Origin of the sequence: Proteus hauseri, from assembly GCF_004116975.1 — a bacterium.
GTDB classification, from domain to species: domain Bacteria; phylum Pseudomonadota; class Gammaproteobacteria; order Enterobacterales; family Enterobacteriaceae; genus Proteus; species Proteus hauseri.
Genome location: NZ_CP026364.1, coordinates 2,018,500 through 2,076,170, shown reverse-complemented (window position 1 = coordinate 2,076,170; position 57,671 = coordinate 2,018,500). Strand labels below are relative to the sequence as shown.

The window sequence follows — 57,671 nt, the reverse complement described above, 5'->3', positions numbered from 1 at the left end:
TGGATCTTTCGGGAAATCCAGCACTATCTGGACACAGGTGAACTGCTGCCACCAATGCCGATTGCAGAGGTACAGCAAATAATGCAAATGCACGTGCGTGAGTTGCACGACTTTTACGGTCAAGGCAAAGGAACTCGCATTGCTCGCAAGCATGTCTCTTGGTATCTCAAGGAACATGCCCCTGATGATCAGTTTCGGCGCTCCTTCAACGCCATAGAGGATGCCAGCGAACAGCTGGAGGCGTTGGAAGCATATTTCGAAAATTTTTTGCGTAAATAAATAAAAGAGCTGACAGAACTATGTTCGAACAACGCGTAAATTCAGACGTACTAACCGTTGCCACCGTAAATTCACAAGATCAGGTGACCCAAAAACCTTTACGTGACTCCGTTAAGCAAGCACTGAAAAACTATTTTGCTCAATTAAACGGTCAAGATGTTAATGACCTTTATGAGCTAGTATTGGCTGAAGTTGAACAGCCTTTGTTGGACATGGTAATGCAGTACACCCGTGGCAACCAAACACGTGCAGCGCAAATGATGGGCATCAACCGCGGCACACTGCGTAAGAAACTGAAAAAATACGGCATGAACTGATCCTAGTCAGTTAACAGTCTGTTTTAAAAGGCACTATAGTCATTGGCTATAGTGCCTTTTTACAACAAGCTCAACAGCAACAAAAAGGCAGTGTCACATTAAAAAATAGTTTATATTACAATTACTTTCGCTACTATGATAAGAATTAGGACAGTATCCAATAAATTATTCGGTCGTTTTCTTTAAAAAAGAACCATAATTAGCCTATTTATAATTAAAATATAAAATTTATGAACCTAGAGAATTTAAATAAAATACTACCACCGCCAATATTTTCATATGAAACAGGTCAAAACACTGAATGGCCTTTAATCGATAACAAATACTCATTTCCCAATGATTATATTGAATTTATAACTCAATATGGTTCAGGTAAAATAGATAACTTTCTTACTCTATTTAACCCATTTAGTAATAATGATGATTTAAATTTTTTCAAACAAAAAGAATGGATAATTTCTGATCTTTCTGAGTTAAATAAATCTGATCCAGAATATTATTTATTTCCTTTATATCCTAATATCAATGGACTACTCCCTATTGGTATTACAGATAATGGAGATTATTTATTTTGGGTTATTTCATCAGATAATAGTAATTTATGGAATATCGCAATTATTGCTTCTAGATCACCTGATATTGAATATCAACAAGGACATCTCACTCATTTTATAAATAATATTTTATCTAGAAAAATACGATGCATGTCTTTTCCTGAAAATTTCCCCTCATCAAATATCGTATTTAATAGCAATATTTTTGGTTAAAATAATTAATAATTTTTATTTTAACCACATTGTTAATGATTTTGCTAAACTGACTTCTATTATCGCCATCATCACGATACCCTCTATGCTAATTTTTATAACACCAATTATTTAAATTCTGACAAGAGTGTCAAAATGCAAACACCTCAATCTACCATTACTTTTATTGATAGCGCTTACCCTAAGCCTCATGAAATTAAAGAATTCATTTGGTCTGGAAGATTAGATAAAACAGGGCAACTTTGGTTTGATCTTCACCTTAAAAGTGCTGATTACTATTTAAGTGAAGGTGAAGATTATCTTTCTGATATAGAAGATGATACGTCAGATGATAGCCAAGAATATACCAGCCTTGCTCACTGGCAAGATAAAATTGTCTGGGATAATTACCATTGCTGTACTCTCTCTTCTACTTATTGGTCGAATGACCAAGGTATTTTACTCAGTAATGGGGAAAAACCTTTTGATTTTACCAATTTTATCACTCATCAATTTAATGTTGATAACATCTCTCAAATAAATATTAATGAATATGATGAAGAAGAAATCCAAGAAATTCCTGCTTTTAGTCTTTATTTATTAGGCCATGATGAATGCAAAGCTCATCAAATTAGTTTTCAACGCCAGAAAGATAATACTTATGACATTGATTGGAATGGGGAAATAGCACTTTTTTATGCGGGATTTGATGAATATATTCATCAATTTAACGCTAAACTTGAAAATATTCCTTTTGATGGTTTTTATTTTCCTAAATCTTGGGATCTAGATAAAGCAGCTACTGAATTTAAAAAAGTGCTCGCTCATTTTGAACAATATGAATTTGTATTAATTAATCCCCTAAGCCCGATTAAACAGTGGAAGCTTAAATAGAGAAATAGAAATCAATAAATCAGCCATTTGTTTATACAGATTTTGACTATACAATAAACAATATTTTGGTTTATCAGGGAATTACCATGGCCGTTTTGCCTAGAAAAAAAGTGTGGCAGATTGTTGTTACAATTGTCTTAGTCGGTATAAACTTGCGCCCTTTTTTAACTGGGCCTGGCCCTGTGATTGACGATATTATTGCCTCAACAGGAATGAGTTACAGCCAAGTCTCATTACTTACCTTATTACCTATGATTTTGATGGGCATGGGTGCACTTATTGTTCCGTTCTTGCAGCCTTATATTCAGGCTCGCAAAGGGCTACAAGTCGCGATGTTAATGCTGCTATTAGGTTCTTTTTCGCGAGCTTATGTTTCGGATGGTAATCAACTGCTATTTACTGCACTATTTTGTGGTTTAAGTGTTGCTTATATTCAAGCAATATTTCCCGGTATTATCAAAGCATGGTTTGGTAACAGAACACCTATTATGATGGGGCTTTATTCTGCCATGTTAATGGGTGGCGGTGCGCTGGGTGCACAATTATCGCCTATCCTTACTGAGCCAAATGGTAATTGGCAGAATGCGTTAGCATGGTTCGCATTACCTGCTAGTTTTGCATTTATTGCAATAACGGTTTCAATTAAAAAAAGTGCGTCGCAAAGTAATAAGGTGCCGCTTAATACACTTATTTGGCGCCCAAGAACAGGACTACTTATTTTGGGTTTCGGCTTTGTGAATGCGGGCTATGCTTCGGTTATTACTTGGTTAGCGCCATTTTATCAATCTTTAGGAATGCCCAGCGCACAAAGCGGCTCATTAGTAGCAATCCTTTCACTTTTTCAAGCTTCTGCGGCACTTATCATCCCATTTTTAGCCGCAAAAAATCATGACCGACGCTTTTGGCTACTATTAACATTAACCAGTCAAGTCATTGGCTTTTTAGCCATTATGCTCATGCCAATGAGCGCCCCTTATTTATGGAGTATTTTCTTAGGCTGTGGCTTAGGGGGATGTTTTTCTGTCATGATGATTGTTGCCCTCGACCATATTCCACATCCAGCTCAAGCCGGCGCATTATCAGCATTAATGCAAGGTGGTGGATTTATTATTGCTGCTTTTGGCCCTTTGGTTGCCGTTTGGTTACGCCAATCTGATGGAAGCTTTACCTATGCATGGGCATTTCATGCCGTTTTAGTTGTATTAACAATGGGATTATTCTCACGATTAAATCCAAATCACTACGCTAAAGCATATCCTGATAATCATACGAATACTGAGCAATAATATAAAATTAGCGCAGATACTTTATATTTCAATATAGAGTATAGCGCTAATTTTTATGCTTATTTTTACGTTAATTACACATTAATAGCCACCGTAATTAGGCGATAATATGAGTACCTGTTTCGCCACGTAATGCCATTGCTAGTTTTTCAGGGGTCGTGATAATAACGCGTTTTCCACCAGCTGCTAAAAACGATAAGCTAGCTTCAATTTTTGGTAACATGCTTCCCGCGGGGAAATGCCCTTCGTGCATATAACGAGTCATTTCAGCAACGGTTGTTTCACCTAATGCTTGCTGTTCTGGCTTACCAAAATGAATACACACTTTTTCTACACCCGTGGTGATAATAAGAATGTCTGCATGCAATTCTTTGGCTAGTAATGTTGATGAGAGATCTTTATCAATAACGGCATCAACACTGTGATAGCTTCCATCTGGATCTTTAATCACTGGAATACCACCACCACCTACCGCAATAACTACATATCCGCTATCTGATAATACGCGAATAGCACCTGACTCAACAACATGCTGAGGAATAGGAGAAGCCACAACACGGCGATATCCACGACCAGAATCCTCAACAAAATGCCAACTAGGATTTTCTTGTTTTAATTGCTCAGCATCTTGCTGTGAAAAAAAAGCACCTATTGGTTTAGTTGGAGATAAGAAATGAGCGTCTGCTTTATCAACTTCAACCTGAGTAATAATAGTAACGGCTTGCTTACCTTGTTGATGGCGTAATTTATTGGTTAATGCTTGTTGAACCAAATAACCAATACCGCCTTGTGTATCTGCAACACAGTTAGCTAATGGGGTAAGAGGTAACCCATCTTGCACATGAGCAATTTCAGCGCGACGTAAATCCAGACCAACTTGAGGGCCATTGCCATGGGTTAGAACAATATTATAGCCATCAGCAATCATATCACTGATATGCGTAGCTACTTCTTGTACGGCTTGTTCTTGGTGAGCGATAGACTGGCTAGCATTGTCTTTGATAATACTGTTGCCTCCGATGGCAACAACCACGAGTTCTTTCATGTTCAGCTCTCAACAATATCATTTTGTTATATAGGTAGAGATTTATCATCTCTACCATCGGAGGTTAGGTAAATTAGGCAGTTGCGTCAGTTTGCCGTTTTTTCCTGTTATTACACATTAACGAAATAAACTTTATCTGCTGTGAACCTAAAGTTAATGATTCACACAAATAAGAGTTATGCCTTCATTTCGCGCAAGGATAATAACAGAGAATATTGAGAAAACATCTATTACTCACCTTTAACCATTTTTAGCTGGCTATTATTAAGTGTTTTTTAAATAGAAAATAGAAGATATATGAGGATAGAAAATTGGGCGATGAAACAAAAAACTAAAGGCACAATAATAAAATATCTTGCGCCTTAAACTTTTAAACTAGACTTTATACTACGTTTAAAATCACACAACCTACAACCGCGCTCAAGTTTATGTCTAAAACCTTTTTATTTATCGGCTTGATAAACATCTGGCATATCAGTAATTAGCATATCGACACCCCACTGTTCAAAGTGTGCAACCTCTTTAGGATCATTCGGCGTGTAGCAATAGATCTCATAACCTGATTGTTTCAGCATTTGTGCTTGTTGCTGGGTTAAAAATTGATAATTACAATGCACACTAAACGCATCGATTAACTTTAATGTCGATAATGCATCAGCCTTATCAGGAATTTCATCCCATAATTGGCCTCGGCGAATAGATGGCAAATATCTTTTCATTACCACTAACGCATGGGTATCAAAAGATGAAAAAAGAATTTGATTATCAGGAATATCTGCACTTTTTATCATATCGGATACGGCTAAACACAAACGTTCAATATCATCGTCAGGCCATGTTTTTAACTCAATATTAAGCTTAGTGCCTGAACGCTTAATCAATTGCAGTCCTTGTCTTAATGACGGTATTTTCTCGCCTTGATAAAGCGAACTAAACCAACTACCTGCATCAAGTCGATGTAAATCATCTAACGTATGAAAACGAACAGCACCTCGCCCGTTAGTGCAGCGGTTTACGGTTTTGTCATGAATAAGCACTGGCACATAATCTGCAGTTAATTGCACATCGGTTTCAATCCATTCACAACCAAAATCGATTGCCATTTTAAAAGCAGCTAATGTGTTTTCGGGTGCTTTTCCAGAAAAACCTCGGTGAGCAGCTATTTTCATTTCTATCTCCTTTTTTATTCACATCACCATCATGACAACCATTTGTGACAGTAATTTGACAACTACACCATCAATATATCTTCATTTAATTGTCACCATTTTGTCATAAATAACACTTAGGGTAATTCCAACAAATAAGATTAAACCTTTAACTTTCGATTAAAAAGGAAATACTGCATGTCGATAAAATCACTGACGGGTCTTGCTGTTGTGATGGCGCTATTTACCTCTCCAACCTATGCAAAAACAGAAATTGAGTGGTGGCATGCAATGGGAGGAGCTTTAGGTCAGAAGGTGAATCAAATCGCCAATGATTTTAATGCTAGCCAATCCGATTATGTTATTAAACCCGTGTATAAAGGCACTTATGCGGAGACGATGACTAGTGCTGTTGCTTCATTTCGCGCTAAAAATCAGCCCGCAATAGTACAAGTTTTTGAAGTCGGTACTGCAAGTATGATGGGCGCTAAAAAAGCCATTTTCCCGGTTTATCAATTGATGGAAAAAACCAAAGAACCCTTTGATCCTAATAGTTATTTATCTACCGTTACCGGCTATTACACTACCAGTGATGGCAAAATGATGTCGCTACCATTTAATAGTTCTACACCTGTACTTTATTACAATAAAACGCTCTTTAAAAAAGCAGGAATTGAACAGCCCCCTGCAACCTGGAAAGAGATGGAAGAAATTTCTAAAAAACTACTCGATTCGGGTGTGAAATGCGGCTTTACCACCACATGGCAATCATGGACGCAAATAGAAAACTTTGGTGCTCGCAATAACTTACCTATTGCCACTAAAAACAATGGGTTTGATGGTACCGATACAACATTTCTTTTTAATACAACCCCTTTTGTTAATCATATCCAACAAATGGCGGATTGGTCCAAATCTGGCATATTCAAATATGGTGGCCGTCAATCTGACGCAATGCCACTATTTTATACTCAAGAGTGCGCGATGGTGATGGAGTCATCCGCAGGTTTTGCTGGAATCAAAGAGAATATGAAAGGTGTCGATATCGGCGTTAGCCAATTACCTTATGACGACAAGTTAGTACAAAAACCCGCTAATACCATTATTGGTGGTGCATCTTTATGGGTAATGTCTGGTCGTCCAGATGCAGAATATAACGGTGTAGCCAAGTTTTTCACTTATCTTTCTAGCCCCAAAGTACAAGCTGATTGGCATCAAGCAACGGGTTATTTACCTGTCACTAAAGCCGCTTATGCGCTAACTCAGCAGCAAGGTTTTTATCAACAAAATCCGGGTACTGAAACGGCGATATTGCAAATGACCGCTTCAGAATCAACTGAAAATTCTAAGGGATTACGCTTTGGTAACTTCCTACAAACACGTGAAATTGTCGATGAAGAATTAGAGAAAGTATGGTCAGGAAAACAGAACGCACAAACTGCATTAGATAACGCAGTGACACGTGGAAATGAGCAATTACGCCGTTTTGAACGTACTCAGTAGTAATCTATCTTTAAGCGAGTCTTTTAGGCTCGCTTATTTTTTAAGATTTATTGGATAACATATGGCTTCTCAATCTATCCACTTCAAACAAAAATGGTTACCTGCTGCGCTTATTTTCCCTCAGCTAGCAATCACCTTAATCTTTTTTATTTGGCCTGCTGGACAAGCACTTTTTCAATCATTTCAATTAGAAGATGCATTTGGTCTTAGTCGAGAATTTGTTGGATTTGAAAACTTTCAGCGCCTTTTTAGTAATACTTATTACTTTGATAGCTTAATCACTACATTAGTTTTTAGTACTTGTGTGGTGTTTTTATCCATGCTTTCTGCACTTATTCTTGCGGGTATTGCAGAGCAAATTTTACGTGGAAAATTATTTTATCGTACAGTTTTAATAGCACCTTACGCCATCGCTCCGGTTATTGCCGGTTTTTTATGGCTGTTTATGCTAGACCCAACCATTGGAATAATAAGCCATTTATTAAAAAAGGTAGGGGTTAATTGGGATCCTGTTCTTAATACCCATCATGCAATGTGGATGGTGATTTTAACTGCAGCATGGAAGCAAATAAGCTATAACTTTTTATTTTTTCTTGCAGCGCTGCAATCTGTTCCTAAATCGCTATTAGAAGCGGCGGCAATTGATGGTAGTGGTCCTATTAAGCGCTTTATTACCATTAGTTTTCCATTAATTTCGCCCACCACTTTCTTCTTGTTAGTGGTGAATTTTGCTTACGCCTTTTTTGATACTTTTGCCATTATTCATGCCATGACACAAGGTGGACCAGGAAGCAGCACATCAACCTTGGTTTATAAAGTTTATAACGATGGTTTTGTCGGATTAGATTTAGGTTCTTCAGCAGCACAATCCGTTATTTTGATGCTCATTGTCGCTGTACTGACGGTAATTCAATTTCGTTATATTGAAAAAAAGGTGGCTTACTAATGGTTGAACGCAGACCTTTATTTCACTTATTTTGCCACTTTATTTTGATTGCAGGCATTCTCTCAGTGGCTTTCCCTGTGTGGATTGCGTTAGTGGCAACAACACATTCAAACGCTGAATTTGCTACAGGCTCTCCTATTTGGTTTGGATCACAAGGATTTAGCGTATTTAAAGAGATCTTATCGCAAGCGGGTACCACGCAAAATAGTGCGATCTCTATTAATCGTATGTTATTTAACTCTTTGGTAATGGCTTTAATCATCACCATAGGAAAATTAACTATTTCTATTTTATCGGCATATGCTGTGGTTTTTTTTCGCTTTCCCTGCCGAACACTTGCATTTTGGACTATCTTTTTTACCCTGATGCTACCGGTTGAAGTTCGTATTATGCCAACATTTGAAGTTGTCACGAACCTTAACATGCTCAACGCTTATTCAGGTTTAACCATTCCTCTTATTGCCAGTGCAACAGCAACATTTTTGTTTCGCCAATTTTTTCTCACCATCACCCCTGAATTAATTGAGGCTGCCAAAATAGATGGCGCAGGGCCGATTAGATTCTTTTTCACTATCTTGCTGCCGTTATCACGTACCAATATTGCCGCCCTTTTTGTTATTACATTTATTTATGGGTGGAACCAATATCTTTGGCCAATGCTTATCACAACAGATACTAACTACTACACCATTGTGATGGGAATTAAACAGATGGTTGCGGTTTCGGATGGTGTTATTGAATGGAATAAAATTATGGCAACCACCTTAATTGCTATGTTGCCGCCAGTACTGATCGTCATTTTGATGCAAAAAGCCTTTGTAAAAGGCTTTATTGATACGGAGAAATAATATGACTACCGTAACGCTGACTCATTTAGCAAAACGTTATCCCAATGGACACAATGCCATTTCAAGTTTAAGTCTTTCTATTGAACAAGGAGAAATGGTCGTTTTAGTCGGGCCGAGTGGTTGTGGAAAATCGACACTATTGCGTATGATCGCAGGGTTAGAAACTATTACTGAAGGTGATTTATTGATTGATAATTTGCGTGTCAATGAACATGAACCCAGTGAGCGCGATATCGCTATGGTATTTCAAAATTATGCACTTTATCCCCATATGTCGGTTTATAACAATATGGCTTATGGCCTGCGCAATCGTAAAACACCAAAAGCAAAAATTGAAGAATTGGTTAATAGCGCAGCCGAAATGCTAGAAATCAGCCATTTATTAGAGAGAAAACCGAAAGAACTTTCAGGTGGGCAACGCCAACGTGTTGCAATGGGTAGAGCTATCGTCCGAAAACCTAAAGTATTTTTATTTGATGAGCCATTATCAAACCTTGATGCCAAATTACGCGTACAAATGCGCCTCGAGATAAAAAAGCTACAGCGAAAGCTCTGCACAACATCGATTTACGTTACTCATGACCAAGTTGAAGCAATGACATTGGCAGATAAATTAGTTGTGCTTAATCAGGGTCATATCGAGCAGGTGGGTACTCCGTTAGATATTTACCAAAGCCCAGCTTCTGTATTTGTTGCTACTTTTATGGGATCACCTGCAATGAATATTTTAGAAACACCCATTAATCATGGTGTTATTGAAATTGCTGATGGTTATATTGCTATATCAACGCAACAGTGGCATTTCAATACCATCAAATTAGGCTTACGTCCTGAACATTTAATTATCGATAATCAGCACCCTATTTTTCATGCTGAGGTAGAATTTATTGAAGCATTAGGTGCCGATGTTTTAATTTATGCCACAACATGTGACAAACAAAAACAACCGATAGTTATTCGAGCACCTAACGATCATGGTGTAGAAATCGGTAATAAAATTGGTTTAACCATTCACCCTGAATATTTACATTTTTTTGATGCACAAACAGGCATTCGAATAGCTCGTCCTTTTGTCTTAATAAATAAATCAATGGTTTCCTAAATCATGTTTTATCTATTCAATGTATTTTCAGTTTAATCTTAATAACGATGTATTTTGCATCGTTATTTTTATTGTTTAAGCAATAAATACCGCCCATTTAAATATATTTAGTTTTATATTGTTAAGTCGATGATTGTTATAATATGTTTTTTATATTATATAGCGAAAATCCTAAAAAATATTTTACATCTAAATTAATCTAATAATGAGTATAAACTTGTAAATTCATAAGGTTAATATATTACTCACTCACTTAAAAATTAAGAAAATCTTATTGTTTTTCTTAATATTATAAACGTACCTTTATCATTACCTAATAGTAAATAATATTATATTTATAAAATAATTTTTATAAATATATAAATAACCACTTATATTTCCTAAGAATGAATATATTGCACACCTAGATAAGCGCTGCTATTCTTTCGCACGAATTTAACCTGCAATTACATTAAACTGCTAGGCAGAAAAGGACTTAACTCACCATGAAAATAAAATTACTTGCGACAGTGATGGTATCAACAGCATTACTCTCTGGTTGTCAAAACCTTGATACGGCTATGCTGACAAAATCAGGCACCCAACTTTTCCAAGCGGCAACATTAAGCGATGACGATATAAAAGCGCTGACTAATGATGCTTGTAAAGAGATGGATGCTCAAAACAAAATTGCTCCAGCAAACAGTACCTACACTAAACGCTTAAATAATATTTCTAAAGCATTAGGTAATGAAGTTAATGGTACCCCAGTAAACTATAAAGTTTACATGACAAAAGATGTTAATGCTTGGGCAATGGCAAATGGCTGCGTTCGTGTTTATAGCGGTTTAATGGATTTAATGACCGACAACGAAGTTGAAGGTGTGTTAGGTCATGAAATGGGTCACGTTGCACTAGGTCATACGCGTAAAGCAATCCAAGTTGCTCATGCGACGGTTGCAGCACGTACAGCAGCTTCATCTGCTGGTGGTGTTGCGGCTCAATTAAGTAGCTCTCAATTAGCTGAAATGGGAGAAAAACTGGTTAATGCACAGTTCTCTCAACACCAAGAATCAGAAGCAGATAACTTCTCTTATGATCTGCTAAAAAAACGTGGTGTAAGCCCCGCAGGCTTAGTCACTGGTTTTGATAAACTAGCGAAATTAGGCGGTGGTGATTCAAGTATGTTTGATTCTCACCCACCATCAAAAGAGCGTGCTGACAATATCCGTAATCGTATCGCTGAAGATAAAAAATAATCACTCGGCCCCTGTATCCCATGATATGGGGGTATTCTTTTTATTGTAATTAACAACGTAAATGCGTTATTACATCGTCAAAAAAGCGCTGAATAACCTGCTTTTCGGCTCCATTATACTTATCAAATAAAGCCACCCATTGAGTTTGTGACTGCTGATGTAACACCTCATGCGCTTTAAAAAGCTGCTGACCTTCTGAAGTCAGAATAAAAAAGACCTCTTTTTGATTATCTGCCATTTTCATTTTTTCAATGGCGCCTTTTTTCTGTAGCCGATGACAAATTTTAGAAATCGCACCGCGCGTCATCGCCATATATTCACTAATAGTGGTGAGATTTCGCATACTCTCTTCACCAATACAGTGAATGACATGTAATTCAGTCAACGAATAATTATCTAACCCTTTCTCTTCTAATACTTTTTTGTGCTCATCATCGTAACGTTTATCTTTAAGCTCAAGTAATTGACTTAGCCCCTTAAGCAAACGTTGAGTATCTACTTTATCACCTGCCATTTTGTTTCCTTGGAAAAAATATTATTTAAAATATTATCAAAAGTATTTACAACAATCAAAATATCGCTATTATCTATATTGTTTCCACGGAAACAATATAGATAAGGCGAAAAAAATGAAACTCTCAATACGTAATCTATTTTACCTCATTTGCTTTAGTGCTCTGTTAGGCTCTCTAGCTCAAAATATTTACACACCTGTTATTCCATTGATTCAACAACAGTTTAATACGACATTGCCACTTATTAATCTGACAGTTTCAGCATTTACTTTTACTATGGCAATTATGCAACTTTTTTATGGCTCGTTGATTGATAAATGGGGAAGAAAACCGGTTTTATTATGCGGTTTATTCATCTCTATTATTGGTGCTTTAGGCTGTTTTTACTCTTATTCAATCGGTTTATTGATTTTTTGGCGTGTGATACAAGCTATTGGTATTGCGGCTATTCCTGTCGTTGCCGTCACAATTTTAGGTGATCTTTATCAAGGTAACCAACGCGCTAAAGCAATGGGAAGCTACCAAATGTTATTAGCATTGGCACCTGCTTGTGGCCCTTTATTAGGTGGATATTTAGCACAGCATTATCATTACCAAGGTATTTTTGCTTTTCTCGCTTTAACGGGTGCAGTTTTGCTTATCATCCATTTGCTTTTTCTACCCGAAACTCGTCCTCAGCAAAATATAAAATTTAAAAGCCTAATCGCCATGCGGCAGGTTTTTTTATCACCTACAGGCCGTTCTATTTTTGTTATTAGCTTTATGGTGTTTTATAACTATTTTTGCCTGTTAGTCTTTTTACCATTAATTGCATTTTATCTTTATCAGCTAAATAGCACAGAAATTGGTGGATTATATGTTCCAATGTCTATCGCTCTTATTTTAGGGAGTTATTTGTATCGTAAGGTTTGTCATCGATTTAATGCTGAACAAGGTGTCATTATAACTTCTATTATAAATCTTGTTGCTTTGGGGTTATTTGCTCTATTTTGGCAGCTTTCATTACCTATTATGTTGGTATTAACTATTTTTTATGGTCTTTCTCTTGGTTTAACGATGCCAACACATACAACTTTATTAGCTAACACTTTTAGCCAAAGCCGAGCAACCGCAATGGGCATGTATAATTTTATTCGTTATTGTGGAATGGCAGCAGGGCCAATGGTTGCTGCACTGTTTGTCGTAGATGGAAACTATGAGTATGTCTTTTATTCTTGTGTAATATTCACAACTTTGGCATTGTTTTTCACTATAAGAACCTTAAAGTCATCATTAATAGAACAAAGACAAACTGCAAACTGACGGAAAAATTGATGAAATTAACGATAGAGAAACTGACACAGCTTTCAGCACAAGACCAGATTGATTTAGCAAAAATTTGGCAAGATGCACGTTACCAAACAGCACTAACAACCCCAGTCACTGAGACGAAACCGTTATTTGTTGCACGGTTTAATGAGCGGCTGTTAGCCGCCTGCCGTATTGATTTATCAGGCGAGCAAGCGCTGATAACCGATTTTATGGTAAGAGAGGTGACGCGCCGTCGTGGTGTTGGCCATTATTTATTAACGCAATGCTTAAGCGCTTATCCTTATCTCAATCATTGGCAGGCATTGAGCTTATCAACAGAAGAAAGTGGGTATGATGTTGCACATGCTTTTTTAATACACCATCAATTTAATCCATCATCACAAGGTCATATTTATATTCTAAATAATTTGAGGTGTAGCTAGGTGACTAGTGCGGGTAAATGCAATCAACAACGCTACAACTTTGAAGTATTACGAATATTTACGGTTAAAGCATAAAGCCTTGCCACATTATAAGCCGTTTCATTAAGGTTTTGTTGTGCATTATTTAGTGCATCAGAAAGGGTCGAAATACCCGGTACAATAGAAAAAACGGCATCAATACCCTGCTGATGAACCACATCGTAATCCGGTAAATAACCACCGACCAGCGCAATAACAGGAAGGTGGTATTTTTTTGCCAATTTAGCAACGCCTGTCGGTGTTTTACCTTGTGCTGATTGGATATCCATTCGCCCTTCACCCGTTATTACCAAATCTGCATCGATTAACTGTTTTTCTAATTCAACAGCATTAGCAACCAATTCAACACCTTGCGAAAGTGTTGCTTGCGTAAATGCAAGCAAAGGCAAAGCCAATCCCCCCGCAGCACCACTTCCTGCAATATTGATAAGACTGCGTTGCGTCATTTTCTCAATATAAGTACCAAAATGGTGTAATGCGTTATCAAGTTGCGCAATATCGTCTTGGGTCGCTCCTTTTTGAGGACCAAAAATAACGGATGCCCCTTTTTCTCCACATAATGGATTAGAAACATCGCAAGCAATCTCAATTTCGATATTTTTAAGCTTCGGATTTAACGAGTTGATATCAATAGTTTGAAGCTGAGCCAAAGCCGCGCCGCCAAAAGGTAAACAAGTACCGAATTTATCTTTAAGATCCAAGCCAAGCGCTTGCATCATACCTGCGCCAGCATCATTAGTAGCACTTCCACCTAACCCTAAAATAATCTTTTTTACACCTTTCTCTAGCGCAGCATTTATTAATTCGCCGGTGCCATAACTTGTTGTTAATGTTGGATTACGTAAATTCGGAGGTACAAGATGCAGACCAGATGCTTGTGCCATTTCAATGACCGCGGTGGTTCCATCACCTAATATTCCCCAATTTGCGGTAATTTGTTTTCCTAATGGCCCACATACCTTGGTCGAAATAAACGCACCGTTTGTCGCATCAACCAGCGATGTAACTGTACCTTCACCACCATCCGCCATCGGAATACAACAGTATTGCGCATCTGGTAAATAACGAGAAAAACCCTGTTTGATTGATTCGGCAACTTCTTTCGCACTTAAGCTTTCTTTAAATGAATCAGGGGCGATAACTATTTTCACATTATTTTCTCCAGATAATAAAAAAGCGATATTTTCATATCGCTTTTATAACATAATCTGATGCGTTATCTGGTTTGCTTAATCTAAAATGTGATTAATCTTCTATCGCCAGACGCAGTTTTTTCATCGCATTTTTTTCTAATTGACGAACACGCTCGGCAGAAACACCATATTTATCGGCAAGCTCTTGTAATGTTGATTTGCTGTCATCATCTAACCAACGTGCGCGAATAATATCTTGGCTGCGCTCATCAAGAGTTTCTATTGCTGATGTAAGTTTATCTGTTGCATGATTATCCCAGTTATCTTCTTCAATACCGTCTGCAAAATCAGAAGATTTATCTTCTAAAAAGAGTACTGGCGCAACAGGATGCGAGTCATCGTTATCATCGTTACTCATATCAAAAGCCATATCTTGTGCTGACATTCGCGATTCCATTTCGCGCACATCACTTTCAGATACGCCAAGCTCTTTAGCCACTAATTCCACTTCATCTTGATTAAACCAACCTAAACGTTTTTTGTTTTTTCTTAAATTAAAAAACAATTTACGTTGTGATTTTGTCGTTGCGACTTTCACGATGCGCCAATTGCGTAGCACATATTCATGAATTTCCGCTTTGATCCAGTGTACAGCAAAAGAAACGAGTCTCACCCCAACTTCAGGGTTAAAACGACGAACAGCTTTCATCAAGCCGATATTACCTTCTTGAATAAGGTCTGCCTGAGGTAAACCATATCCAGAGTAACTACGAGCAACATGAATAACGAAGCGTAAATGTGAAAGGATTAGCGTTCTTGCTGCATCCAAATCACCATCGTAATGCAGCCGTTCAGCGAGTTCCTTTTCTTCCTCTGCAGTTAACATCGGATAGGAATTGGCTGCACGGATATAAGCTTCGATGCTGCCTTGCGGAACCAATGCTAAGGATTGCATTTCTTTTGTCATTCAAATCCTCATGAAAAATCAATTAAACAACTATTACACAGTAAGAAGAGTAGATGAGCCTTATAAATATAGCTTATAGGATATATTTGTTGGACATTTTATAAACTTTTTATCATAACCTAATTACGACCAGCATAAAGACTAAAGGTTCATATGGCATCTATGTTTACATTTCTTTTTACTTTACCGAGCCTATTTAAAATGACATAGCGATCACAACTCATTGGTAACGATTAAGTGCAATGCGTTATTATGCCAGAAATGAGGCTACGATAAAATAATGGGTTACCATAATAAAGCAACCCATCATAATAAAAAGAGATAAAGATGCTAAGTAGTTATTCAGGGGTAAATTGACGCAAATGCTGCATTGTCGTCAGCCATGCTGCAAACCAGCCTACTATCATGGAGACTAAGATCAGAATAATAGATTCATCAAAACCTAAACCTGAAATTGAGAAGGTGGTACCAAAAACAGTTGCAGCTTGCGTCACCACATCCGATAACTTCCACACCAATAGCGCAGAAAATACCAAAGCAAAAATAGCGCCAATAAAACCGAGAATTAATCCCCAATTGAGGAATGGACGCATAATAAAGCCATCAGTTGCGCCAATCAGTTTCATTACATTAATCGTATCGCGACGGCTAAAGATATTGAGTCGTACGCTATTACCTATTACCAATAACAACGCCACGATCATAAGTGTGCCTATCACCAGAGCAATATGCCCAACTAATGACGTTAAAGTTGAAAGCCGAGTAAACCAACTATCATCCATTCTCACTTCATCCACACCAGCAATTTGAGCAACACTATCTCGTAGCGTTGTCATTAGTTGCTGATCGCTAGGATCCATTTTAGGTGTCACTATCGCGACAGCAGGAAGCGGATTTTCTTCTAACATATCCAGCGCGCTGCTAAACCCAGACCATGAACGAAATTCAACTAAAGAATCTTGGCGTGAAAGATAATTAACCTCTTCTACTTTTTCTAGCGCTTCAATCTTTTTAATGGTTGCTTCTGCAAGGCTATCATCTAAGGATTTATCGAGATAAACCGTTAATTGGGGAGTGGGATACCACTGTTCAGCCGCTGTTGAGACGTTTTTCCACACAATATAGCAAATACTTGGCAGCGTTAATGAAATAGCCACCACCATAATAGTTAAAAATGAAGAGAGCGGTTGGCGCAAAAAGTCAGCCATTGTGTTACGCCAAGCATAACGCCACTGTTCACGTCTTCCACCACGTAAGGCTTTTGTTTTTGCGCCCGGCGTTGGCATTGACTTACGGGAACTCTTTGCTTTAGCCATTTTGACCTCCCACCATTCTGCCTTGGCCTAATGTTAGAATGCGATAATTCCTACGCTCTATCAGTGCCATATCATGTGTTGCCATTAGTACCGTGACACCAACGCGGTTAAACTCTTCAAATAGACGCATAATGCCTTCTGAAAGCTCGCCATCAAGGTTACCAGTAGGCTCATCTGCAAGAAGTACAGTCGGTTTATTCACAACAGCACGGGCAATACCAACACGCTGCTGTTCACCGCCAGAAAGTTGAATTGGATAGTTTTTAGCTTTATCCAATAACCCCACTTTATCTAGCGCAGCTGAAACTCTGCGCCGGATATCCTCTTCGCTTGCGCCAGCAATAATTAATGGAAGTGAGACATTGTCATAAACCGTTCTGTCCATCAATAAGTGGTGATCTTGGAAGATCATCCCTACTTGGCGGCGCAGAAAAGGGATCTCACTATTTTTTAATCGACTGATATCATGACCAGCAAACCAAATAGCGCCATCACTTGGACGCTCTATTCCACAAATTAACTTAAGCAATGTACTTTTACCGGCACCAGAGTGACCCGTTAAAAAAGCCATTTCACCAGGATGAAGATGAAAATCGACACCCTGTAATGCTTGTCTTCCACCTAAATAAGCTTTGCTGACATGTTCGAAGCGGATCATTACAGCTACTCCTCGCGGGCAAACAGAGCCTCAATAAAATCGTCGGCCTTAAATGGACGTAGATCTTCAATACCTTCACCTACACCGATATAACGGATAGGAATTCCAAACTGATCAGCAATAGAGAAAATAACCCCCCCTTTCGCTGTACCATCCAGTTTAGTCAATGTTAATCCTGTTAGTCCAACAGTCTCATTAAAGAGTTTTGCTTGGCTAACAGCATTTTGACCAGTACTTGCATCTAATGTCAGCATCACTTCATGTGGTGCTTCTTCGTCCAGCTTTTTCATGACACGTACAATTTTTTTCAGCTCTTCCATTAAATGGGATTTATTTTGCAGTCGTCCTGCGGTATCGGCAATAAGAACATCGACACCTTTTGCTTGTGCTGATTGAATTGCATCAAAAATAACAGAAGCCGGATCGGCACCTGTATGTTGAGCAACAACAGGAATATTATTACGATCACCCCAAACTTGTAGCTGTTCAACTGCTGCTGCACGGAATGTATCTCCTGCGGCTAACATGACAGATTTTCCTTCAGCTTGATACTGACGCGCTAACTTTCCGATAGTCGTGGTTTTACCCACACCATTGACGCCCACCATTAAAATAACAAAGGGCTTTTTACCTTCAATTTTTAATGGCTGGTCGACTTTACTTAAAATTTCACCCATTTCTTCACGCAATTTGCCGTAAAGTGCTTCAGCATCTTTAAGGTCTTTATGATTTGCATGTTTAGTTAAGCTGGTGATAATTTTTGTTGTGGTTTCCATTCCCACATCGGCAATCAATAACTGTTCTTCTAATTCCTCAAAAAGATCATCATCGATTTTTTTACCACGAAATAGACTTAGAAATCCTGAGCCTAAGTTTTGACGCGTTTTCAATAAGCCTTTTTTCAGCCGAGAAAAGAATCCTTCTTTTTTAGGTTTCTCTTGTTCAATCGGTTTATCGGCAAGCACTTCTTCACGTAAAGATTCAATATCTTCAGCTTCGGCTTGCGCAATGGCTAAACGCGCTTGTTCCTCTTCTTCTGCTTCTTGTGCTAACCGTTGTTGCTCTGCACGTTCTGCCGCTAAACGTTCTTCTTCTAAACGCGCACGCTCGGCAGCTAAACGTTGCTGTTCTTCGGCTTCTTGTGCTTGGCGCTGTGCCTCTTCTTGCGCTAGACGTTGCTGCTCAGCTTCTTGTGCTAACCGTTGTTGCTCTGCACGTTCCGCCGCTAAGCGTTCTTCTTCTAAACGCGCACGCTCGGCAGCTAAACGTTGTTGTTCTTCGGCTTCTTGTGCTTGGCGCTGTGCTTCTTCTTGCGCAAGACGTTGCTGCTCGGCTTCTTGTGCTAACCGTTGTTGCTCTGCACGTTCCGCCGCTAAGCGTTCTTCTTCTAAACGCGCACGCTCGGCAGCTAAACGTTGTTGTTCTTCGGCTTCTTGTGCTTGGCGCTGTGCTTCTTCTTGCGCAAGACGTTGCTGCTCAGCTTCTTGTGCTAACCGTTGTTGCTCTGCACGTTCCGCCGCTAAGCGTTCTTCTTCTAAACGCGCACGCTCGGCAGCTAAACGTTGTTGTTCTTCGGCTTCTTGTGCTTGGCGCTGTGCTTCTTCTTGCGCAAGACGTTGCTGCTCAGCTTCTTGTGCTAACCGTTGTTGCTCTGCACGTTCCGCCGCTAAGCGTTCTTCTTCTAAACGCGCACGCTCGGCAGCTAAACGTTGTTGTTCTTCGGCTTCTTGTGCTTGGCGCTGTGCTTCTTCTTGCGCAAGACGTTGCTGCTCAGCTTCTTGTGCTAACCGTTGTTGCTCTGCACGTTCCGCCGCTAAGCGTTCTTCTTCTAAACGCGCACGCTCGGCAGCTAAACGTTGTTGTTGTTCGGCTTCTTGTGCTTGGCGCTGTGATTCTTCTTGCGCAAGACGTTGCTGCTCAGCTTCTTGTGCTAACCGTTGTTGCTCTGCATGTTCCGCCGCTAAGCGTTCTTCTTCTAAACGCGCACGCTCGGCAGCTAAACGTTGTTGTTGTTCGGCTTCTTGTGCTTGGCGCTGTGATTCTTCTTGCGCAAGACGTTGCTGCTCAGCTTCTTGTGCTAACCGTTGTTGCTCTGCATGTTCCGCCGCTAAGCGTTCTTCTTCTAAACGTGCACGCTCGGCAGCTAAACGCTCTTGTACTACACGTTCTGCTGCAAGATGCTCTTTTTCTAAGCGTTGTTGCTCTGCTACTTCTTCAGCTTGGCGCTGTGCTTCTTCTTGCGCCAAACGTTGTTGTTCTTCTTTCTCTTGCTCAATATTCTCTTCTTTACTACGCCCAAATCCGAGCCACGAGAAAAAACCTTTTTTTTCTTTTGCCATTAGCTACTAAACTCCTCGCACTAAATCATGGCGCGATACATTGACGATATTGAAAATAATAATGAAGTCTATCATTTGATCATGGATAAACGCATCTTTTATACGAATTTTATGGTAAATTATTGCGGATTAAATTAAGGGATGTTGCCAATATATCTGCAACAACACATTCCCTATTCAATAACACATCCCTAAAGATACATTTAAATTATATAAATCAGAAAAATATGGTCAAAAAACCGCAAAAATCACCGATGGGACAAATCAGAATAATCGGGGGTAAATGGCGTGGTCGTAAACTTCCTGTTCTTGATAGCCAAGGGCTACGACCCACAACAGACAGAGTTAAAGAAACGCTCTTTAATTGGCTAATGCCAGTTATTCAAGACGCACGTTGTCTTGACTGTTTTGCTGGCAGTGGTGGATTAGGCATAGAAGCACTTTCTCGTTACGCCAAAGAAACAACTTTTATCGAATATGAACGCAATGTTGCTCAACAAATAACGGCTAATCTCGCACTATTAAATGCTGAAAATGGCAAGGTTATCCAAGACAGCGCATTATCTTGGCTTGCTAAACAAGGTACTGCTTATAATGTTGTCTTTCTTGATCCCCCGTTTCATAAAGGTATGTTGTCAGAAACTATTCAGTTATTAGAAAATAACAGCTGGTTAGCTGAAGATTGCTATATTTATGTAGAAGAAGAGATAAACGCAAATACTTATACTCTTCCAACTCATTGGACATTACATAGAGAAAAGCTCGCAGGGCAAGTCGCGTATCGCCTTTATATTCGTAGTTTATCTGCTTAATTTTTTATGGAGCTGTTATGTTAATCTTTTTTGGCCGATTTTTAATGGTCGGCGTTTGGGGTTTTCTATTTTTAAATATTGTCTCCCCATTTCCTAAGCCACTAAAATATTTTATGGATATCGCTTTAATTTTTATGGTGATAATGCACGGACTACAAATTGTCATGTATAAAGCGGGCCAGCCAAAAGATCAAAAACCCTCGGCAGCATTACAATGTCGAATTTTCTTTTTTGGTATCTTTGAACTACTAAAAATACAAAAACAGCTACGCCAAGAATACGAAGACAAACAAAAAAATAAACATAAACCGTCATAACAATATTGTTATTTTCTGGGGTATTAATCGTCGAGATTTACCCCAAAATAACCAATCGCGCTATATTAGCCGTTACTTTTCACTATTTTCGTCGGGCATATCTGTTTCAAATTGCACAAAACGGCTTCCTTGCATAAATAAACGTCCTTTCATTTCAGGCTCGATATTGTCATAAGTGGCTTTATCTACACGTAAAAGTAAATCGTTACGAGAATCTGTCGTTAAACGAAACGTTACCTGATAGTAATAAACCGTTTCAGGGCCATTAACATCATTTTCTCTTGAACGGCGATCATTTGCTGGAAGTGTTTGCTTCTTAACAACTTCCACCATATAAAGCTTTACGGGAGCATTATCATCACTCATTCGTTGCTTTCTTTGTTCAAGAAAACGATATGTTGCTGATGCAATAATAATGATCAATACCGCAATACCTATCATTCCAGCTTTATTCATTACATTAATTCCTATGGTCTGCATTGGGTAAATGCGCTAAGCCTTTATATTATTTTAATTGATTAACCAGTTTCGTCATTAATCGCTATTCTTAAATAATGCTTTCTGTTATGAATAATAAAACAGTTCTGAATATAAGGAAGATATTATGAGTTGGCCTTTTCTCGCCGTATTATTCTCAGGATGGCTTTATATCGACGCTGCATATCGAGGTCCTAATTGGCAACGTTGGTTATTCCGTCCTATCACATTACTACTTTTATTACTTTGGGCGTGGCAAGTACCTGAGCACTCGATTAACAGCTATCTTATCGTTGGTGCATTACTCGCCACGCTAATTTCTGATTTATTGAGAATATTTGAAGGTAAGTATTTACTACCGTCCATCGCACTGGTTTTCCTAAGTTATATTCTTTATCTTGTTAGTTTTGCAATACCGTTGCAGATTTCGTTTTATCTTCCTTTACTCGGATTTGTCATTATTTTTGCTATCGTTATATTAGCAATAGTATGGACTAAACTCGATAAACTGGCTATTCCTGCCACATTTACCTTATTAGCTGCCTTAGCTATGTTTTGGGTCGCGGGTGAAAAATTCTTTTTCTTAAGTAATGACTACAACTTATCCATAATGATAGGTTCGTTTTTGTTAGTGGTTGCTTACTCCGTTTGGTTGATTAACCGTTTTCGCTTCTCTTTCTCTGCCTCTAAAGGCTTAGTAAGCGCCTGTTATTTCATTGGTCACTTCTTTATTGTTAGAGCGCTATTCCTTTAATTAATTTCCCTTTGTTTCTGGTAACAAGAGAAACAAAGGGAATAATTTATCGACAAAATTAGCACTTTTTGCCAATTTATTCACAGTATTAGTCTTGACTCTGGACTCTACTCCAAGCTGTAAAGTGCATCTAAATCATTAGACTTTACTTCTCGTTGAACAAGGAGAGCCAGTTATGACTAAACACGCTCATCAACACGATAACCACAAACATACTGACGCTTGCTGCTCAAGTTCTCATTGCTCTGGTACTTCTGAGAATAGTGCACGCTCACATACTGAAAGTGCGCATTCTCATGCCAAAATAGATAAAAGCGATCCCGAATGCGAGGATGAGCACCAAGGTCACGACCATAACCACGACCATAGTCATGATGAACATAACCATTCTGATGGTCGCTGTGATATCAATGCCCCAGTTTCAAATACAGAGCCAGAAAAAATAGGACAACAGCGTTTTAGTTGGAAAGTACAAGGTATGGATTGCCCAAGTTGCGCTCAGAAAATTGAAACTGCAGCGCTTAAAGTTATGGGAGTCAAACAAGCTAAAGTCATTTTCGCTACAGAAAAACTGGTCGTTGATGCAGACAGTGATTTACGACCACAAGTCATCGCGGCTATCAAAAGCGCTGGGTTTGAGTTATTTGATCTCACCTCACCCAACGCTAAAAACGCACCAAAACAAAGTCTACTGAAAGAAAGCTCATTCGTTATTATTTTAGCTTTATTAATGGCAATAAGCTGGGGTGTGGAATTTATTGATCCTCAAGCTGGCCGTGTTGCCTTTATTACTACAACATTGATTGGTTTATTCCCCATTGTGAAAAAGTCTCTACAGCTTATTCGCAGTGGTACGCCGTTTGCTATTGAAACATTAATGAGTGTCGCAGCAATTGGTGCACTCTTTATTAATGCTACTGAAGAAGCAGCAATGGTTATTTTGCTGTTTATGATTGGTGAAATGCTTGAATCTTATGCCGCAGGTCGCGCTCGTCGTGGTGTTAGTGCGTTAATGGCGTTAGTACCAGAAGAAGCCATTTTGGTTAAGGATGGTAAAAAACAAACCGTTTCAGTCTCTGAATTACGTCCTGGCGATATTATCGAAATTGCTCCTGGCTCACGTTTACCTACCGATGCTGAGTTAGTCAGTGCTTTTGCTAGTTTTGATGAAAGCGCATTAACTGGTGAATCAGTACCTGTTGAACGCTTACAAGGTGAAAAAGTCGCCGCAGGCTGTTTATCGGTTGATCGTTCAGTACAGATGAAAGTGGTATCTGAACAAGGACAAAATGCCATTGACCGTATTTTACAACTGATTGAGGAAGCTGAAGAGCGCAGAGCGCCTATTGAACGCTTTATTGACCGTTTTAGCCGTTACTACACGCCTCTTATCATGTTGTTTGCAGCATTAGTCATTATTGTACCACCACTATTATTTGCTCAGCCTTGGGAAACATGGGTTTATCGCGGATTAACCTTATTACTAATCGGTTGTCCTTGTGCATTGGTTATTTCAACCCCAGCGGCAATTACCTCCGCTTTAGCGGCTGCAACAAAACGAGGCGCATTAATCAAAGGTGGAGCAGCACTAGAGCAATTAGGCACGGTAAATACTATCGCCTTAGATAAAACGGGAACATTAACTGAAGGGAAACCACAAGTTACTGATGTTGTAGCTGAGAATGGTTTTGATAAAAAACAGCTGCTCACTTTAGCATCTTCAGTTGAAGTCGGTTCTCATCACCCATTAGCAAAAGCTATTATCAACAAAGCTCAAGAAAATGGGGTAGTTGTAGTTGAAGCCGAAAATCGTAAGGCCTTAGCGGGTAAAGGGATTGAAGGCTATTTAAATAACCAACACATTTTAGTCAGCGCGCCTTCACAATTGAAAGAAGCATCTCTTTCATCACAATGGCAACAAGAGATTGCACGCCTTGAAGATGAAGGCAAAACAGTAGTCGTGGTATTAAAAGATGATCAGCTCATTGGCGCGATTGCCATGCAAGACACCTTGCGTAGTGATGCTATTGAATCAATGAAGTTATTGAAATCGATGAATATCAATGCAGTGATGTTAACAGGTGATAATCCAAGAGCCGCAGCGGCAATTGCACAAAAGCTGGGGATGGATTTCCGCGCTGGATTACTGCCAGAAGATAAAGTCACGGCGGTAATGGAAATCAGTAAAACACACAACACCATGATGGTGGGTGACGGGATTAATGATGCTCCAGCAATGAAAGCAGCAACCATTGGTGTAGCGATGGGAAGCGGCACCGATGTAGCACTTGAAACAGCGGATGCAGCATTAACCCACAACCGCTTGACTGGATTACCAGAAATTATTCAGTTATCTCGTGCAACACGTAAAATTATTCGTGAAAACATCACTATCGCACTTGGATTAAAAGCGGTGTTCTTAGTGACCAGTTTATTAGGAATAACAGGGCTTTGGGTGGCAGTATTAGCGGATTCAGGTGCAACAGCATTAGTTACTGCCAATGCGGTGAGATTATTAAGCGTTAAATTAAAATCATCATCTCAAAACTAATTAAGATTTAAAAAATAAAAGCAAAACCCAACCCTTAAATATTATTAGGGGTTGGGTTATTTTTTATCTTTATTGTTACTCAAAAAGCATCGTAAACCTATAAACTACTGTCTTTTTTACGAATAAGATAACGGTAAGGCGCTGATTCAATTTCTTGATTTAATAAATCATGCTCCATAAAACGGCAAAAACCGGGGATATCACGCACAGTAGCAGGATCGTCAGCGATAACTAATAACGTTTCACCTAACGCCATATTTCTTATGGTTTTACGCACTAACATCACCGGTTCAGGACAGCGTAATCCCAACGTATCGAGAGTTTTCGTTGCATCATCAAATTGGGCATTCATTCTATTAACCATTTGTTCTTTCACTTACAGATAACGTTATTATATCGCGCTTTAACGCTGACATCACGATGCATTGCGACAAAGACATTTTGCCGTAAACTTTGCTTTTGTTGCGCAACGGGCGTATTATGCGCTCCCACTCTATTGAGAGTGGATAATGAATGTCTTATTGGGTTCCCTCACCCCAATCTCTAAAAAGGTACAATTTATGTATTTGTTTACTCCCCGCCAAAAAGCGGTGGCACTGCTATGGCTTTCTTTATTTCACATCCTGATAATTACCTCTAGTAATTATCTAGTGCAATTACCTATCTCCATTTTTGGCTTCCATACTACTTGGGGCGCGTTTACATTTCCGTTTATTTTTCTGGCAACAGATTTAACGGTTCGTATTTATGGTGCACCACTTGCTCGGCGCATTATCACTGCCGTTATGCTGCCTGCATTAGCCATTTCTTATCTTATTTCTACCCTCTTCTTTCAAGGAAGTTGGCAAGGATTTGCATCATTAGGTGAGTTTAATTTAATGGTGGCAAGAATTGCGACAGCAAGCTTTATGGCGTATGTATTAGGCCAGATTATGGATGTCTCGGTATTTAACCGTTTAAGACAACAACAAAAATGGTGGGTAGCGCCAAGTGCCGCAATGTTTTTTGGTAATTTGCTCGACACGCTCGCATTTTTCTTTATCGCTTTTTATCGCAGTACTGATGCTTTTATGGCCGCTAATTGGATTGAAATTGCATTAGTTGACTATGTCTTTAAGCTCACGATTTGCATGCTCTTTTTCTTGCCTGCTTATGGTGTATTGCTTAATTTCCTTTTGCGTTATTTTTTCTCTCAAGAAAAACAAAAGCAAGATTATGCTGAAATCAGCTCATAATCTGTCCTATCTCGCAAAATAATAATGATATTAATGTCATTATTCCCCAATAAAGCTTCATAACTCAACTTTATGAAGCTTTACTCCGATATTGTTATTTATTTTGTCTTCTTATCGGTAGAAAATGTTTTATTTCATAATTAATCGCATGATAAGTTAAGCAGCTTCTAATTTATTGTTTAAATATAGCAATGCACTTTTTGGCTTGTGTTAATATAAATATTATTAATTATTTTCAATGAAATATTTTATTCGGTGATTAAACTGATACTGTATTCCTAAATTATCTTCTCTTAATGACGTTTACTGGGATGACAATTCCCACCATAAGGATTTTTTACTCTCTTTTACGAATAGTAGGAGTCTATTATGTTAAAAGTTATTCAATCTCCAGCAAAATATATCCAAGGCCCCGATGCGCTGTACCATATAGGTAAATACACGAAACCCTTCGGCGATAGAGCATTAATTATTGCTGATAAATTTGTCATGGATCTCGTTGGTAGTACCGTAAAAGACAGTATGTCTCAATATGAGGTAAACGGACATTTTGAACTGTTTAATGGTGAATGCACACACAACGAAATAAATCGGTTAGTTGAATTAGCAAAAAGCCAAGCATCTCAAGTAATCATTGGTGTTGGCGGCGGTAAAACTCTTGATACCGCTAAAGCAGTCGCGTTTAAATGCCATACTCCTGTTGTTATCTCCCCCACTATTGCATCAACAGATGCCCCCACCAGCGCACTATCTGTTATCTATACGGAGTTAGGTGCTTTTGATAGTTATCTGCTTTACCCAACCAATCCTGACGTTGTTGTTATGGATACAAACATTATTGCAGCAGCACCTGCGCGTTTGCTGGTGGCAGGTATGGGCGATGCGTTAGCGACTTACTTTGAAGCCAGAGCTTGTAGTCTGGCTCAAAAACAGACAATGGCGGGTGGAAAATCAACATTAGCGGCATTAGCGCTTGCCGAGCTTTGCTACAACACATTGCTTGAGGATGGTTATAAAGCCAAACTTGCTGTTAGCCGAGGTGTTTGCACAACCGCAGTAGAAAATATTATCGAAGCCAATACGTTTTTAAGTGGTATTGGTTTTGAAAGTGCAGGTTTAGCGGCGGCTCATGCAATTCATAATGGATTTACTGCTCTTGAAGAGTGTCATTCAATGTATCATGGCGAAAAAGTTGCCTTTGGTACATTAGTGCAATTGGTATTAGAAAATAGCCCACTTGAAGAGTTAGAAGAATTTCTCGATTTCTGCATATTAGTAGGTTTACCCGTCACACTCGAAGAACTAGGTGTTACTGCTATCGGTGATGAACTTAATGAAAAGATCATGGCTGTTGCAGAACTGAGCTGTGCTGAAGGTGAAACTATTTATAATATGCCATTTGATATTGATTCAGATAAAGTTTATGCCGCTATTCTTACCGCAGACCAACTAGGACGGGAATGGCTTTATTAAAAAAGTCTGAGTAAATAGGGAGTTTAGTCCTCCCTATTTATGCTTACAATACAAAGGGGCTTTATGGTCAGTATCGTATTAGTTTCAAAGAGTCTTACACTCGCAAATGGTATCAAAGAACTCGTTAATCAAACGGTAGAACATCAAGTTAATTTAACTGTTGCGACAAACTATCAAACACCTTCAGATCTTGTTAACGAGGTCGCGCCTGAAACCATATTGTACGCCATAAAAGAAGCCTACAACGATGACGATGATGGTGTCCTTGTTTTACTCGATACTTATCATTCAGCACATAATGCAGCCCTTGCGATAGCTAACCTTGAATATGATATCGCGGCACATGTTTCGTTATGTTCAGCACCGATAGTTGAAGGAACGCTTGCTGCGGCAAGTAGTATCTCTTTAGGAGCCTCTCTTGAAGAAGCCAAAAGAGAAGCTCACAAAACCATTTCAGTAAAAAAACTACTATTAGGCGAAAACATACCAGACTTCACTATTTTCCCTAAAAACACCAACTATGAACCCGTGAGATCAATTACTGCACCTGTTTGGCTTTATCCCTATAATCGTTTTGTTATCCCAAGAAAAAAACTTTACCCACATCTATTACTAGAAGAACAAAAACGTCTTATTAACGTAATAGAACAATCTAAAAGAGATATTGATTGGCTAACGGAAGAGGTACATAGAAAATTAGGTGATCAATACACACATATTTTTTCGAGCCATCGTTTTTTACTTGAAAATACAGAGTTACAGCTCACCGTTTGCAGCATGATCAACAAATACCACTGTAACGCCGAGTTTGCATTACAACAAACTTTCATCGATTTAATAGATACTTACGCACAAATGGATGATGATAATATGCGTGCGCGTGAAAGTGATTTAGATGATATTCTCTCCCGCATGTTACGCTATTTAACCTCGTCCCCACCGCCTTTAGCTCAGCCCCCGTATCCAAATGTAATTTTAGTCACTAAACAACTCCACCCATCAACATTAATGACATTAGAACCCAATCGAATTAAAGGTATTTTATTAAGCCACGGAAACCCATTATCGAACACCACCTTATTAGCCAACGCATTAGATATTCCTATTATTAATGGCGCTGGAAAATCAGCACTTACACTTACCAATGGGCAAAATATTACACTCAAAAAAATACAGAATATGTGGCTATATCAGAATAGTTATATTTCTCATTAAAATAACTGACTATTAAAATAGCTAGTTATTAAAAGTAGCTAGCTGTTAATTTAATAATTAATAACAACATTTTTTATTTACTAGCAATAATTCTATCTCAATATATTATTCATAAGTCTATTTATTAAAATAATAAAAAAGGGAATAAAAGATCCTCTTTTATTCCCAGTAGCTTGTTACCTTCGTAATCAACAACTTTATTATTATATAATCGGCGTTCTTTATAGTGCTCTTGCTAGTAAACTAATCGGGTGCTCACATTTCTTGGTAGTAGACATCTCAATTTGCCATTTACAAGTTTCGCAGTCTGTTATAACTAAATCACAACCACTCTCTTCGATTTGACGAAATAACCCCGCACCAATACCTTGAGCGACATCGTAATTTTCAGATTTAAAACCATAGGTTCCTGCGATACCACAGCATTGAGAATCTAATACAATGACTTCAACACCCGGAATACGTTTGATTAAATCAATGGAATAGGCTGTCCAACCCATTTTCTCCATATGACAAGGCGTATGATAGACCACTTTTAACGGCGTGTTTTTTAACGGTAACTCACGACCTTGTTCTAATAAGCGATAAATGTAACGCGTTGCCAGCTCAATATTTTCGCGTACCTTTGAGGTATCAATATCAAGGATATGCTCATATTCATCACGAATAGTAAATGTACAAGTTGAAGAAGTAGCGACAACCGGAATATTGTTTTCAACAATTTTCTCAGTTAATGACTCTAAATTTACTGTTGCTTGTTTTTTCGCTTGTTTAACAAAACCATTAGCGATTAACGCAACACCACAACATTTTTCGCGTTTTAATAACTGAACCCCAATCTCCATTTTATTAAACACTTTAACCAAGTCTTTCCCTAATTGAGGGTGGTTGTAATTTGCGTAACAACCATGAAAAAAGGCGACTTGTTCTTTAAAGCGTTCTTGTTCTTTCGCTTGTTTTTTCATCCATGTTCTGAATGTACCAAATGAATATTTTGGTAATTCACGACGATGGTCTATTTTAAGTGCCTTATCCAAGATATGGCGAACGGGTTTTAGCCCTGTAATGGTATTAACTATCGGCGCTAATGGCGTTGAAAGTGTCCCCATTAAATCAGTGTGACTTAAAATAGCATCACGCAGCTTAGGCGTTTTAGGATTATAGTTCAGCTTCGCACGTGAAATGATATCGCCAATTTTCACATCAGAAGGACACGCCACTTCACAACGTTTACAATTGGTACAATATTTTAATGCTTCATCATAAAGCATTGGATCTTTTAAGCGTAAACGCTCACCATCTGGGCCTGCTTGTTTTGGGCCTGGATAAAGTGGATTAACTTTTGCAACCGGGCAATACGTGGTGCAAACCGTACATTTGATGCAACTTTCGAAACTGGTATCGTGTAAACTCATAGTGCTGCCTCCACAACCGTAGATGTGGTCTGTTCTGTCTTATCCTGCTGTAAAATTTGTTGTGCTGCATACAGCGCGCTAATCATCGAAACACCGGCACCACAACCTTCATTTAATGGATCAAACCCACCTAACACTGCACCAACAGCATAGACATTATCGAGAACTTCACCATATTTTATCGGTCTTAATTGACTGTCAGTATCAACACCAAATCGCATATAAGGTTGTTTTGCAAAAACATTAACCTGCGTCCATTCATTACGAGGTAATGTTTCTAGCATATCCAGTTCCATTAATGGCTCATAAACACGGTCAAATTCCGCGATCAAACCATTATTAAAGAAACTACCTGTCGCCAACACAATATGATCACTACGGATAGGAATATCGGTGTGGTTACGAGTATGAATTCCCACAACTTTGTTGCCGACTAAATCCACTTCTTGTGCGCGATCACCCGGCATAATTAAGCCACCTGCTTTTTGAAAACGCAGTTTTAACGCTTGATGTAAGCGAATACCTAATAGTGAAGGTGGCAGTGTGGGTAATAAGCTAATAGGTTTACCGACTAGTTCTTGTAATAAATTTACGGGTTCTTCAGCATCTAGTCCAATACACGCTGGTAAAATAATGGCTTCAACGTGCTCATCAATCTGCTTAATTAGCTCTTGTGCCAAGAGTTTTGTATTTTCAGGTTTATCTAAATAACGCGCAATATTAACTGCTCTAAATTCACTTGGGTTATCGCGTAACGTGTCTAATAACGGCAAATGAATATGATAAGGGATAGCTTCAATACCTTGCTCATTTAACGTGCTGCTAGCGAATTGTGGTTGGAAATCTAAAAAACCTTCAATACCAACAACAGCAACTTTTTTCCATGCTAGTGGCTGAGTAACACCATGTGTCGGTACACGGGCTGGACTTAACCAGCTCATTCTTGAGCGCCCTACTGGCGTAATGCGATAATGGTTTTCATCACCATTACCTTGGTAAGCAAGGCCATGAGTGCTAGATAATAATGCTTGAGCTTGTTCAATAAAGGTCACAACATTGGATTCACCCATACGACTATAAGGGTGTTTTGGTGCTAATTGCGCAAGCGCTGCTAATGCTTTTTTCGGTTGTGTGACTTCGGTACCATCAGGAAGATGAGTTAATAAATCAAGTGAACCAGATGAGAAATGCAGCGCACTTTGTCCATTACTAATAATGGCGCAAGATTTACCTGCCTCAGCAAGACGAATGCCCGCAGTTAGCCCAGCAAGTCCACTTCCTATAATCACTACATCAAATTTCATCATCTGCCTCCGCTGACACTGTACTTTCAATCATATCGGCATCTAAACCGCATAATCCTTGATATACCCAACTAGTAAATTCACTTTCACGCAATGCATTTCCCCAAGCAATTGGTCGAATGCCTTTCCAGCGCTCATTTAAGAAATGTGCCAGTTGTTGTTCTGATTGATGAGGGGTAGTGACTTGTAAACGATTAAGTAATCCCGCAGCACGGCAAGCACAAAGTTCACCTTGGCAGGTTCCCATCCCCACACGGGTACGACGACGAAGATCAAGTAAATTATTGACGGTTAAAGAATTAACAGCATAACGTACTTCACCTGCGGTGACCGCTTCACATTCACAAACCAAGCTTTTATCAATACGTTCGCTACTAAGTAATTTGTTAGCTAAATCACCGTGACGATATACCGCTGAGCCGCGAATAGGTGCAGGTAACGAAACCACACTACGCAACGCTTGTTCTGCGGATTGGCGAGAACCCGGCAATGCTTCTTCAGCAGTAGTACATTTTGCTGAAATGTTTAACTTCTCACAGATTTTATCTGTTGCCCATTCAGCCATTAAGCGGTAAGTCATTAATTTACCACCTGTAATAGTGATAAACCCTTCTAAACCATCACGCTTAGCGTGGTCAAGTAATACAATACCGCGACTAACATTACGACCAGATGGATCATCATCGCTCGCCACTAAAGGTCGAACACCCGCGTAAGCTCGTAAAATACGCGTTTGCGCTAATTTAGGTGCTAACATTGAACCTTCGCGGATCAAAATATCGACTTCTTCTGGCGTCACATACATATTGTCGATTTGATCATAAGGCACACGGGTTGATGTTGTACCGATTAATGAAATCGTATCACCAGGTACTAAAATATCGGCATCAGCAGGCTTACGACAACGGTTGATCACCATATTGTTGATACGATGACCTAAAATTAACAGCGCCCCTTTTGCAGGAAACATGCGCACTTTTAAATCACCGTATTCTGCGATTTTTTGTCCCCAAATCCCGCCAGCATTAGCGACTATTTGAGCACGGATTTCATACATATTTTTTGCTTGATGATCGTAAACGCGTACACCTTTAACTCGATCACCTTCACGAATCAGCCCCATGACTTCATGATAAGTCAGTACTTTAGCGCCGTGTTCACGGGCATCAAGCATATTAGCGGCCGTTAAACGAAATGGATCCACAGTGCCATCAGGAACACGAACCGCGCCAATCAAGTTAGGGTTTACTGATGGCTCTAAACGAATAGCTTCTTCGGGTGAAATCGCTTGAGCATCAATTCCTGCCGCTTGGCAAGATTGAATAAAGGTTTGCTGAAATTCTAATGAATCTTCAGGTAAGGTGATAAACAGGCCATCCGTTTTTTCAACGCAGTGACGAGCAACCCGTTTTAGAATCATGTTTTCTTCTATGCACTCTCGCGCAGATTCAGGATCAGTCACAGCATAACGCGCTCCGCTGTGTAACAACCCGTGGTTTCGACCGGTTGCACCGGTTGCGATATCGTGTCTTTCCAGTAGGATACAGCGCAATCCACGGCGAGCACAGTCTCTTGCCATGCCTGCGCCTGTAGCGCCACCACCTATAATAATGACATCAGTTTCTGTTACTGGTGAACCGCTCATCATAAAGATGCCCTCTCACATTGCATTCAGCAAACGCTAATTATTCTTTAACGTTAATTATAGTGTATAAGATACACAAAAAATGTGGTTAATGTTTGATAATGAGCAAAAACGAAAGAGAAACGCTCATGAGGGAAAAATTAAAACCACAAGTGTGATACTAATCACAAATAATTTAACAAAATCTATTTCATAAAGTTAACATATCACTCAAAATCATCCATCTTGAAAATTTTTTCGACAACTGAGCAATACCTCACAGTAAATTTGATTGTATAAGTTTACTATTAAGTTCGTTAAAGAAAATTTTTTGATAACTTCACTGTTCGTTTTGTCATTATTTAATGTCAACATATTAAAATAAAGCCATCGGAGGCTAATATGTTAAGTCTGTTTAGACCTGCGCCACATACTGCGCGTTTGCCAAAAGAGCAGATAGATCCTGTCTATCGTCGTTTGCGTTGGCAGATCTTTATGGGGATTTTCTTTGGTTACGCTGCTTATTACTTAGTAAGAAAAAACTTTGCATTAGCAATGCCTTACCTTGTAGAACAAGGATTCTCTAAAGGAGATCTAGGTTTCGCTTTATCAGGTATCTCCATTGCTTATGGCTTCTCCAAATTTATTATGGGGTCGTTTTCTGACCGAGCTAACCCTCGTTACTTCTTACCCGCAGGTCTTATTTTAGCATCATTAGTCATGCTATTTATGGGCTTCGTGCCGTGGGCAACTTCGAGCATTATGGTTATGTTCGTTCTGTTGTTCCTTTGTGGTTGGTTCCAAGGTATGGGTTGGCCTCCTTGTGGACGTACCATGGTTCACTGGTGGTCACAGAAAGAGCGTGGCGGTATCGTTTCTATCTGGAACTGTGCGCATAATGTCGGCGGTGGTTTACCTCCATTACTATTCTTATTAGGTATGGCATGGTTTAACGACTGGAAAGCGGCATTATATATGCCAGCTATAGCCGCTATTTTAGTGGCAATGATTGCATTCGCATTAATGCGCGATACCCCGCAATCTTGTGGCTTACCGTCTATCGAAGAATATAAAAACGACTACCCACCAGATTATAAAGAAACTGACGAACAAGAACTGACTGCAAAAGAAATCTTCATGAAGTATGTTTTCCCTAACAAACTACTGTGGATGATTGCTATCGCTAACGTGTTCGTTTACTTACTGCGTTACGGTGTTCTTGACTGGTCACCAACTTATCTGCGTGAAGTAAAACACTTCGCAATGGATAAATCATCATGGGCTTACTTCTTATACGAATACGCGGGTATTCCGGGCACATTACTGTGTGGTTGGATGTCAGATAAAGTGTTCCGAGGCAACCGTGGTGCGACGGGTGTATTCTTCATGACCTTAGTTACTATCGCCACTATCGTATTCTGGATGAACCCAGCGGGTAACCCAAATATTGATATGGCATGTATGTTGATTATCGGTTTCTTAATCTACGGCCCTGTTATGTTAATCGGCTTGCATGCTCTTGAGCTAGCACCGAAGAAAGCAGCAGGTACAGCAGCAGGCTTTACGGGGCTATTTGGCTACTTAGGTGGTTCTGTTGCGGCAAGTGCTGTCGTAGGTTACACCGTTGACTACTTCGGCTGGGATGGCGGCTTTATGGTCATGATCGGCGGTAGCGCACTGTCTGTCGTGTTATTACTTGTCGTGATGGTTACAGAAACCAAACACAAACGCGAAATGCTTCAGAAGTACGAATAATCACAAATGACAATGATGACATTCAATAAATCTCATCGTTAAAACTAAGCCACATCTGCTGTCAGGTGTGGCTTTTTTATTATCAACTGTACATAACCTCACTGTACCTAGAATTAAAATGGAGCAGCTTTATGAGTACATATTTAAAACCCGTAGTTGCAGGCATTCTTTTAACTCTATCTTTAAGTGCTATCGCACAAGCAGCAAGTGATAAAGTGGTTATCGCTCACCGTGGTGCGAGTGGTTATTTACCTGAGCATACACTACCCGCTAAAGCGTTAGCCTATGCTCAAGGTGCTGACTATCTCGAACAAGATTTAGTCATGACAAAAGATAACGAACTGGTCGTCTTACATGATCACTATCTAGACCGTGTTACTGATGTTGCTGAACGTTACCCTGATCGCGCAAGAAAAGATGGTCGCTATTATGCTATCGACTTTACACTTGAAGAGATTAAAGGGCTTAAATTTACTGAAGGCTTCGACATTGTTGACGGTAAAAAAGTCCAAAGTTATCCAAATCGTTTCCCTATGGGGAAATCCGATTTCCGCGTACACACCTTCCAAGAAGAAATTGAGTTTATTCAAGGCCTAAACAAATCTACCGGCCAAGATATTGGTATTTACCCTGAAATTAAAGCGCCGTGGTTCCATGAGCAAGAAGGAAAAGATATCACCACAAAAGTACTCGAAGTGCTTAAAGAGTATGGCTATACCCAAAAGAGCGATAATGTCTATTTACAATCTTTTGATGCGAACGATTTAAAACGTATCAAAACAGAGTTAATGCCTAAAATGGGTATGGACTTAAAACTTGTTCAACTTATTGCCTATACTGATTGGAACGAAACCTACGAGAAACAACCTGATGGCACATGGACTAACTACAGCTATGAGTGGATGTTTAAACCCGGTGCAATGAAAGAAGTCGCAAAATACGCTGATGGTATTGGCCCTGATTATCATATGTTAGTCGAAGACAGCTCAACGCCAGATAAAATCACCTTAACCGGTATGGCGGCGGATGCTCATGCTAATCAATTAACGATTCATCCATTCACTGTTCGTATCGATAAACTCCCTAAATATGCCAAAGATGGTGATCAGCTTTATGACATCATCTATAACCAAGCGGGAGCAGAAGGTGTATTTACTGATTTCCCTGATTTAGGTGTGAAGTTCTTACAAAAACAAGCTAAATAACTCATCGAGTTTTATTTACAATCTAAATAATTCAAGGTGCAGCTAGGCGACAAATGAATGAGATGCTAGGAGCATACATAAGTATGTGACTAGTACGAATGAATGTAGTCAACAACGCTGCAACTTGAAGTCTAACAAGTCGATACTCTACATAATTCAAGATACCGCTATTAGAATATAGCCAGTAGATACTCTAAATAATTCAAGGTACAGCTAGGCGACAAATGAATGAGATGCTAGGAGCATACATAAGTATGTGACTAGTACGAATGAATGTAGTCAACAACGCTGCAACTTGAAGTCTAACAAGTCGATACTCTACATAATTCAAGATACCGCTATTAGAATATAGCCAGTAGATACTCTAAATAATTCAAGGTGCAGCTAGGCGACAAATGAATGAGATGCTAGGAGCATACATAAGTATGTGACTAGTACGAATGAATGTAGTCAACAACGCTGCAACTTGAAGTCTAACAAGTCGATACTCTACATAATTCAAGATACCGCTATTAGAATATAGCCAGTAGATACTCTAAATAATTCAAGGTGCAGCTAGGCGACAAATGAATGAGATGCTAGGAGCATACATAAGTATGTGACTAGTACGAATGAATGTAGTCAACAACGCTGCAACTTGAAGTATGACGAGTATCCTAGAAAGAGTAGGATCTTTGCGCCCATTCTGATTGTATATTGCTTTATTTTTGTCTAATTTATCCTCTATTATTGTTCAAAATAAAAATAATGATGTTTTACCATTAACCCGCGAGTGCCATTCTCACTACGCTATCGTTACTATTTTATTTATTTTCTATAAAGGAAAGGGATCACGATGACAATAACCTTAATTGTATTGGTTATTCTGGCAATCATTATTATTGGCTGGGGTATCTCAATTTATAACCGTCTTATTACGATGCGTAATCAAGTAAATAATCAATTTGCCAATATTGATGTAATACTCAAACAACGAGTAGACCAAATTCCACAATTGATCACTGTTGCTGAAAAAGCAATGGAACATGAAAAAGGATTATTTCTTTCATTAAGTGATGCGCGACAAAACTATTTCCGAGCCAAAAATATTAATGAAAAAGTGAGTGCATCCAATGAAATGGATAATGCATTACGTAGTATTATTGCGATAGCTGAAAATTATCCAACACTAATTTCGGGTGAGCAATTAACACAAATTCAAATCGCACTAAGTGAAGTAGAAAATAAAATTGCTCAACGTCGAGAAGGCTTTAATGATGCCACGACCAATTACAATACTGCAATAGAGCTCTTTCCTGACAGCATTATTGCTAATTTCTTTCACTTTGAGCCAATGCAATTACTTGAAATCCCCAAAGAAGAAATGAAATTTGAAGGCATTAAGTTTAAATAACATCATTAAGGATAGATGATTGTGAACAGCTATTTTTTTATTGGTTGTGCTGTGGGCGCATTAATTTATTTTTTACGCTCAAGAAGTACCAAAAAAAAGAAAGGCAGCCTGAGTATTATTCCGTTCTTGGGAATCGCGTTTATGGCTGGAAACTATATCTTCTTTTCTCGAGATAATAATTTTTATCCTATTGGAAGTTCTTCCAGCATTCATATTATTTCCTATATTGCATTTGCTGTTATTTTACTTTTTGCCCATGTTATCTCACTTCATATCACTAATATTGGCGAAAAAGCGGTTAAAAACTATCACCAATTACAAAATGATGGCGAGTCTAAATTTACAGCGCTTATCAACACAGTATTTATTAGTTTATTACTACTGTGTTTAACCTTCGGCTTTTTTATTGATCAACGATTGTTCTTTTTAAGTTTCGTTTTAATGTTCGTTTACCAATTTATGAAAAGAACACCTGAAAAGCGCTTTCTACGATTTCAAAAAATTCTCGCTACATCAAAAATTCGTTCTGTTGCTATTGGATTGGTTGAAATCGAAGGAAAAATTACCGCAGGTGAAACGCTAAAAAGCTGTTTAGGCAACAAAGCGTGCTATGGGTATTTTTATTATGAATATAATGTTTCTAAAGATAAAGAAGGTAAAAAAAGTTACCACCAAACCCATAACGAGAATAAAATAAATAACTTTACGATGACCGACGATACCGGCTCTATTGAGGTTTTAGCCGCTGATAACCCTTTTATTCATTTAGGTATCGAACCGCATAAAGATTTTGAAGCAGGAAATAAACGCTATAAAGAATATTTGATTGAACCTAACACTGATTATCTTCTAATAGGCAATGCTGAATCTATTAATGGTAAGGTTGTTATCACCCGCAAACCACCTCATTACCTGTTAGGTTTATCTCCGTCAGACTATGTTACTCGTTGGAATAACACGCGCCCTTTCCGTCGCAATTTAGCAATAACCGTTGTTATCGCGCTACTGGTTATTGCCACTATTATCATCACCCCAATAGATTATAAAGATGGCTTGTTAACCTTCTATTTTAACAATATCTCATTTTAGGTAACTAACACTATGGAATGGTTTATTTTTATTATATTTATACTCACACTGGTTTATTTTTTAATCCGTCAGTTAGTGACTATTTATAATAATATGGTGATGCTAAAAAACAATTGCTATAAGGCATTTGCAAATATCGATGTTCTACTAAAGAAACAAGTTGATCTCTTACCAATGCTGACTGTTATTGCACAAAAAGCAATGGAACATGAAAAAAGTATTTTTGAATCACTGGCTATAAGTCGAAACAACTATATTAATGCGACATCGTTAAATACAAAAATTGATTCTGCTAATACACTTTTCCCACAACTAAAACAGTCGATATTAATTGCAGAACGTTATCCTGAGTTAATGAGTGGTAAAACCTTAATGACATTACAGCACCAAGCAAAAGCATTAGAAGATTGTATTGCAGATCGGCGTGAATTTTTTAATCAATCAGCCACTCTCTATAATACTGAAATACATGTATTTCCTAATCTATTGTTTGCCTTTGTTTTTAAGTTTCAAGATATTCCGCTATTTTACCCTAATAGGGAGATAGACTAATGTTAACCATCCCCTTTTCACTTTTCGGTTTAACTGACTGGATCCTCAGTTTTGACGCAGCCGTAAGCATTATTATGTTTGCGACTTTTGGTGTTCTTTTTTCACTTTTTATTATTTTGCCACTAATGAGCATAACACCATTAAAAAAATATACGATGCAAGTAACCGGTGCGTTATTTAGCTCTATTTTTATTAGTCTAATAATTTTAATTAGTTTACATTTAGTGCTTGGTGTTAATTCATCAATAAAATTATTACTTGTTTGGTGGGTAATTTTATTCTCTAGCTTAATTTTTTGGTTTGTTAATTTTAAATATATAAAAGAGGTTACTGGGAATAAGTTTTCTCAAATTAAAAAAAAAGCACAAGAGCTTGAAGCTAAAAAAAAGAAAAAATAAATATTATATTGCCAATGATTTATTATGTAATACCCAGAGAACAAACTTATTCTCTGGGTTAGCCGTTCATAAAATAGCTCGATTCACTTTATGCGCGATAGACCGGAAAAGCAATGATATCACTTATGTGCTCCACACCTAACGCCAACATAATTAAGCGATCTACTCCCAACGCAACACCAGAACATTCTGGCAGACCTGCTTCAAGAGCAGCTAAAAAACGTTCATCGATAGGCTGCTCAGGTAGCCCCATTGCAACACGCTTACGATTATCACGCTCAAAACGATGGCGCTGTTCTTGTGCGTCTGTCAGTTCACGGAACCCATTCGCAAGTTCGACACCTTTAAAATAGACCTCAAAACGCTCTGCAACTCGATGATCTTCAGAGCTGATTTCAGCTAATGAAGCTTGCGATGCAGGAAAATGATAAATAAAAGTCGGTTTCTCAAGGCCAATATGAGGCTCAACCCCAGAAACAAAGAGAAGTTGAAGTAACGTATCTTTATCTTCTTCTGTATCGGCAATATTTGATAAATCTAATTTTGCCGCCACTTCACGTAGTTTTTCTTTATCTGCAGATAATGGGTCGATATCAAGATAACGTAAAAAAGCTTGTTGATAAGAAAGCGATTCAGAGGCCTCGCAATCTAATACTTCCTGTAACAAATCATCAACTTCATTTATTAACCGGTACATATCAAAACAAGGACGATACCACTCTAGCATCGTAAATTCCGGATTGTGATATCTACCGGCTTCCTCGTTACGGAAGCAACGCCCCATTTGATAAATAGGACCACTATTTGCAGCAAGCAAACGTTTCATATGATATTCAGGGCTTGTCATCAAATAAAGCTTTAATCCCTGAGATGCACCGGGGCCGACAAAGGTAGTTTCAAAGGGGAAAAGATGAATATCGGTAACGGTAGCCTGACTCATCATTGGTGTTTCAACTTCTAACACACCACGATCAGCAAAAAAACGCCTGATATTACTGACTATTTTTGCCTTTTTCAGTAAATTGGCGATTGAGGCGCTTGGCTGCCAATCCGCTATTTCACTCATGAACAGAAAACTCCAAAAGAAAATGAAGCGAGCAGTTTACTCGCATCTGATCCAACAGACAAATTTCTCCCCCAAATGGGGTTACTGATCTTTTATAACAGGTCATAAACTAAAGAAGCAAATACGCAGCAACACATAAGATAAATAAATGTAACTCTACAAAACATCTACTTTTTCGTAGGGCTACTCGATAAATTTAGCAAAAATAGCGCGTTTAGATGCTCAATTATCTACCCATTTATTATATTCTTTATGGCCGAAGTAAATTGTAATAATTCTTTTTCTCAATTACAGGCAACAAAAAACTAACACTATTCTTATATTTAAATAGATGTTTTTCTCTCGGCTTTAAACTTAATTTAATATTTAAAATGACACATTTGGATTAGTACTATAAAAATTAAGAAATATTATTAATATTTTATTAACAATTAACAAGACAAATCGATTTGTTTTAGATAAATAGTAAAAATTTATTTTAACTTTAAGCCTAATTTTTTATTTTATTATATTAAGCATCAATTAAGTAAAAATATTTCTTCTTTAAAATCAATTGATAACAAAAAAACATTGTCAATTACAATTAAACTTATCTATACTTTAAAAACAGATTTTTCATTACAATTAATTTTTTCATTTTAGAAAAATATATTTTATTTTATCTTCAAGTTTATCTGGCGTCTTATTATCTAAACCCAGAATTCTTGGTGTGGATCACACTTTTTTTGCGAAATACGGGAAAACCATCATTCATATCAAATTTCGGTGCCCAACATTTCGTTATACTAAAATTACAGTCAATGATAATAAAGATGTTATCAAGCGTAGTCACAAGGCAGTGAAACAATTTAGTTACGGATAGCTTAAAAAAATAGCATTACTAATTAATAATGTCAGTGAATTGAATTCTAGACAATTATTCCAATTTTCACTTGAACAATGGAGAAGCGCAGTGCAAACCTTTAATGCCGATATAGCGATAATCGGAGCCGGGGGCGCAGGCTTACGAGCAGCAATAGCTGCAGCGGAAGCGAATCCTCAACTGAAAATTGCTCTGATCTCAAAAGTATACCCAATGCGTAGCCATACCGTGGCTGCAGAAGGCGGATCAGCAGCAGTGACTCAGGCTCACGACTCCTATGACTTCCACTTCAATGATACCGTTTCTGGCGGTGACTGGTTGTGTGAACAGGATGTCGTTGATTACTTCGTTGAGCATTGTCCAACAGAGATGACTCAACTAGAACTCTGGGGCTGTCCTTGGAGCCGTAAAGAAGACGGGTCAGTTAACGTCCGACGTTTTGGTGGGATGAAAATCGAACGGACTTGGTTCGCAGCCGATAAAACCGGCTTCCACATGCTACACACTCTCTTCCAAACGTCTTTAAAATATCCACAAATTCAACGTTTTGATGAACACTTTGTTCTCGATATTCTCGTCGATGAAGGTCATGCACGCGGCGTTGTTGCTATTAATATGATGGAAGGTACGAAAGTTCAAATTCGTGCTAATTCAATCATTATGGCAACGGGTGGTGCAGGACGTGTTTATCGTTTCAATACCAATGGCGGTATTGTAACGGGTGATGGTATGGGGATTGCTTTACGTCATGGCGTTCCACTGCGTGATATGGAATTCGTTCAATATCACCCAACAGGCTTACCTGGCTCTGGTATCCTGATGACCGAAGGTTGTCGTGGTGAAGGTGGTATTCTGGTTAATAAAGATGGCTATCGCTATCTGCAAGACTACGGCCTAGGCCCAGAAACACCATTAGGTAAACCAGAAAACAAATATATGGAATTAGGTCCACGCGATAAAGTTTCTCAAGCATTCTGGCATGAGTGGCGCGCAGGCCGTACCATTAAAACTCACCGTGGTGATGTTGTTCATTTGGACTTACGTCATTTAGGTGCGAAAAAACTGCACGAGCGTCTGCCATTTATCTGTGAGCTAGCAAAAGCTTATGTCGGTGTTGATCCAGTTAACGAACCAATCCCTGTTCGTCCTACTGCGCACTACACTATGGGTGGTATCGAAACCAACCAACGTACAGAAACGCGTATTAAAGGCCTGTTTGCAGTAGGTGAATGTTCATCTGTTGGCTTACACGGTGCTAACCGTTTAGGTTCTAACTCACTGGCTGAACTGGTTGTATTTGGTCGCCTTGCGGGTGAAGAAGCCGTACGTTGTGCTCAAGAAGCAACACCAGCAAATGCATCAGCACTTGATGCACAAACTCGTGACATCGAAGAAAACCTTAAAAAGCTGATGAACCAAAAAGGGACTGAAAGCTGGTCACAAATTCGCGATGAAATGGGTGAGTCAATGGAAGAAGGTTGCGGTATTTACCGTACACCAGAATTGATGCAAAAAACCGTTGATAAACTGGCTGAATTAAAAGAACGTTTCAAACATGTTGAAATTAAAGACACCAGTAGCGTCTTTAATACTGATTTACTTTACAAAATCGAGCTTGGCTTTGGTTTAGATGTCGCTGAATGTATGGCTCACTCAGCAATCAATCGTAAAGAATCCCGTGGTGCACACCAACGTTTAGACGAAGGTTGTACCGAGCGTGATGATGTGAACTTCCTAAAACACACTCTGGCTTTCTATAACCCAGAAGGTGCGCCTCGTTTAGAATATAGCGATGTGAAGATCACTAAATCCGCCCCTGCGAAACGTGTGTATGGTGGTGAAGCTACTGCACAAGACAAGCAGAATAAGGAGAAAGCGAATGGCTGATGACATGAAGCACATTAAAATGGAAGTCATGCGCTATAACCCAGAAGTTGACAATGCGCCATATTTCGTCACTTATGATGTACCTTATGATGAGCAAACCTCATTACTGGATGCATTGGGTTATATTAAAGATAATTTAGCGCCTGATCTTTCTTACCGTTGGTCTTGCCGTATGGCGATTTGTGGCTCTTGCGGCATGATGGTCAACAAGGTACCTAAACTGGCGTGTAAAACGTTCGTTCGTGAATACCCAGATGGTGTAAGAATTGAAGCACTTGGTAACTTCCCAGTGGAACGTGACCTTGTTGTTGATATGACTCACTTTATTGAGAGCTTAGAAGCGATCAAACCTTACATTTTAGGTAATGATCGTAAGCCTTCAGAAGGTCCTAATAAACAGACACCTGCGCAAATGGCAAAATACCACCAGTTCTCTGGTTGTATTAACTGCGGCCTTTGCTATGCAGCCTGTCCTCAGTTTGGTTTAAACCCTGAGTTTATTGGCCCAGCAGCGATTACTTTGGCACAACGTTACAATACAGATAGTCGCGACCATGGGGCAAAAGAACGTATGCCTCAGTTAAATGGTGAGAACGGTGTCTGGTCTTGTACCTTTGTTGGCTACTGTTCTGAAGTCTGTCCAAAACATGTGGATCCTGCTGCTGCTATTCAGCAGGGTAAAGCAGCCAGTGCGCAAGACTTTGTCATTGCAATGCTGAAACCACGTTAAGGAGGAAACAAGACATGACAACAAAACGTAAGCCTTATGTTCGTGGTATGCAGCCAAGCTGGTGGACGAAACTGGGATTCTATCGTTTCTATATCACCCGTGAAGGTACTTGTCTTCCACAACTTTGGTTCAGTCTGGTTGTACTGTTCGGTGTATTTGCACTGAAAAATGGACCTGAAAGTTGGGCAGGATTTGTTACATTCCTGAGTAACCCAATCGTCTTTATTATTAATATAGTGACCTTAGTAGCAACGCTTTTCCACACGGCGACTTGGTTTAAACTTGCGCCTAAAGCCGTTGTCATCGTAGTAAAAGATGAAAAAATGCCACAAGAACCTATCGTTCGTGGTTTATGGGGTCTCACTATCGTTGTTACTGCCGTTATTCTGGCAGTAGCGCTGATTTAACCCAGGAGGAAAGTAATGAATCAGAATCAACTTCCTAAGCGCTCTGATGAACCTATTTTCTGGGGATTATTTGGTGCAGGTGGTATGTGGAGTGCAATTGTCTCTCCTGCCGTTATTATCCTGCTTGCCATTTTAATTCCAATGGGTATTGCGCCAGAAGCATTTACTTATGACCGTATCATGGCATTTAGCCAAAGTTTTATTGGCCGTATTTTCTTACTGCTGATGATAATTTTACCGGTCTGGTGTGCACTGCACCGTATTCACCATACACTGCACGATTTTAAAGTGCATGTCCCTGCAAGCAAATGGGTATTCTATGGTGGTGCAGCAATTATCAGCGTTATCGCAATTATCGGTGTCTTCACACTGTAATTGATAAGTGATTGATAATAAACTAAAAAGCCACTCGAATGAGTGGCTTTTTTTATAAATATATTCGCTATAATTAACTGGCTAATTTCAAACCAATAATACCAAAAATTATCATCGCTAAACTCAGCAAACGATAAATATTGGCAGATTCACCAAAGACCAAAATACCAAAAATCGCAGTACCAACAGCCCCTATACCAGTCCAAATCGCATAAGCCGTGCCCGCAGGTAAGCCTTTCATCGCATAAGATAGCATTCCCATACTCACAATCATGGCCGTTATCGTAATAATGCTTGGTGTTAGTCGCGTAAATCCATGAGTGTATTTCAAGCCAACAGCCCAAACTATCTCAAGTAAACCAGCAACAAATAGAATTGCCCAGGACATAAATTACCCCTTTTATATATATTTGGGGTCGTCCCCTGAATAAACAACAGAAAGCTGGGTCGTCCCAGCTTCAGAGAAATGAGATTGAATTATAAGAAAAAGTAATAAAGCATGCAATAGCTTGAAATTTATTCAAACTTGTTTAGGCGCGCCCTCTTCACCATAAAGAAAAGCAGAAACATCGTCTTCAACTTCCCCCATTGCCATCAACGCATCAAGTGTTTCTTTAGCTTCTTCTTCATTGACGATACTCATAGCAAAGCCTACATGCACTAACACCCATTTTCCAATCATGGACGACGGCTCGCCCTCACAAACTAGAGCAATATTGACTTCTCGTTTAACGCCACAAACATCGACCATTGCGTTGTCAGTGATTGTTTTTCCTACTTCCACAACTTGACCCGGAATACCAAGACACATAACAACCCCTATTCGATCTCTATTTGCTTAATACGCATTGCATCATCATTTTCAACACGCAAATTTTGGCTGCCACAAGAAGGACACCCTGCGTTAAATTCAGAGACAGTAACAACCTGATGACAATCCCAACACCATGCTTTAGCAGGAATGATGTCGATATGAAGCTCGCATCCTTGTGCGAGAGTGTCTCGGCAAACAATATCAAAACAGAATTCAAGCGCACTCACTTCAATACATGAAAGTGCGCTAATCTCCATCCACACACTTTTTATCTTTTGCGCATTATTTTGTTTTGCTTGTGAATCGATAATTTCAAATGCGCTTTGGCAAAGTGTTATTTCATGCATGTCAGTACCTTATTGATGCCAGATAAATAATAGCAACTATAGTATCAGTACATAGTTGCCCTATTATTGATCTTAGAACAATAAATCAGCACCACTTTCAAAAGCGGCACGACGACGGCGTTCTTTTACCATATCTTCAAGCGCATCTCTATCGATACACACTAACGCATGAGTAGGACATACCTCAACGCATGCAGGACCTTCTTCTCGGTGATGACACAAATCACATTTATTTGCTTCTGCTTTAAAGGAATCAATTGTATTAAGTGCAGTTAATTTACGCATTACAGGGCGAGATACCACTTCCATAGTACCGTAAGGACAAGCAATCACACAGGTTTTACAACCAATGCATTTTTCCTGATCCACATAATAATAATCTTTATTATGAATAATCGCGCCATTAGGACAAACATTGGCACAAGGGGCGTCTTCACATTGATGACAAACAACGGCGGTACTAATAGTGAACCCTTTTACAACATGAATACGTGGTTGAAAATTTTGCTCAGTGATTTGCTCAATGGCTAAATTATCTTGTTCAGCTTGTTGATGCGACACAACACAAGCAACTTCACAAGTGTGGCAACCAATGCATTTTTTAGGGTCTGCAATGATGAAACGGTTCATCATATTCTCCTGCTATCTGTTATATGGTCGTTATATATGGCGATAAACGTATTTAATTATCTAATTAAGAATAATAATTATGATATCTATGCACTTAATCTAGCATTGTTCATGCCAATATATTTACGAACTAACTATTCCTTATTTTTCAATTAAATAATTCATAAATAAAAATGATTATTAATTATCATTTAGTCACTTCGTCAAATTACTCGACAATTTTGACGATATAATAACTGGCTATATAAATAATTATATATCGAATTGATAAATTTAAATTTTCACTATTGATCGCAAACACAAAAATAGCGTACTGGATCAAAAATGATTCAGTCATTCATATAATTTTATTATAAACCTACTACAATATAGCTAATTTTTTAGGGCAATCGGTGGTGTCATGAAATTAAGCAGTAACAATGCTGAAACTATGGAAAGCCTTCGTAATGAGCGTAATCAATATCGTATCCTAGTCGATATTACTAATTCAGTATTAGCTCATTTGGATATGGATGGTCTTATTTCTGAAGTCTCTAAAGAAATACATCGTTTTTTTGGACTAAACCATATTAGTCTTATGTTAAGTCGTACTTCATCACAAAATAGTAATGAAGTTATTCTTTATTCTAGTCGTTATCAGACTGGAAAATCCGTTATTCGTCAACAAAGAAAGTTTAGTAGCGCGAATAACAAAGCAGAAGAAATTATTAATCAAAATAAACCTGTCTTAATCGATATTAATAATGAAGATCAAGACGATGTATTGATTAAACGTCTCGTTAAACAAGACATGAAGACGGCTTTGTTATTGCCACTGGCTTTTAATCATAAACCTGTCGGGCTATTAATTCTTGCTCATGAAATAGCAGGCGTTTTTACTGAAGATACTTGCCAATTATTGCAACAAATTGCAGCTCGTATCGGTATTGCTATTGAAAATGCCGCAGCATATGAAGAAATAACGCATCTTAAAGACAGTTTAAAGAATGAAAATATTTGGCTCAATGAACAAATAGATAAAAACGCCTGCTTTAGTGAGATTATTTACCAAAGCGATGCCATGCATAATGTGCTAGAACAAATTGAATTAGTGGCTAAAAGTGATAGTACCGTTCTTATTTTAGGTGAAACAGGAACAGGTAAAGAACTTATTGCACGAGCAATCCATCGATTAAGCCTACGCAAAGATAAATCGATGATAAAAATGAACTGTGCCGCAGTGCCCTCAGGATTACTTGAAAGTGATCTTTTTGGTCATGATAAAGGCGCATTTACAGGCGCAACAAGCACGCATATTGGTCGCTTTGAAATGGCAGATCGCAGCACCCTATTTCTTGATGAAATTGGTGATATGCCAATAGAGTTACAACCAAAATTATTACGTGTATTACAAGAGCGAGAAATAGAAAGACTCGGCGGTAATAAAGTTATTCCTGTTGATGTACGTCTAATTGCTGCGACTAATAAAGATTTATGTGAGTTAACGGATGATGGTGATTTTAGAGAAGACCTTTATTATCGATTAAATGTTTTTCCTATCATTATTCCACCACTAAGAGAGCGCCCAGAAGATATTCCATTATTAGCCAAATATTTCACGCAAAAAATAGCTCGTAGAATGGATAGGAATATTGAATGCATTCCTGCCAATGCACTAGAGCAATTAACGCATTACCCTTGGCCAGGTAATGTGCGTGAACTGGAAAATATTATTGAACGTGCAGTTATTTTAACAAGAGGTTCAACATTAAATCTCCAATTAAAAGAGCTACATATCAATAAGCCTTCGCGTTTAAAACAGGTATTAACTCAACCATCATCAATTGAAAAACGTATGCAAACCAATGCACCGGAAAGTGATGATGAAGAGCGAGAACGGATTATTCAAGCATTAAGAGAAACAAATGGCGTTGTAGCAGGTGCTAGAGGTGCAGCATTAAAATTAGGATTAAAACGCACAACGTTATTATCACGGATGCAACGTTTAGGTATTTCAATTCCAGAAGTACTTTAATTCTAAAGTACTACCTCATTATTTCATGTAAAGAGAGTGTAATTAATTTATTACACTCTCTTTTTTGATACATTTGAAACTTATTTATCTCTTTCTATACTGTAGTTGATTATATTTTTTCAATTATCCCCACTTATTATAATTAATAATATAAACCATCAATGGAGCATATTATCTATGAACGACCTGCTTATAAATAAAATCCGTGAAATAAAAGAAGAATACAAGAAAAATAAACATGTTTTTATTCCTCAAGCCGTTGTTATTGATTTAATTAAAAACTTAGGAGGTGAAGAAAAAGATATCAATGAACTAATAAACTATGGTGACTATTTAGCACAAGATCCTACACTGTCATTCCGTCATACTCGCACAGGGCGCTATCTTTTCGATAATGATATCAAGACTATCTCTCGCTTAGAATATCAGCCATTTGTTCTGACTGAAGAAGATGGTTTTATTCGGGAAGACAGCGGCGCTCAGAGGCACTTTAGAGCGATTGATGATCGTTGGCAAAGCAATAGCGCCTATCAAGCATTATTAAAACTCAAAATGTTATTAATTGAAGGTAATACCTTTACGCCTCGTCGTTTAACCAATCCATTATCATCAAAATTAATTTCAACTGTTTTTCATTTAAGATTAATTGCTCAGCCCAATTCTTTAAGCGAACTTTCTATTGAAGGTGTTCATAAAGATGGCGTTGATCACACCATGATAGTAATGATGAATAAGAATAATGTTAAAGATAATTCAGGTGCTTTACGTGTTCATTCACCCGCGGAGGAAATAGGTACGCCTTGGCAAGAAATTAGTCATGAAAACATTCTCTATGAACATAATAATGCACAACATTTCGATATATTATTAATTGCTGATAATGAATTAAATCATAGTGGCACACCTATTTTTACACATGATAATAACAATCAGGCTTACCAAGATTTTATCGTTCTATTATCTCGTTATCCAACGGTTGAATCTCACCCTGCTCATCAATTTGACTCAATAAATGTGCATCCTGATTTACCTTTAACAGTACATTTAAATCAGCCTTAAATAACGTTATAGCAAAACAAGTGTAATGGTAAATTAAAATCGTTGAGCTCGACTTAGTAACAAATCAATCATTAAGACTAGGTTTGATTCAAAAGAAGAGCTCTCGATAGTATCGCATTGAAAACTAATTGCATCGTCATAAATAGGAAAATGAATATCCGCAATTTCAGCTAACGAATTAGCGCTCGCCCTAGTAAATGCGACTATTTTCATACCAATACTTTTGGCTATTTTGGCTTTTTCTAATACTTGAGCCGTTTCACCACTACGAGAAATCGCAATAAACACCGTATAGCGAGAAGCATTATTAATAAAAATATTCTTACTATCGCTTAGCCCTGAAAGAAACGCATCTTTACCAATAAGCTGTAAACGCTTACTAATGTATTCTGAAAAAATATGCGAAAAACCCGTGCCATAAATAAAGAAAGAATTTTTACCATTGATTAAATCAACAAAATATTTTTTACGTTCATCGGGAATAAGTGAAAAAGTTTTCAGGTAATTAGCTAAAAACTGATCAAAAAGAGGTTCAGCAATAGTACTCTCATCGGTAACAAGCACTTTTGATATCGGTGTTGTCGATAATAGCTGCTTACAATAATAAACCAGCTCGCTATAGCCCGAAAAACCTAATTTTTGGCACAGCCGCATAATCGTTGTTGTTGAAACAAAATTAACTTCTGCTAGCTGTCGAATAGTTAATTTTCCTATTTGAGATGGATTATCAATAAGATAGGAAAGAATACGATATTCTGCGCGAGTTAATTCTGTGGCTTTTGATAATAAAGATGATAATCGAGCTGACATAACTGTTACCTCATTGATACATCATCCTCATCAAAGGAAAATGCTGTTCCTATTATAGAACAGCATTTTATTCAATTATCATTTAACAGCAAGGTTTGAGATCAAACACGTTTACCCTTTACATAAGCTTTGCGTAATTCAGGCCAATACGCTTGATTTGCTTCAATCATATCATCCAAAATTTTCTTCGCATGAATCACGCTAGGAACCGTTTTATTCAGCGTAAAAGCTTCGAGCGCCTTTTCGTAACTCCCTTCTAGTGTTGCTTCCACCAGCAATTGTTCTGAGGCTAATTGTTGCTCAAGCAAAGTACGGTGAAAACGTGGAATATCACCAATACGAATAGGTTCAGGGCCATGAGAAGTAATATAAGCTGGTACTTCTACCATTGCGTCATAAGGTAAATCCGCAATTGCCCCTTTGTTTTCAACAATCACTAAATGGCGCTGGCGTAAATCAAACGCCAAAGAACAAGCGACATCGACAATAAAGGCACCATGAACACCAACATGGAATGCATCAGGTAAAATCCCCGTTTCTTTATATTCGCGAGCCGCCTCAAATAGCCGCTTTTCACGACCATCCATTACTTCATTTGCACGAGTGTAATCAGGATCCTGATGCTCAACAATATAATTTGGCATCAGATAATATTGTAAATACGGGTTTGGAATATATTCTGGAAACGCATCCATTAGCGGCTGAATATGACGCCATGTTTTTACCCATGAAGGATCAGAATGCTGAGGATCAGTTTGTGCGGCATCTTCAGTTAAAAGACCAAACTTGGCGATATGTTCACGTAACTCTGGCAGCTTTTCTTCCCCTTTTACACGAACAGAGGTAAACCAGCCAAAATGGTTTAAACCAAAATAATCAACATCTAAATCATGGCGATCAACATTTAATACCGCCGCCATATTACGCATTGCAGCAACTGGCATGTCACAGATATTAAGTACACGCGCATTAGGACGTAAACGGCGCACACCTTCAGCCACTATCGCCGCAGGATTGGAATAGTTTACAATCCATGCTTTAGGGTTTGCATATTGTTCAACTAAATCAATTAACTCAACCATAGGTAAAATGGTACGTAAGCCATAAGCTAATCCACCTGGCCCACAGGTTTCTTGCCCTACAACACCATAACGTAGGGGAATTTTTTCATCTTGTTCACGCATTTTATATTGCCCAACACGCATTTGCGCAAAAACAAAATCAGCGCCATCAAATGCTGTTTTCGCATCCGTTGTTACCGTGAATTTTATGCTATCACTATGATCACGGATCACTTTTTCAACCACTGGCGCAATAGTGTCTTGGCGCTCTTTATCGATATCGTATAAACGAATCTCACTTAATGGAAAATCATCTAAACGAACCATTAGGCTTTTTACAATTCCTGGGGTGTAGGTACTTCCGCCGCCAGCAATGCTTAAGATAAAAGGTGATTTATTCATTTGTCTTTCTCCAATCAAAGTGCGGCTTCGACCGCTTCACGCATTTGTTTCACATGTAATCCATAAACGACCTGAACATTATTACCGTGGCGAACAACGCCTTTAGCTCCGGTTTTTTTCAGTAGTTCTTCATGGATTGCATCGACATTTTTAACAATGACTCTTAAGCGGGTATAACAATTATCAACAACTTCAATATTGTCACGACCTCCTAGTCCTTCAATAATCTCTTCACCTAAGCTATTGATTGTTTTATTTATTTGTTCTGGCATGCCACTTTCGGCTTTCTTTTGATAATCTTCTTTGCTGTACAAACGTGTTTCTTCATCATCATCTTCACGACCCGGAGTTTTAAGATTAAGTTTTAAAATCAAAGTTCTAAAGATAACGAAGTAGAGCACCGACATAATCAAACCCACCACGATATACATAGGCCAATTTGATTTTTCAGTTCCCAGCGGTAAGTTATATAAGATGAAATCAATTACACCATTTGCACCTATGGCGTGGACACCTAACAAGTAAAACAGCATCATGCCGATACCTGTTAATATGGCATGTACAAAAAATAGAATCGGTGCAACAAATAAGAAGGAAAACTCAAGAGGTTCGGTAACACCAAGCAAAAGAGAAGTTGCCGCCGCGGGAATTAAAATCGCCTTTGCCATCTGTTTTTTCTCTTTTTTCGCTACAGAAATCATGGCTGCTGCCGCGGCAGTTAAACCAAACATTTTAGCAATACCACGAGCATCCCAAATAACTGTGCTACTGAGTTGTTTGACTTCAGGGCACGCCATTTCAGCAAAATAGATATTCCTTGCACCTTGATAGGTCGTGCCACAAACATCAGCAACACCGCCTAATTCTGTATATAAGAACGGGGTATAAACTAAATGGTGTAAACCTGTTGGAATAAGAATACGTTCTAAGAAACCGTAAATAAGTGCACCAAATGCGCCTGAATCATGAATAATCAGCGCCATTTTGGTGATACCCGCCTGTGCAAATGGCCAAATCTCACACATTAAAACCGCAAGCGCGATAGTCAATGGGATAGCAATAATCGCGACAAAACAGTGCCCCGAATAAATCGCCATAATGCCGTTAAATTGACGACCTGAATAACGGTTATAAAGCCATCCAGATATTGCACCTGTTAAGATACCAGCAAACACGCCCATTTCGAGAACTTGAACACCAAGTACCATCCCTTGCCCAGCAGCTCGCATTTCTTCAGCACTGACCAGTTTTCCCTGTAATGTCAGCGTAATATTCATGGCATTAGTAAAAATAACAAACGTCACTAAGCCAATTAATCCAGCATAGCCTTTATCTTTTTTTGCCAATCCAACAGGAATACCAACAGCAAAAATAAGGGCGAGATTAATTAAAATGGCAACAGAGGATTTTGCCAGTAATTGTCCAACACTTTGAATAATTGGGTGATTTAAAAAGGGAACATACTCTGCAAGATTACCATTACCAAAAACATTACCCAGTGCAATATATAAACCAACTATCGGCAATATCAGTACCGGGCCGTATAAAGACTTTCCAAACGCTTGTAGGGCATTAATGAGTTTTTTCATACTGTATCTCGTTGTTGTTTTCTTACACTCATTTCCATATCAGCATCCTGCGCTGGCATAAAATAAAAAGCAATTTATCCACTTGATTTAGAAACAGATTACTTTAAAAGTAACATGTTACTTTTTTAACTGTGAACTCACTCAAGCTTGATAAACAAACTAAAAATAAGATGTTTTTAACTTATTAATAAAGAGAGAAAAAATGTCATTAAATCGAGGAGTAACAAAGAAAGACCAAATAAAACCAACAAAAAACCGACCTTAATGACATTCTATTCATTAAGGTCGGTTTTAGTAGCACAACCACCGTATTAACAAGATTAGCCTTCGGCGGCTTCTCTTAAACGGCGTTTAATATTGTTGTATTCTGTTTTCACAAAGTGTTCAGCCTGAGTCTGTTCTTTAATTGGCTCAACACAAACGGCACAATATTTATACTCTGGCGTTTTAGTGATTGGACTTAAGTTTTCTGCAACCAACTCATTACAAGCCCCAATCCACCATTGGTAAGTCATATAAATCGCACCTTTATTAGGGCGATCACTCACAGCAGCACGAGTAATAACTTTACCTTGGCGTGAACGTATCCAAACTAACTCTTGGTCTTTAATACCCAGCTGTTTTGCATCTTCAGTGTTTAACTGAACATAGCCTGGTTCATCAGCCAATGCAGCGAGGGCTTTACAGTTACCCGTCATTGAGCGGCAAGAGTAGTGCCCTACTTCACGAACTGTTGCCAACACCATTGGGAACTCATCAGAGAGTTTATCAATAGGTGGAGCCCATTCGCAGGTAAAGAATTGACCTTTACCATTAGGTGTATCGAATTGACCGCCTTCATACAAATATTGTGTACCTGGGCTATCTTCTGTTGGGCAAGGCCATTGAATATAAGCCAAGTCCGCCATTTTTTCGTAAGTTGCACCGTAATAGATTGGGCATAGCTCACGCAACTCATCCCAAATTTCTTTGGTATTGTTGTAATGCATTGGATAACCCATTGCCGTAGCCATCAGACTGATGATTTGCCAGTCTGTTTTCACATCACCAACAGGTTCAACAGCTTTGTAGAAACGTTGAAAACCACGGTCTGCTGCGGTATAAACACCTTCATGTTCCCCCCATGATGTCGCAGGGAAAATAACATCAGCAATAGCTGCTGTTTTGGTCATAAAGATATCTTGTACAATCAGCAAATCTAGTTTTTCAAAAGTTCTACGAATAGTTGCTAAATCAGGCTCAGTTTGTAATGGATCTTCGCCCATAATATAGTGCGCTTTTAACAGCCCATGATCGATATTATGAGGTACTTCACTTAACGCATAGCCCACTTCTTCAGGCATTGATTCAATGCCCCAAAATTTAGCAAATTTCTCACGCGCATTTGCGTCAGTGACATACTGATAACCTGGTAATGTGTTTGGTAATGCACCCATATCACAAGCACCCTGTACGTTGTTTTGACCACGAACAGGACCAACACCTACATATTTTTTACCAAAATTACCCGTTAATAATGCCAAGCTTGTCAATGAGCGAACCGTTTCAACACCTTGATAGAACTGGGTTACACCCATTCCCCAAAGAATTGTTGCTGTTTCTGCTTTTGCATACATACGCGCCGCTTCACGTATTATTTGCGCACCTAAACCTGTTGTTTCTTCAACCGATTCTGGTGTGTATTTTTTAACTAACTGACAATATTCTTCAAATTGTTCAGTATGATTTTCAACAAAGGATTTATCATATAACCCCTCTTCAATAATCACATGAGCGATAGCATTTAATAACGCAATATTTGAACCGTTTTTCAGTGCCAAGTGCAAATCAGCTAAACGGGCTGTTTCGATGTAACGTGGGTCACATACGATAATTTTGGCACCCTTTTCTTTCGCCTTAACAATACGGCGAGCAACAATAGGATGCGAGTCTGCGGCGTTATAACCGAAGACAAATAGACATTTGGTATCCTCAATCTCAACGATTGAGTTACTCATAGCACCATTACCGACCGAACGCTGCAGACCTGCAACCGAAGGGCCGTGTCAGACACGAGCACAGCAGTCTATATTATTATTTCCGATAACCGCACGCGCGAATTTCTGCATAACGAAGTTAGCTTCGTTACCAGGTCCACGAGATGAACCGGTTGTCATAATAGATTTAGCACCGTATTTCTCTTTGATAGCAAGTAGTTTGCTACTGGCAAACTCAATGGCTTCTTCCCAAGAAACCGATTCTAGCTTTCCGCCTCTTTCACGACGGATCATCGGTGTTTTAAGGCGTGGAGTCAGTATCTTAGTATCATGGATAAAATCCCATCCATAATACCCTTTCAGACACAGCTCACCTTGGTTTGTTAAACCATTAGCCCCTTCAGCGCCAATGATTTTACCGTTTTCCACCTTCAGGTAGATTTTGCATCCTGAGGCGCAATACGGACAGACCGTGATGACTTTTTTCATCAACATTGCTCCTGTGTTCATCAACTTTCAGGTTAATACCTGATTCTCTCCTTTATCTATGCAGAGAGTGTGCCAAATAAGCAGTTATTTTTTATAACAGCACAACAAATTGATATATAAAGAAAATAAAACATTAAAGAGATATTAGAAATGGCGATAATGAAAAAAATACAGGAGATAATCGACACTAATGACGATCTTTATGTCGATATTTGTTTGGCATAAAAGCGACATTTTTTTCTGTAAAAAAGAAACCATGAGGGATCTGCTGTCAATAACCTTTTGAGTCATCAACATTTTTAAGTAAATACGCCTATTTGTACGCCGCTATCTCACTATCAGCCTTATTATCTGGCGACAAATAGTTAATATTTCTATTTATATTCTTACTTATTGTAATTATTAGAAACTAATCATTTCAATAACAATAGGTTTAAAACAAAAAATTTTTAAATTTCAATAAAAAAAAGCACATAATACTGAACCAGAAAACAGCCTTGTGGTCTTAAAGACCTCTACACCATAAATTTTGATAATAATTTAATATGCAAAAGTTAAAGTTTTTAAGATTTTCTAAAGAAAACATTGCCCTTTTTTTAGCCATTTATATCGGTTTTTTTCTTAATCTTTCTGTTTATATTGGGCGTTTTGGCACCCAAAACACACATAACATCATCATTGATTCGTTATATTTGTTGGGTGAAATCGCAGTTAATATTGCCTTTACCTTCTTTTTACTCCGATTGCTTTCATTCTTTGGTACGCTATTTTTTAAAATAATCGCGTCTTTTATTTTAATTGTCAGTGTTTGTGCTAGCTATTACATCTCGTTTTTCGATGTGGTTATTGGCTATGGCATTATTATTTCAACACTAACAACAGACATTGATTTATCAAAAGAAGTTATTAGCTTAAATACCATGTTGTGGATTGCAGGTTTATCTATTTTGCCTTTAGTGGTTATTTGGCTATGCAAGAAACCAGATCCTAATTTAACTAATACGCAAAAAAAGAAAATATGGATAAAAAATACCACCATAATGGTTGTGATCGCTCTTGCTGTTTTTGCTTATCTAAAAACATTAGATTCAAGACAAAAAGCGTATGAAATTCGTAACAATCTTGATTTACCGAGTTACAGTGGCGGCTTAAGTTATGCGTTTTTACCAACAAACTGGATTATTCCATTGTTTCAATATGGAATAACTCGCTATGACGATACCTTTAATAACCAACAGCTGTTTAATCCAGCAGACCATTTCACCTATCAACCATCAAAAGTGAATGACGATGTGTATGTCGTGTTTATTATTGGTGAGACGGCAAGATGGGATCATATGGGGTTATTAGGCTATGAAAGAGAAACAAATCCACTATTAACACAAGAAAAAAATCTTGTTGCATTTCGTGGCATCTCTTGTGATACGGCAACTAAACTCTCATTAAAATGTATGTTTGTTCGTGAGAATGGTACTGATGATAACGACCAGCGGACACTAAAAGAAAACAATATTTTCTCTATTCTTAGACAG

At 38.5% G+C, this 57,671-nt stretch carries 54 protein-coding genes (2 of these 54 only partly in view); 32 read left to right on the top strand and 22 right to left on the bottom strand.

Going from position 1 to position 57,671, the window contains the following annotated elements:
* The 5 genes from dusB to PH4a_RS09505 all read left to right on the top strand — a co-directional run.
* Positions 1–279, top strand: partial view of a tRNA dihydrouridine synthase DusB gene (gene dusB / locus PH4a_RS09525; protein ID WP_129039392.1) — the end only. The gene continues 693 nt to the left of window position 1, outside the view; only the last 279 of its 972 coding nucleotides appear in the window; the start codon falls outside the window, past its left edge; its stop codon occupies positions 277–279.
* Positions 280–299: 20 nt separating this feature from the next.
* Positions 300–596 carry a DNA-binding transcriptional regulator Fis gene (gene fis, locus PH4a_RS09520; protein ID WP_004245342.1) on the top strand — a complete coding sequence of 99 codons (297 nt, stop codon included), beginning with the start codon at positions 300–302 and terminating at the stop codon, positions 594–596.
* 230 nt (positions 597–826) lie between these two features.
* Complete coding sequence (locus tag PH4a_RS09515) at positions 827–1,363, top strand: SMI1/KNR4 family protein (protein WP_129039390.1); 537 nt, start codon at positions 827–829, stop codon at positions 1,361–1,363.
* Between the two features lie 135 nt (positions 1,364–1,498).
* Entirely contained in the window at positions 1,499–2,236 is a 738-nt protein-coding gene (locus PH4a_RS09510) for a hypothetical protein (RefSeq protein ID WP_129039388.1), read from the top strand.
* A gap of 86 nt (positions 2,237–2,322) precedes the next feature.
* Entirely contained in the window at positions 2,323–3,522 is a 1,200-nt protein-coding gene (locus PH4a_RS09505) for a cyanate transporter (RefSeq protein ID WP_129039386.1), read from the top strand.
* A gap of 97 nt (positions 3,523–3,619) precedes the next feature.
* Here the strand turns inward: PH4a_RS09505 and PH4a_RS09500 are convergent, their stop codons facing one another.
* Positions 3,620–4,567 (bottom strand): carbamate kinase family protein, encoded by a 948-nt coding sequence (locus PH4a_RS09500; protein WP_129039385.1) that lies wholly within the window; start codon positions 4,565–4,567, stop codon positions 3,620–3,622.
* 443 nt (positions 4,568–5,010) lie between these two features.
* Positions 5,011–5,736 carry a glycerophosphodiester phosphodiesterase family protein gene (locus tag PH4a_RS09495; RefSeq protein WP_064718829.1) on the bottom strand — a complete coding sequence of 242 codons (726 nt, stop codon included), beginning with the start codon at positions 5,734–5,736 and terminating at the stop codon, positions 5,011–5,013.
* A gap of 177 nt (positions 5,737–5,913) precedes the next feature.
* Here PH4a_RS09495 and ugpB point away from each other — a divergent pair, with 177 nt between their 5' ends.
* The 5 genes from ugpB to loiP all read left to right on the top strand — a co-directional run bounded on the left by ugpB (position 5,914) and on the right by loiP (position 11,352).
* The gene (gene ugpB, locus PH4a_RS09490) at positions 5,914–7,218 is read left to right on the top strand and encodes a sn-glycerol-3-phosphate ABC transporter substrate-binding protein UgpB (RefSeq protein ID WP_129039383.1); all 1,305 of its coding nucleotides are present in this window, start codon (positions 5,914–5,916) and stop codon (positions 7,216–7,218) included.
* A 61-nt stretch (positions 7,219–7,279) separates the two neighbouring features.
* Complete coding sequence (gene ugpA / locus PH4a_RS09485; protein ID WP_064718827.1) at positions 7,280–8,164, top strand: sn-glycerol-3-phosphate ABC transporter permease UgpA; 885 nt, start codon at positions 7,280–7,282, stop codon at positions 8,162–8,164.
* Positions 8,164–9,012, top strand: a complete 849-nt coding sequence (gene ugpE, locus PH4a_RS09480) for a sn-glycerol-3-phosphate ABC transporter permease UgpE (RefSeq protein ID WP_064718826.1) — start codon at positions 8,164–8,166, stop codon at positions 9,010–9,012. Before ugpA ends, ugpE begins: the two co-directional genes overlap by 1 nt.
* Position 9,013: 1 nt before the next feature.
* Positions 9,014–10,114: a sn-glycerol-3-phosphate ABC transporter ATP-binding protein UgpC gene (ugpC, locus tag PH4a_RS09475; RefSeq protein WP_129039381.1), complete on the top strand. Its 1,101-nt coding sequence runs from the start codon at positions 9,014–9,016 to the stop codon at positions 10,112–10,114.
* A 485-nt stretch (positions 10,115–10,599) separates the two neighbouring features.
* On the top strand, positions 10,600–11,352 hold the full coding sequence (gene loiP, locus PH4a_RS09470) for a metalloprotease LoiP (protein WP_129039379.1): 753 nt from the start codon (positions 10,600–10,602) through the stop codon (positions 11,350–11,352).
* Positions 11,353–11,401: 49 nt separating this feature from the next.
* Here the strand turns inward: loiP and PH4a_RS09465 are convergent, their stop codons facing one another.
* Positions 11,402–11,866 carry a MarR family transcriptional regulator gene (locus PH4a_RS09465; protein ID WP_129039377.1) on the bottom strand — a complete coding sequence of 155 codons (465 nt, stop codon included), beginning with the start codon at positions 11,864–11,866 and terminating at the stop codon, positions 11,402–11,404.
* Between the two features lie 115 nt (positions 11,867–11,981).
* Between PH4a_RS09465 and PH4a_RS09460 the strand changes: the two genes are divergently transcribed.
* The gene (locus tag PH4a_RS09460) at positions 11,982–13,169 is read left to right on the top strand and encodes an MFS transporter (RefSeq protein WP_129039375.1); all 1,188 of its coding nucleotides are present in this window, start codon (positions 11,982–11,984) and stop codon (positions 13,167–13,169) included.
* Between the two features lie 11 nt (positions 13,170–13,180).
* Complete coding sequence (panM, locus tag PH4a_RS09455) at positions 13,181–13,600, top strand: aspartate 1-decarboxylase autocleavage activator PanM (protein ID WP_129039373.1); 420 nt, start codon at positions 13,181–13,183, stop codon at positions 13,598–13,600.
* A 32-nt stretch (positions 13,601–13,632) separates the two neighbouring features.
* Here panM and PH4a_RS09450 read toward each other — a convergent pair whose 3' ends face one another.
* The 5 genes from PH4a_RS09450 to ftsY form a co-directional block, all read right to left on the bottom strand.
* Positions 13,633–14,790: a glycerate kinase gene (locus PH4a_RS09450; RefSeq protein ID WP_129039371.1), complete on the bottom strand. Its 1,158-nt coding sequence runs from the start codon at positions 14,788–14,790 to the stop codon at positions 13,633–13,635.
* A 94-nt stretch (positions 14,791–14,884) separates the two neighbouring features.
* Positions 14,885–15,739, bottom strand: a complete 855-nt coding sequence (gene rpoH, locus PH4a_RS09445; protein WP_129039369.1) for an RNA polymerase sigma factor RpoH — start codon at positions 15,737–15,739, stop codon at positions 14,885–14,887.
* Between the two features lie 338 nt (positions 15,740–16,077).
* Positions 16,078–17,055, bottom strand: a complete 978-nt coding sequence (gene ftsX / locus PH4a_RS09440) for a permease-like cell division protein FtsX (protein ID WP_064718817.1) — start codon at positions 17,053–17,055, stop codon at positions 16,078–16,080.
* The gene (gene ftsE, locus PH4a_RS09435) at positions 17,048–17,713 is read right to left on the bottom strand and encodes a cell division ATP-binding protein FtsE (RefSeq protein WP_064718816.1); all 666 of its coding nucleotides are present in this window, start codon (positions 17,711–17,713) and stop codon (positions 17,048–17,050) included. Before ftsE ends, ftsX begins: the two co-directional genes overlap by 8 nt.
* 5 nt (positions 17,714–17,718) lie before the next feature.
* The gene (gene ftsY, locus PH4a_RS09430; protein WP_482811944.1) at positions 17,719–19,959 is read right to left on the bottom strand and encodes a signal recognition particle-docking protein FtsY; all 2,241 of its coding nucleotides are present in this window, start codon (positions 19,957–19,959) and stop codon (positions 17,719–17,721) included.
* 320 nt (positions 19,960–20,279) lie between these two features.
* On the opposite strand from ftsY, the gene rsmD reads away from it, so the two are divergent.
* Positions 20,280–20,864 (top strand): 16S rRNA (guanine(966)-N(2))-methyltransferase, encoded by a 585-nt coding sequence (gene rsmD, locus PH4a_RS09425; protein ID WP_129039365.1) that lies wholly within the window; start codon positions 20,280–20,282, stop codon positions 20,862–20,864.
* Between the two features lie 17 nt (positions 20,865–20,881).
* Positions 20,882–21,181 carry a DUF1145 family protein gene (locus PH4a_RS09420; RefSeq protein ID WP_064718813.1) on the top strand — a complete coding sequence of 100 codons (300 nt, stop codon included), beginning with the start codon at positions 20,882–20,884 and terminating at the stop codon, positions 21,179–21,181.
* Between the two features lie 72 nt (positions 21,182–21,253).
* Here PH4a_RS09420 and PH4a_RS09415 read toward each other — a convergent pair whose 3' ends face one another.
* Positions 21,254–21,637 carry a DUF2500 family protein gene (locus PH4a_RS09415; protein WP_208730469.1) on the bottom strand — a complete coding sequence of 128 codons (384 nt, stop codon included), beginning with the start codon at positions 21,635–21,637 and terminating at the stop codon, positions 21,254–21,256.
* A gap of 148 nt (positions 21,638–21,785) precedes the next feature.
* On the opposite strand from PH4a_RS09415, the gene PH4a_RS09410 reads away from it, so the two are divergent.
* Both PH4a_RS09410 and PH4a_RS09405 read left to right on the top strand, forming a co-directional pair.
* Complete coding sequence (locus PH4a_RS09410; RefSeq protein WP_129039363.1) at positions 21,786–22,412, top strand: lysoplasmalogenase; 627 nt, start codon at positions 21,786–21,788, stop codon at positions 22,410–22,412.
* Positions 22,413–22,587: 175 nt separating this feature from the next.
* Positions 22,588–24,963 carry a zinc/cadmium/mercury/lead-transporting ATPase gene (locus PH4a_RS09405; protein ID WP_129039361.1) on the top strand — a complete coding sequence of 792 codons (2,376 nt, stop codon included), beginning with the start codon at positions 22,588–22,590 and terminating at the stop codon, positions 24,961–24,963.
* A 97-nt stretch (positions 24,964–25,060) separates the two neighbouring features.
* On the opposite strand, the gene tusA is transcribed toward PH4a_RS09405, so the two are convergent.
* Positions 25,061–25,315 (bottom strand): sulfurtransferase TusA, encoded by a 255-nt coding sequence (tusA, locus tag PH4a_RS09400; RefSeq protein ID WP_129039359.1) that lies wholly within the window; start codon positions 25,313–25,315, stop codon positions 25,061–25,063.
* 208 nt (positions 25,316–25,523) lie between these two features.
* Between tusA and PH4a_RS09395 the strand changes: the two genes are divergently transcribed.
* The 3 genes from PH4a_RS09395 to PH4a_RS09385 all read left to right on the top strand — a co-directional run bounded on the left by PH4a_RS09395 (position 25,524) and on the right by PH4a_RS09385 (position 28,886).
* Positions 25,524–26,198, top strand: a complete 675-nt coding sequence (locus PH4a_RS09395) for a 7-cyano-7-deazaguanine/7-aminomethyl-7-deazaguanine transporter (protein ID WP_129039357.1) — start codon at positions 25,524–25,526, stop codon at positions 26,196–26,198.
* Positions 26,199–26,567: 369 nt separating this feature from the next.
* Positions 26,568–27,671, top strand: a complete 1,104-nt coding sequence (locus PH4a_RS09390) for a glycerol dehydrogenase (protein WP_129039355.1) — start codon at positions 26,568–26,570, stop codon at positions 27,669–27,671.
* A 63-nt stretch (positions 27,672–27,734) separates the two neighbouring features.
* Positions 27,735–28,886, top strand: coding sequence for a phosphoenolpyruvate-utilizing N-terminal domain-containing protein (locus PH4a_RS09385; protein WP_164971538.1), 1,152 nt, complete (start codon positions 27,735–27,737; stop codon positions 28,884–28,886).
* 221 nt (positions 28,887–29,107) lie between these two features.
* Here PH4a_RS09385 and glpC read toward each other — a convergent pair whose 3' ends face one another.
* Genes glpC through glpA form a run of 3 tightly spaced genes read right to left on the bottom strand, consistent with a single transcriptional unit; the run spans position 29,108 to position 33,253 of the window.
* Complete coding sequence (gene glpC, locus PH4a_RS09380; RefSeq protein WP_129039350.1) at positions 29,108–30,301, bottom strand: anaerobic glycerol-3-phosphate dehydrogenase subunit GlpC; 1,194 nt, start codon at positions 30,299–30,301, stop codon at positions 29,108–29,110.
* Complete coding sequence (gene glpB / locus PH4a_RS09375; RefSeq protein WP_129041868.1) at positions 30,298–31,605, bottom strand: glycerol-3-phosphate dehydrogenase subunit GlpB; 1,308 nt, start codon at positions 31,603–31,605, stop codon at positions 30,298–30,300. The genes glpC and glpB overlap by 4 nt, the downstream gene beginning before the upstream one ends.
* Positions 31,595–33,253, bottom strand: a complete 1,659-nt coding sequence (gene glpA / locus PH4a_RS09370) for an anaerobic glycerol-3-phosphate dehydrogenase subunit A (protein WP_192876389.1) — start codon at positions 33,251–33,253, stop codon at positions 31,595–31,597. The genes glpB and glpA overlap by 11 nt, the downstream gene beginning before the upstream one ends.
* 378 nt (positions 33,254–33,631) lie before the next feature.
* Between glpA and glpT the strand changes: the two genes are divergently transcribed.
* From glpT to PH4a_RS09340, 6 genes are all read left to right on the top strand, one after another.
* Complete coding sequence (gene glpT / locus PH4a_RS09365) at positions 33,632–34,984, top strand: glycerol-3-phosphate transporter (RefSeq protein WP_064718803.1); 1,353 nt, start codon at positions 33,632–33,634, stop codon at positions 34,982–34,984.
* 131 nt (positions 34,985–35,115) lie between these two features.
* Positions 35,116–36,189: a glycerophosphodiester phosphodiesterase gene (gene glpQ, locus PH4a_RS09360; RefSeq protein WP_129039348.1), complete on the top strand. Its 1,074-nt coding sequence runs from the start codon at positions 35,116–35,118 to the stop codon at positions 36,187–36,189.
* A gap of 835 nt (positions 36,190–37,024) precedes the next feature.
* Entirely contained in the window at positions 37,025–37,582 is a 558-nt protein-coding gene (locus PH4a_RS09355; RefSeq protein WP_129039346.1) for a LemA family protein, read from the top strand.
* A gap of 21 nt (positions 37,583–37,603) precedes the next feature.
* Complete coding sequence (locus PH4a_RS09350) at positions 37,604–38,671, top strand: hypothetical protein (protein WP_129039344.1); 1,068 nt, start codon at positions 37,604–37,606, stop codon at positions 38,669–38,671.
* 12 nt (positions 38,672–38,683) lie between these two features.
* A complete protein-coding gene (locus tag PH4a_RS09345; RefSeq protein ID WP_129039342.1) occupies positions 38,684–39,223 on the top strand; it encodes a LemA family protein in 540 nt (179 codons plus the stop codon).
* Between the two features lie 74 nt (positions 39,224–39,297).
* Positions 39,298–39,621 carry a hypothetical protein gene (locus tag PH4a_RS09340; RefSeq protein WP_129039340.1) on the top strand — a complete coding sequence of 108 codons (324 nt, stop codon included), beginning with the start codon at positions 39,298–39,300 and terminating at the stop codon, positions 39,619–39,621.
* Between the two features lie 88 nt (positions 39,622–39,709).
* Here the strand turns inward: PH4a_RS09340 and epmA are convergent, their stop codons facing one another.
* The gene (gene epmA / locus PH4a_RS09335) at positions 39,710–40,687 is read right to left on the bottom strand and encodes an elongation factor P--(R)-beta-lysine ligase (protein ID WP_129039338.1); all 978 of its coding nucleotides are present in this window, start codon (positions 40,685–40,687) and stop codon (positions 39,710–39,712) included.
* A gap of 952 nt (positions 40,688–41,639) precedes the next feature.
* Between epmA and frdA the strand changes: the two genes are divergently transcribed.
* The 4 genes from frdA to frdD are packed head-to-tail and all read left to right on the top strand — an operon-like array spanning position 41,640 to position 44,948.
* Positions 41,640–43,436, top strand: coding sequence for a fumarate reductase (quinol) flavoprotein subunit (frdA, locus tag PH4a_RS09330; RefSeq protein WP_064718796.1), 1,797 nt, complete (start codon positions 41,640–41,642; stop codon positions 43,434–43,436).
* Entirely contained in the window at positions 43,429–44,166 is a 738-nt protein-coding gene (locus PH4a_RS09325; protein ID WP_129039336.1) for a succinate dehydrogenase/fumarate reductase iron-sulfur subunit, read from the top strand. The genes frdA and PH4a_RS09325 overlap by 8 nt, the downstream gene beginning before the upstream one ends.
* Positions 44,167–44,180: 14 nt before the next feature.
* Entirely contained in the window at positions 44,181–44,573 is a 393-nt protein-coding gene (frdC, locus tag PH4a_RS09320; RefSeq protein WP_064718794.1) for a fumarate reductase subunit FrdC, read from the top strand.
* Positions 44,574–44,588: 15 nt separating this feature from the next.
* Positions 44,589–44,948, top strand: a complete 360-nt coding sequence (gene frdD / locus PH4a_RS09315; protein ID WP_064718793.1) for a fumarate reductase subunit FrdD — start codon at positions 44,589–44,591, stop codon at positions 44,946–44,948.
* 73 nt (positions 44,949–45,021) lie between these two features.
* On the opposite strand, the gene sugE is transcribed toward frdD, so the two are convergent.
* The 4 genes from sugE to hydN form a co-directional block, all read right to left on the bottom strand.
* Positions 45,022–45,336 carry a quaternary ammonium compound efflux SMR transporter SugE gene (gene sugE, locus PH4a_RS09310; RefSeq protein WP_064718792.1) on the bottom strand — a complete coding sequence of 105 codons (315 nt, stop codon included), beginning with the start codon at positions 45,334–45,336 and terminating at the stop codon, positions 45,022–45,024.
* Between the two features lie 132 nt (positions 45,337–45,468).
* On the bottom strand, positions 45,469–45,759 hold the full coding sequence (hybG, locus tag PH4a_RS09305; RefSeq protein WP_129039334.1) for a hydrogenase maturation factor HybG: 291 nt from the start codon (positions 45,757–45,759) through the stop codon (positions 45,469–45,471).
* A gap of 8 nt (positions 45,760–45,767) precedes the next feature.
* Complete coding sequence (gene hypA, locus PH4a_RS09300; protein ID WP_064718790.1) at positions 45,768–46,109, bottom strand: hydrogenase maturation nickel metallochaperone HypA; 342 nt, start codon at positions 46,107–46,109, stop codon at positions 45,768–45,770.
* Positions 46,110–46,181: 72 nt separating this feature from the next.
* On the bottom strand, positions 46,182–46,739 hold the full coding sequence (gene hydN, locus PH4a_RS09295) for an electron transport protein HydN (RefSeq protein ID WP_064718789.1): 558 nt from the start codon (positions 46,737–46,739) through the stop codon (positions 46,182–46,184).
* A gap of 400 nt (positions 46,740–47,139) precedes the next feature.
* On the opposite strand from hydN, the gene PH4a_RS09290 reads away from it, so the two are divergent.
* Both PH4a_RS09290 and PH4a_RS09285 read left to right on the top strand, forming a co-directional pair.
* Complete coding sequence (locus PH4a_RS09290) at positions 47,140–48,753, top strand: sigma 54-interacting transcriptional regulator (protein ID WP_129039332.1); 1,614 nt, start codon at positions 47,140–47,142, stop codon at positions 48,751–48,753.
* 177 nt (positions 48,754–48,930) lie between these two features.
* Positions 48,931–49,812, top strand: a complete 882-nt coding sequence (locus tag PH4a_RS09285) for a 2OG-Fe dioxygenase family protein (RefSeq protein ID WP_129039330.1) — start codon at positions 48,931–48,933, stop codon at positions 49,810–49,812.
* A 33-nt stretch (positions 49,813–49,845) separates the two neighbouring features.
* On the opposite strand, the gene PH4a_RS09280 is transcribed toward PH4a_RS09285, so the two are convergent.
* The 4 genes from PH4a_RS09280 to fdhF all read right to left on the bottom strand — a co-directional run bounded on the left by PH4a_RS09280 (position 49,846) and on the right by fdhF (position 56,139).
* Complete coding sequence (locus PH4a_RS09280; RefSeq protein ID WP_129039328.1) at positions 49,846–50,622, bottom strand: MurR/RpiR family transcriptional regulator; 777 nt, start codon at positions 50,620–50,622, stop codon at positions 49,846–49,848.
* Between the two features lie 101 nt (positions 50,623–50,723).
* Positions 50,724–52,085 (bottom strand): 6-phospho-alpha-glucosidase, encoded by a 1,362-nt coding sequence (locus tag PH4a_RS09275; protein ID WP_064718785.1) that lies wholly within the window; start codon positions 52,083–52,085, stop codon positions 50,724–50,726.
* Between the two features lie 14 nt (positions 52,086–52,099).
* Entirely contained in the window at positions 52,100–53,674 is a 1,575-nt protein-coding gene (locus tag PH4a_RS09270; protein ID WP_129039326.1) for a PTS transporter subunit EIIC, read from the bottom strand.
* Between the two features lie 320 nt (positions 53,675–53,994).
* A complete protein-coding gene (gene fdhF / locus PH4a_RS09265) occupies positions 53,995–56,139 on the bottom strand; it encodes a formate dehydrogenase subunit alpha (protein WP_129039324.1) in 2,145 nt (714 codons plus the stop codon).
* Between the two features lie 545 nt (positions 56,140–56,684).
* Between fdhF and eptB the strand changes: the two genes are divergently transcribed.
* Positions 56,685–57,671, top strand: partial view of a kdo(2)-lipid A phosphoethanolamine 7''-transferase gene (gene eptB, locus PH4a_RS09260; protein WP_129039322.1) — the 5' portion only. Its footprint extends 705 nt past the window's final position; the window shows 987 of its 1,692 coding nt (coding positions 1–987); it begins with the start codon at positions 56,685–56,687; its stop codon lies beyond the right edge, outside the window.

Bases quoted from the DNA above. Each gene is read 5' to 3' on its own strand.
- PH4a_RS09415 (WP_208730469.1), bottom strand. From the start codon at position 21,637: ATGAATAAAGCTGGAATGATAGGTATTGCGGTATTGATCATTATTATT.
- ftsE (WP_064718816.1), bottom strand. From the start codon at position 17,713: ATGATCCGCTTCGAACATGTCAGCAAAGCTTATTTAGGTGGAAGACAA.
- PH4a_RS09505 (WP_129039386.1), top strand. From the start codon at position 2,323: ATGGCCGTTTTGCCTAGAAAAAAAGTGTGGCAGATTGTTGTTACAATT.
- tusA (WP_129039359.1), bottom strand. From the start codon at position 25,315: ATGAATGCCCAATTTGATGATGCAACGAAAACTCTCGATACGTTGGGA.
- epmA (WP_129039338.1), bottom strand. From the start codon at position 40,687: ATGAGTGAAATAGCGGATTGGCAGCCAAGCGCCTCAATCGCCAATTTA.
- loiP (WP_129039379.1), top strand. From the start codon at position 10,600: ATGAAAATAAAATTACTTGCGACAGTGATGGTATCAACAGCATTACTC.
- PH4a_RS09345 (WP_129039342.1), top strand. From the start codon at position 38,684: ATGGAATGGTTTATTTTTATTATATTTATACTCACACTGGTTTATTTT.
- PH4a_RS09410 (WP_129039363.1), top strand. From the start codon at position 21,786: ATGAGTTGGCCTTTTCTCGCCGTATTATTCTCAGGATGGCTTTATATC.
- ugpC (WP_129039381.1), top strand. From the start codon at position 9,014: ATGACTACCGTAACGCTGACTCATTTAGCAAAACGTTATCCCAATGGA.
- PH4a_RS09495 (WP_064718829.1), bottom strand. From the start codon at position 5,736: ATGAAAATAGCTGCTCACCGAGGTTTTTCTGGAAAAGCACCCGAAAAC.
- PH4a_RS09280 (WP_129039328.1), bottom strand. From the start codon at position 50,622: ATGTCAGCTCGATTATCATCTTTATTATCAAAAGCCACAGAATTAACT.
- PH4a_RS09390 (WP_129039355.1), top strand. From the start codon at position 26,568: ATGTTAAAAGTTATTCAATCTCCAGCAAAATATATCCAAGGCCCCGAT.
- PH4a_RS09405 (WP_129039361.1), top strand. From the start codon at position 22,588: ATGACTAAACACGCTCATCAACACGATAACCACAAACATACTGACGCT.
- ugpA (WP_064718827.1), top strand. From the start codon at position 7,280: ATGGCTTCTCAATCTATCCACTTCAAACAAAAATGGTTACCTGCTGCG.
- PH4a_RS09275 (WP_064718785.1), bottom strand. From the start codon at position 52,085: ATGAATAAATCACCTTTTATCTTAAGCATTGCTGGCGGCGGAAGTACC.
- PH4a_RS09395 (WP_129039357.1), top strand. From the start codon at position 25,524: ATGTATTTGTTTACTCCCCGCCAAAAAGCGGTGGCACTGCTATGGCTT.
- PH4a_RS09290 (WP_129039332.1), top strand. From the start codon at position 47,140: ATGAAATTAAGCAGTAACAATGCTGAAACTATGGAAAGCCTTCGTAAT.
- glpT (WP_064718803.1), top strand. From the start codon at position 33,632: ATGTTAAGTCTGTTTAGACCTGCGCCACATACTGCGCGTTTGCCAAAA.
- PH4a_RS09325 (WP_129039336.1), top strand. From the start codon at position 43,429: ATGGCTGATGACATGAAGCACATTAAAATGGAAGTCATGCGCTATAAC.
- PH4a_RS09270 (WP_129039326.1), bottom strand. From the start codon at position 53,674: ATGAAAAAACTCATTAATGCCCTACAAGCGTTTGGAAAGTCTTTATAC.
- ugpE (WP_064718826.1), top strand. From the start codon at position 8,164: ATGGTTGAACGCAGACCTTTATTTCACTTATTTTGCCACTTTATTTTG.
- PH4a_RS09460 (WP_129039375.1), top strand. From the start codon at position 11,982: ATGAAACTCTCAATACGTAATCTATTTTACCTCATTTGCTTTAGTGCT.
- hypA (WP_064718790.1), bottom strand. From the start codon at position 46,109: ATGCATGAAATAACACTTTGCCAAAGCGCATTTGAAATTATCGATTCA.
- frdC (WP_064718794.1), top strand. From the start codon at position 44,181: ATGACAACAAAACGTAAGCCTTATGTTCGTGGTATGCAGCCAAGCTGG.
- glpQ (WP_129039348.1), top strand. From the start codon at position 35,116: ATGAGTACATATTTAAAACCCGTAGTTGCAGGCATTCTTTTAACTCTA.
- panM (WP_129039373.1), top strand. From the start codon at position 13,181: ATGAAATTAACGATAGAGAAACTGACACAGCTTTCAGCACAAGACCAG.
- PH4a_RS09385 (WP_164971538.1), top strand. From the start codon at position 27,735: ATGGTCAGTATCGTATTAGTTTCAAAGAGTCTTACACTCGCAAATGGT.
- glpA (WP_192876389.1), bottom strand. From the start codon at position 33,253: ATGATGAGCGGTTCACCAGTAACAGAAACTGATGTCATTATTATAGGT.
- ftsX (WP_064718817.1), bottom strand. From the start codon at position 17,055: ATGGCTAAAGCAAAGAGTTCCCGTAAGTCAATGCCAACGCCGGGCGCA.
- PH4a_RS09355 (WP_129039346.1), top strand. From the start codon at position 37,025: ATGACAATAACCTTAATTGTATTGGTTATTCTGGCAATCATTATTATT.
- rpoH (WP_129039369.1), bottom strand. From the start codon at position 15,739: ATGACAAAAGAAATGCAATCCTTAGCATTGGTTCCGCAAGGCAGCATC.
- glpB (WP_129041868.1), bottom strand. From the start codon at position 31,605: ATGAAATTTGATGTAGTGATTATAGGAAGTGGACTTGCTGGGCTAACT.
- PH4a_RS09515 (WP_129039390.1), top strand. From the start codon at position 827: ATGAACCTAGAGAATTTAAATAAAATACTACCACCGCCAATATTTTCA.
- glpC (WP_129039350.1), bottom strand. From the start codon at position 30,301: ATGAGTTTACACGATACCAGTTTCGAAAGTTGCATCAAATGTACGGTT.
- PH4a_RS09510 (WP_129039388.1), top strand. From the start codon at position 1,499: ATGCAAACACCTCAATCTACCATTACTTTTATTGATAGCGCTTACCCT.
- fis (WP_004245342.1), top strand. From the start codon at position 300: ATGTTCGAACAACGCGTAAATTCAGACGTACTAACCGTTGCCACCGTA.
- PH4a_RS09285 (WP_129039330.1), top strand. From the start codon at position 48,931: ATGAACGACCTGCTTATAAATAAAATCCGTGAAATAAAAGAAGAATAC.
- rsmD (WP_129039365.1), top strand. From the start codon at position 20,280: ATGGTCAAAAAACCGCAAAAATCACCGATGGGACAAATCAGAATAATC.
- PH4a_RS09465 (WP_129039377.1), bottom strand. From the start codon at position 11,866: ATGGCAGGTGATAAAGTAGATACTCAACGTTTGCTTAAGGGGCTAAGT.
- ugpB (WP_129039383.1), top strand. From the start codon at position 5,914: ATGTCGATAAAATCACTGACGGGTCTTGCTGTTGTGATGGCGCTATTT.
- PH4a_RS09500 (WP_129039385.1), bottom strand. From the start codon at position 4,567: ATGAAAGAACTCGTGGTTGTTGCCATCGGAGGCAACAGTATTATCAAA.
- sugE (WP_064718792.1), bottom strand. From the start codon at position 45,336: ATGTCCTGGGCAATTCTATTTGTTGCTGGTTTACTTGAGATAGTTTGG.
- frdD (WP_064718793.1), top strand. From the start codon at position 44,589: ATGAATCAGAATCAACTTCCTAAGCGCTCTGATGAACCTATTTTCTGG.
- PH4a_RS09420 (WP_064718813.1), top strand. From the start codon at position 20,882: ATGTTAATCTTTTTTGGCCGATTTTTAATGGTCGGCGTTTGGGGTTTT.
- hydN (WP_064718789.1), bottom strand. From the start codon at position 46,739: ATGAACCGTTTCATCATTGCAGACCCTAAAAAATGCATTGGTTGCCAC.
- PH4a_RS09340 (WP_129039340.1), top strand. From the start codon at position 39,298: ATGTTTGCGACTTTTGGTGTTCTTTTTTCACTTTTTATTATTTTGCCA.
- hybG (WP_129039334.1), bottom strand. From the start codon at position 45,759: ATGTGTCTTGGTATTCCGGGTCAAGTTGTGGAAGTAGGAAAAACAATC.